The sequence below is a fragment of the Weissella oryzae SG25 genome (genome assembly GCF_000691805.2).
Taxonomy (GTDB): Bacteria; Bacillota; Bacilli; order Lactobacillales; family Lactobacillaceae; genus Weissella; species Weissella oryzae.
The window spans coordinates 1-57,671 of the sequence record NZ_DF820492.1 but is presented as its reverse complement, the minus strand read 5'-3'; the positions used below and the strand labels follow the sequence as shown (position 1 = coordinate 57,671).

Here is a 57,671-nt window from a genome sequence, read left to right as displayed (position 1 = left end):
AGCACTGGTACATTGATTGGCACCGAATTTACGACAATTCGGGCAATTGAGGTACCTAAAAGCACAATTCCAGCTCCAGCCAACAAAACAAATAGCCACAAGAACCCAAAAATTCGGGCAAAGAGCGAATTTATTTTCTCACTGACATCATGAACCGTATTAAATGACGTCCGAATAACGCCTAAAACGCGGCTTGCCCCCCACAAGGCCACTAAAAGGGCAAGTGACAGGGTTCCAGCATTTCCCCCTAAAACTGAACCTAAGATTGGATTCAGCGCACTCGCAATGTTTTGTGGGAGGGAGTTTTCCATCAATTCATAAATTTGTTTATGGTTAAACCCAATCATTGAAGCCACTGAGCCAACTGACATCAGGACTGGTACTAGCGATAAAATTGTATAATAAGCAATGGTGGCACCAGCATTAGTTAAATTGGCCCGTTGTAGATAAGTAATAAAGGCCGCCAGCTGCCAGCGCTCAGCATACTTAGTATAAATCGCTTTCACCTTCTGCATCTTATTCCCCTTCATGGTTAATTGTTACCTTATAAGTATCGACTATTTATAAAGAGACGTCAAAGATTTTTTTATTATAATTGTCAGTCTGCTATAATTATATGGTATTACTTTTACCGGGAAGGAGGCCAGTAATATGCACCATCGTCGCGCTCGTCCTTGGTCCTTTCGTTGGTTCTTAGAGCATATTGCTTCAGGTATCCTGTTGTTGGCTGTCGTCTTAGCTGCTACGGTTGCCCTAACTGCCTTGATTATCACAATTGAAGAATTAGTTGTCCTAGTCATTCGCAGGCGTCTAATCAACACTTATACTAACGTTTATGGTAATGCTTGGACCACAGTTATCTGGCACTTTTTAATTATCTTTATTGCGGTTGGCTTTTGGTCTGCAATTGATACCTTTATTCCAGCACCAACTAAAGATAACCAACAATAAACTAAAGCCACTCAGATAGAAAACTTTACTAATCCTTGGTCCAGGCTTACCTAGTCAATCATTAATAAATCCACACCGATTGATTATTTTTAAACAAGTGTGGATTTTTTTACATCAACTATTAAATTGTGACCCATGTGCAAATTATGTACACTACACTTAAGTTCATTGGTAGTAATCCCGCCATTTTATAAAGGATGATAATTATGCAAAAACTCATCGACTTTTCAAATCTCCACCATATCGCCATCATTGCTAGTGATTATCAAAAAGCCAAACATTTTTACGGTAATATTCTCGGCTTAGCAGTTATCCGTGAAAATCATCGTCCAGACAAAGCCGATATTAAGCTTGATTTTGCCCTCAATTCCACGACAGAATTAGAAATATTTGTAAAGCCCACCGCACCAGTCCGACCAAACTATCCCGAAGCGCAAGGGTTACGACATCTTGCCTTCAACACAGAAGACATTGTAGCAAGCGTCAATTATCTAAAGAGCCAAGCGGTTGAAGTGGAGCCAATTCGCTTAGATGATATAACACAAAAAAAGATGACTTTCTTTTTTGATCCAGATGGTCTCCCCTTAGAATTACATGAATAATAATAAAAAGGCAAGCTCATTAACTAATTTGAGCTTGCCTTTTTTCTCTAATTTAAAATAACGTTGTTTTTCCAACTAATCGTTAGCTCACATCCTTCGTACGCTTGCGATTACGATGTCGCTTGGTTTGCGACTTATTTTGAAAATCGTTGGATAAGACACTAATATTTCCATCAACTTCTAAAATTGCCAAGTCAACGTCATCAATACTTTTAACACCGTGTTCTCGCACTGCTTCTAAGAGTTCATTCATGCCAACTTTAGCGTGTTCAAGATTAGCCTCAATAACATGGCCTTTGTAAATTAACATAATCGCATGCCCCTGCACATATTCTGAAAGTTTTGGAAACTTATAGTTCAAAAATTTGAAAATAAAGTTCATGAAAAACAAGGTCGTTGCCGCAACTAACCCGCCAGACAGCGATGTATTGGAACCAACCATTGCATTTTACACCGCATTACTAATTAAAAGTACAAATACTAAATCGATTACTGATAGTTGCGCAATTTCTTCTTTACCAAATAGTCGAATTGCTAAAATGATAAAAACATAAACTGTTGCTGAGCTCCCAGCAATCAATAAATATGCCATATTAACTCCTTTATTTCAGTCCTAAATCCGCCAGTATCAATTCGTCGATATAAATGGCTTTAGGCCTAATTCAAGCTTATCCTCAATGATACACCTAGAACTTACTAATCAGCTAAATCAAGCCTGTCAAAAGTCATTTCCTACATATATAAGTAGCCTCAAACCAATTAGCTTACCTTAATAACAAAAAAGCTGGTGACAAAGTTTACTTTGCCCCAGCTTCTCACTTGTTTTATTTAAAATTCGCGACGGTAGTCAAGCAATTGATGTGACAATTCAGCTGTTTGTCCGTAAACTTGCTTATAAATCTCGTGCATTTGTGCATACTTAGCAGCACGCTCTGGGTCTGGTAGATATGCTTTACCAAATTCAGTGAATGTATTAGCAGCCTCTTGAACTGAATCGAACCAACCTAGACCAACGGCGGCCAAGATTGCAGCACCCATACCAGGACCTTGTTCATTCTTCAAAGAAACAACTTTCTTGTTAAAGATGTCAGCTTGAATTTGCAACCAAAGTGGTGACTTAGCACCCCCACCAATTGCAACAACTGTATCAAAATCAGCCCCAGCGGCATCATAGATGTCAAAGATGTCCTTAAATGAGTAGATAATTCCTTCCAAGACAGCACGAACAAAATCGTAGCGTTGGTGGGTACCATCGATACCGATAAATGAAGCCCGAATGTCACCATCAGCGTATGGTGTACGCTCACCAACTAGGTAAGGTGTAAAGATCAAACCGTTAGCCCCGACTGTTGACTTAGCAGCTGACTCAACCATATCAGTAAAGTCCATATCACTAGCAAAAGTCTTTTTGAACCAAGATAGTGCGTAACCAGCGGCCAAAGTAACACCCATTGAGTAGAACTTACCAGGGATTGCGTGGTTAAAGAAGTGAATCTTACCAGCATAGTCAACATCAGCATTGTCTTCATACTTCAAAACAACGCCAGAAGTACCAATTGATGACATCACCATGTTTGGCTTCAAGATAGCTGAACCAACCGCACCAGCAGCGTTATCAGCAGCACCACCAAAGACTTGGGTATCAGCTTGCAAACCTGAGAATTCAGCATAAGCACTTGAAACATTACCAGCAAAATCAGTTGCTTCAATGATTTCAGGGAAGAAGTCAGCTGCTAAACCAAACTTCTCTTGAATTTCTTTTGACCAAGTGCGCTTAGCAACGTCCATTGCCACTGTACCAGCTGCATCAGAAATTTCCATTTGCAAATTACCAGTCATGCGGTAACGTACATAGTCTTTTGGTGTAACGAAAGTCGTTGCTTGTGCAAACAACTCTGGCTCGTTTTCCTTAACCCAAAGAATCTTAGGCAAAGTAAAGCCTTCAAGAGCCTTATTACGCGTGATGTCGATAAACTCTTGCCCCATCACTTCAGCGATTTCCTTAGTCTGCGCCGTTGTACGTGTGTCATTCCACAAAATTGCTGGTCGAACAACCTTGTTTTCAGCATTCAAAAGTACCAAACCGTGCATTTGACCAGAGAAAGAGATTCCCTTAATTTGGTCAGCTGACAAGCCATCATTCAAAATCAAACGAACGATTGCTACTGTGGTACCGTTGACCCACTCTTCTGGGTTTTGCTCACTGTAACCAGGCTTTGGTTGTGACAAAGGATAATCATAGGCCTCTTGTGCAATAATCTTTCCTTGACGATCAACAGCTGAAACCTTTACGGCTGAAGTTCCTAGATCAACTCCCAATACAACATCTGACATTTTAAAGTCCTCACTTAATTCATAAAAGTTATGTATGTCCGCCAAGGCGGACAGTGTTGCAATTAAATCAGCTAGGCTTTAGCTTAACTAAGCAATGCTTAGTTAAAACGTGAACCCAAAACTGAGTAGATGTAGTTGTTCAAAGTTTGCTTAACAGCTTCCAAGTGTTGTGATTCAACAGTAGCGTAGATCTCATCACTAGTCTTGTTCAAGATGTAGTTTTCGAAGTCAGCCAAAGTCAACTTGTTATCACGAGCCTTTGCACCCTTGTCAAAGTCAGCAAAGATACCATCATCAAATGATGAGTAACGGTCAGCCTTAACTTGCTCCAACCAACCATCGTTGTACATCTTCAAAGCAACCTTAAATCCGGCAGCATAAGTGTCCATACCAGCCATGTGAGCGTAGAACAAGTCTTCAGGCTTGAATGATCCACGACGAACCTTTGAATCAAAGTTCAAACCACCAGTTGGCAATCCACCGTTCAAGATGAACTCGTACATAACCATCGTAGCTTCGTAGATATCGTTAGGGAATTCATCAATATCCCAACCAGTTTGCTTGTCACCCATGTTAGCATCCAATGATCCCAACATTCCAGCTTCACGAGCAAAGCGAGCTTCGTGCTCATACTTCTTACCAGCTAAGTAGGCGTGGTTTCCTTCCAAGTTCAACTTGAAGTCGTTTTCCAAACCATAAGTACGCAAGAAGTTCAAAGTTGATTCTACATCAGTATCGTATTGGTGATCTGTTGGCTCCTTTGGCTTTGGCTCCAACAAGAATTGACCAGTATAACCGATTTCGTTAGCGTAATCCTTAGCCATACGGAAGAAGGCTGCGATGTGGTCCAACTCACGCTTTGTGTCAGTGTTCAATAGTGATTCGTAACCTTCACGACCACCCCAGAATACGTATGACTCTGAGTTCAAACGCTTAGCAATCTCCAATGAGTGCTTGATTTGTGCGGCTGAATAAGCAAATACTTCAGCAAATGGAGTAGTTGCTCCACCAGCCAAGAAACGCTTGTCAGTAAATAGTGATGAAGTGTTCCATAGCAACTTCTTGCCAGTCTCTTCCATCTTTTCAGCAATCCGATCAACAACCTTGTCCAAGTTAGCGTTAGTCTCGGCCAAAGTGTTACCTTGTGGTGCTAAGTCACGATCGTGGAAAGCAAAGTATTCAACACCAAGCTTGTCCATGAAGTCAAATAGGTAATCTACCTTAGCAATTGCGTGGTCAAGATCACTCATATCGTCAACGCCGTTTACATCCCAAGGACGCTCAGCAGTTCCCTCACCAAATGGGTCAACCATACGTTGGTCCATTGTGTGCCAGTAAGCAACAGAGAACTTCATCCAGTCCTTCATTGACTTAGTCTCACCATCAATAGTGATTTCCTCAGTTGGGTTATAGAAGTTGAAACCCTTAGCTGCTTGGTAATCTACACCCTTTTGTCCACCAAGGAATTCAACCTTTGGGAAATCAAACAAATCTGACATTACTACATCCTCCAAAAATATGCTTTTAATTGTTCTTTCTAGGTTGGTTGTTTCATTGAACCAACTAACTTACAAAATATATTGTAAACGGTTACTATCTGCTTTGCAAGCTTTTATTCTTAACTTACTTGTCTTTTCTAGGTAGACCATTCTAGAACCACCAACCTAGTTGCACTTATTTAACAATTTATATATAAAAAGAACCATAAAACCGGTGTTTTATGGTTCTTTTACTCTATTTAATTACTCAATAAATTAAAGCTGTATATCTTAATTAAAGATTAATAAACCCTTAATCCCAAAATTCATCACTAACTTTAGGGACTAGAAAGTATAAGTTATAGTCCTCTAAGCCAAGAATTTTGCGGGTTGTCAAAGCGATTCCCCCGATTAAGGTTGATGAATAGACTGAATTACCCGCATAGCGTAATTCGGTTACTGGTTGTGGTTGCATTTTTTGATAACGCTCCTGCATATCGGCAAATAGCTCTGGTATGCCAGCAATTAAACGTGCATGGACATAAAAAGCCGATAGCGCTGAGTATTGAGCAATATTAAAGAGCATGGTAGTTGTTGCCTTGACCCAATCTTGCAAAATATCCACCACAACTGGGTCAGCGGCATGATATAACGCAAATAAATCATGACGTAAAATAGCACGGCCCTTACTCTGGCTAACTCGGCGTAAGATGGCATCTTCTGAATAAAGGTCCTCAAAATGAACCGGCAGCGCATAACCAGCTTCCTGCCAACCATGGTCATCAAAGACAATCATCCGCCCAATTTCACCAGCCGCACCTTTAATCCCCCGCACCAATTGACCATTTTGAATAATACCAGCACCAACTCCATTGTGAACGTTGACAACGGCAAAATCTTCACGCATTGGTTCAAAATTATTTTCATGGAAATCACGTAAATAGTAAGCGGCCAAATTAGCTTCGTTTTCCAAGAAAACTGGTACATCTAAGGCAACTTCTAACTCGTGGGCTAAATCATGCTCCAGTAGGAAACGATTAAAAGGCGTATATGCAACCCGATTATCATTCACAACACCATGAATACCAATCGAAATACCAACTAAACCGTTGATTGTTCCAAGATCACCCAACCGTAAGACCCGTTCAAGCATTGTCCGTTTTAAATCTTCATAGGACATTTCCGCATCAACATCAATCTGGTCGTGACTAAGAATCTCACCGGTCAACCGAGCAGCTAAATAACGTAAATGGTTGCGCCCTATGTCAAAGGTCATTAAAAAACCATACTGGCGGTTAAAACGGACTAGTTGCGCTTTTCTACCACCAGATTTTGAAACCGTTCCTTCGCCTAATTCTTCAATAAAGTGTTCGCTATCTAATTCTTTATAGATTGTTGAAATTGTTGACTTATGTAATGAAATTTTGTCAGCAATTTCACTTCTTGACGTTTGCTCTTCATTAAAAAGTTCCTGTAATACCAGTTTACGATTTAATTCGCGCATCGCCTCTTGATCTAATTTGTTTTCCATCTTTCCATACTTCCTATTACTAGCTTAGTCACAGATATCGTCTAGGCTAACCCCTTGTCGCAGTCTTTATTTGCCCTTTTGGCTTTCCCCCACTACAAAAAGAACTACTCAAAACCATTGTACAGAAAGTTTGCCTTTTGACCAACTAAGCCTTAAGTTACGTCTTGAAGCGTATCTTGACGCACTTTAATTAAAAAAGCCTGCTTCTTAGTTTGATTCAAGAAGCAGGCTTTTAAATTTTAAATCAATTGCTACCGATTAAACTCAACAGTCCAATCAACTAAACCTTGAACTAAATTACTTAGCAATCTCAGTATTAGTATCATGTAAGTGGTGAGCACGGTGACGCAATTCAGCTTCAATTGACTCAAGTGAACGACCACGTGTCTCAATTGCTTTAGTCCGGATAAACCAGATTGATAGGAAGCAGCAGAATGCGTAAAGCAAGAAGATGTTTCCAGTTCCAAAGAATGAAAGCAATGGTAGGAAGGTCAATGAAACGAAGTAATTGGCACCCCAATTAACAACGGCTCCAAATGAGTTTCCCAATCCACGAATGTTCAATGGGAATGACTCACCAATCATAACCCACATAACTGGTCCCCAAGTTGCTGAGAAGAAAGCAATGTAGACTGTCAAACCAATGACGGCGATATATGATCCAAACGTTCCGATTGACTTCAAGTGCATACCGAGTGACATAACGGCCAATGAGATTCCCATTGCCCAGGCACCCCAAATCAACATCTTCTTACGGTCAACCTTATCCATAATCTTCATTGCAATGTAAGTAACAATCACGTTGAAGATTCCGATTCCAATGTGGGCCAACAAAGCGGCGCTCACACCAAAGCCAAGGTCGGTAAAGATTGTTGGGGCGAAGTACAAAACAGTGTTACATCCCATAATTTGTTGGAAGATTGCCAAACCAATGGCCATAATCAAGACTGGTCGTGACATCTCACCAAACAACTCTTGGAAGCCACCCTTCTTCTCTTCACTAGCCTGCAATTGAATGTCAGCTAGTTCGGCCTCAACCTTAACTTCTGACTCGTTAGTCATACCCAAAACATGGGCAGCTTCCTCAACGCGTCCCTTACGCACAAGGAAACGTGGTGACTCTGGCAAAATCATTCCACCAAAGAACAAGACAGCAGCTGGTACCGCAGCCAAAGCTAACATCCAACGCCAACCATTCGTAGTGTCGCTTGCCAATAGCCAATTTGAGACATAGGCCAAGAAAATTCCGGTCATAATCATCAATTGGAACATGGTTCCAACACCACCACGGTCCTTGGCTGGTGCCAACTCAGATAGGTAAGTTGGAATCAAGGCCGAAGCCGCACCAACGGCAACACCCAAAAGGATACGCGAAGCAATCAACAAGTCAAAGCCTTGCGAAAGTCCTGAACCCAAAGCTCCAAAGAAGAAGATTCCAGCAGCCAACAATAGTAGGCGCTTACGACCGAACCGGTCGGACATTGGTCCAATGATAGCGGCACCAAGGACGGCACCAAGCAAAACGGCTGAAACTACCCAACCTTGAGCCCAAGCATTTAGTTGTAATTGCTTTTGGATAAACAAGATGGCACCTGAGATAACACCTGTATCATAACCAAATAGCAATCCGCCTAAAGCCCCGAAGAAATAAATCGTTTTTGGCGAAATTTTACGCATAATAATCTAACCTTTTTCTACTCACTAATTTTTAAACTTAGTAGCTAACCAGGCTACTAATTAAACTACTTAACCGAAACGGTGCTCTGAACGCTCCCATGAGAATGTTCCATTTTCCAAGGCCTTGTCACCCAATTCCTTGTAATCGAAGTAATCAAACTCAGCTTCAAGCTCGTAACCAGAGTAATCAACTGCAGCCAAACCAACAAAGGCTCCAGTAAAGAATCCACCGTAAGATTGCACAACATAATCATCTGACAAGATAGCTGCGTCCAAAGTTACTGGGATTTCGTGGTAAGTTGTACCATCGAATGAATACTCGTAAGTGTATGATTCCTTACGAACCTTAGTCCGGAACCAAACATACTCAGTCCCCTCAGGAATCTTAATTGCATCATCCTTTAGGTATGAAGTGTAGTTACCACGGTTGTTCTCACCAACTTCGATTACGTGACCATTCTTTTCATTCCAAGTAATGAAGGCAAATGACCAGTGACGATCGTTGTAGAAGTTAGTCAAACCAGCCATTTGTTGGTATGACCATGGGTTGAACTTAACCTTTGTTTCAGCATCGAAGTAGAAGGCTTGCCAACGGCGGGCAATCATACTTAGTTCGAAGTTGTTAGCAAGTGAACCAAGCCCCTTCAAAACAAGCTTGCCATCACCAACTGTTCCCATCTTATCAGTGAATGGTACACGCAAAGTGTTCCAGTTCAAATCAAGGATGTTATCAGTAAAGTCATCGTGTTGTGAGTGATCAGCTGGTGCATCAGTTAGGATAGCATCCTTTGGTGCATCAACAAAGGTTTGTCCACCGTGACCACCAACGACACGTGGCCAACCAGCTTCATCCCATTCAACCTTTTGGATTGCAGTCTCACGACCAAGGGTTGACCAACCGCGAGGGTCAGTTGATGACTCGTTTTCGTGGTTCCAAGGACGACCAGTCAATGAAGCGTAGTACCACTCACCACTAGGGGTGTTAACCAAGGCACCGTGACCTTGCTTTTGTAGGTAGCTATATGGAGTGTCAAAGTTAGTGATGAATGGATCACCAGGCTCAGTCTCAAATGACTTTGCATCCAATGACTTTGAACGTGCTACAACTTCTTGGTGGGTATAGATGGTTCCACCTTGAGCAGCAAACAAGAAGTAGTCACCGTTAATCTTGTACAAATGTGGTCCTTCAACCAACTTAACGTCAGTACCCTCATAGATTGTACGAGCAGTCTCTGGCATCAACTTCATTGTTGCAGTATCAAATTCGGTCAAAGTAATTCCATCGAATGGGTGCTTGTACTCACGGTGATCCCATGTTTGTTGTACAAGGTACTTACGACCATCTTCATCGTGGAACAATGAAGCATCAAAACCAACACCGTTAACCTTGATTGGGTCTGTCCAAGGACCGCGGATGTCTTCAGCAGTCGTCAAGTAGTTGGTCATGTCCTTGAAAGCACCCTCAGTTACCTTAACATCGGTGTAAATCAACCAGAACTTACCATCAGCGTATGACAAGTCAGGCGCCCAGATTCCACCAGAAGCAGGATTACCCTTCATGTCAAGCAAAGTCGTTGTTGAAAGTGGTGATGGCAACAAGTTCCAGTGCACCATGTCCTTTGATTCGTGCAAGCGAACTCCAGGGAACCATTCAAAAGTTGAATTAGCAATGTAGTAAGTATCATTAACACGGATCATTGATGGATCTGCATTAAAACCAGGTAAAACAGGATTTACAATTTGCATAATATTTCTCCAATATAATCGTATCTATTATTATAGAAAACTAAAAACAAGTTCTAAGAAAAAATCCCACAAGCAATTTATATTACTGTGAGATTTTCAAAATGATTAAACAGCTTAACCGCGCGCAGCGATTTCCTTGTTCATACGGTCAACATCAGCATCTGAAAGTGGGTACATCCACATGATGATTCCGGCCACAACAGCCAAAATAACTGGAACCCAGATCATAGCGTTAACCAAACCAGCCAAAGCGCCGGCTGATTGGTGCATCTTAGTAGCGTCAAAACCACTGGCTGCCAACATGTAACCAGGGATGATTCCACCCAAAGCAAGACCAATCTTGAAGAACAATCCCATCAAGGCGTTGATGATACCAGCAACACGCTTTCCAGACTTGTGCTCGTTGTAAGTAATAACTTCAGGAACCAAAGCCCACATGAAGCCAGTAGCAGCAGTAAGTCCCCATTGTTGTAGGAAACGACCAGCATAACCAAGGAACGTGTTGTTAGGGTTCTTGTCCCAGAAGAACAACATTACTGAACCGAGGATGAAGATAGCCAAGAATAGTTCGAAGAACATCTTCTTACCAATCCACTTACGGATGATAGGCCACAAGAATACCAAGAAGATTCCTGGGATTGAACCAATCAAACCAATCATGAACATCAATTCTGGGTGACCAACGTTGTATTGAACGAAGAATGGCCATACAGTGTTTCCAAAGAACATGAATGTAAATCCAACAAGGAAGAACAATCCAAGAATTTGCAAAGGACGTGAACTAGTGAACTCAGCTAACAAATCTGAGAACTTAACTTGTGGTGCATCACCTTCAGGCAAAACACGCTCGTGTGATGTCTTGAAAGTGATGTACAAACCAATAGCACCAAGAACCATGTAGATGGCGAATACGCCAAACCATGCACCAGCGGCGTGTGGTGAAGCATAGTTACCTAGAGGCAACTTCAAGTTTCCAACACCGAAAGTAGTTGGCTTGTTTTGGTATGAAGTAGCCAATTGAACGAACAATGGGAACAATGTGTAAACTAACAAGTTACCAGTGTTGGCCCATGTCATACGAGTCGTTGTCAACTTAGCGATTTCGTCGTTGTCACGAGTCAAACCAGCCATCAATGAACCGTAAGGGATGTTAACCCATGAGTAAACCAAAGCAGTTGCCAAGTATGAAACGAAGGCCCATGTGATCTTCAAAGTCATATTTGTTCCCAACCAAGTACCAACTGGTAGGAATAGCAAAGCAGCTAGGATAACCAATGGAATACCGAAGAGCTTAATGAACTTACGGTACTTTTCTGCAAGAAGTCAAGACTAATTAAACAAAGATTTCACATATTATTGGTCAACAAAAAAGCCTGCCATTTTGCCAGGTTTAAATATATTTATATCGTCCTAAGTTTACTTTTATCTAACTAAATAATATTCCTTTTCAAATACTAGGTGGTGTATTAGTCTCAAAGTTCTATCCATAGCGCCAACTATTATCTTTTTCTTTCCATTGTGCTCGTCTTTAGCTCTTCTGTTGTACCAATCCGACACACTCGTATTATTTCCCCACCTTGACGCCGCTATTATGCTAAGCGTAACTCTGTATAGCAGTTTTCTCCCAGCTGAATTACCTCTTTTTGTAATGAATCCCCTGGTAGTAAGCTTTCCAGAATCGCTAAATCGTATATCCAGTCCTAAAAAAGCACTCATCTTTTGTGGTCTACTAAATCGCCTTATGTCTCCTAACTCCGCGATAATACCCAATGCTCCAGCATTACCTATACCAGGTATAGATTCTATAATTTGCAATTCATCTAATTCACTTGCTACCTGATACATTTCCTCCAGCAAATCTTTCTTTTGTTGAGCAAGATCTAAAACACGTTTTGCCCAATACCTTACTTCGTCAATGGCATAAGAATCAGTCTCTACACTAACTGCTGTTTTAACGGCTAGCTTTTTAAGCTTTTCAGCTCGCTTTAAGACGCTCTCGGGACGTCTATTCATAACTTCGCTAATACGTATAGCAATGGTCGAAACTTCAAGTTTTGATACAAGCTGTGCATGTGGAAAAATTGTAAGTATTCTAAAGAAATTAAGCTCGGTTCCAGCAAATAAATCTTCTACTCCTGAAAATGTCTCTTGTAATACTTTATGTAATCTATTTTGTGCTGACACTGAATCTTCTGTAATAGACTGGTAAAAGCGGTGCCTACGTCGAATTTCTAAATATATTTTCTTCTCCAATTTTGTTTCAGAGTACCCTCTTCTGAGCTGTAAAATTGCAAGGTTTTTCGAATCAATACGATCGTTTTTAGTAACTCTCAGCGTATCCATTTCTTTCTTTGCCTTTAATGGGTTCACACACGTATACGCTATACCGTTCAACTCCAAAAAATATTGTAATTTTCTAGAATAAACCCCAGTAGCTTCAAAAATAACCTCAGGTGTAAACTCACTAAACAAACTTTTAATTACTTCAAAACCGTTCAAATCATTACAAATCTTTTTCTCAGTAATAATTTCTCCGTCATCACTCACCAAGCATAAGTTTGATTTGCTCTTACTAACGTCAATGCCTAAAACAGTCCTCATAATTCATAACAACTCCCAATAAATATTTGGAGCAATCCACAATGTATTCAATTTTCTATGCACAAGCTCTTAGCTTAACCTACACCAATCGATCTATTATCATGTGGACTAACCATTTTCCAAATGCGAACTCTAAGTTCAAAGTACCGTACGGTTTAACTCCAATAATCAAGTATGCACGAATGCCGCTATATTTGATATGCGCTATAAAGAACAAAATAAAAAAAGGTGTTGAGTCTAAACTCAATACCTACTTAATAACTTATTATGCAACGACGTTCAGGTAATGCTCTAAAACATCTTGTCCGTTTTTAGCACCTACGGTACGTGTTTTAGCTGTAACTTTATAGCCACTATCCTCATACCACTTTATAAGAATACCTTCATTAACTGGGTTTTTTACTATTCTTTCAAAACTTGCCATAATCGTACCCCCCTTTATTTTTTCATTAATAGATCAATCAATTAATTATCTACAATAAGTAAGTAACCGTCAAACAAATAGATTAATTGTCTATCTAGTCAAAAAGAGCCTATCAAGACGCTTCTAAAACGTCTTGATAAGCCCTTTTTTAATTTGCCAGTTGATAATCTTACACAACGTATGCTAAAACGCGCCTAATATGCACCCATATTTAAAAATTCAATTTTGGATAATCATTTTTACTTCTTTCCCCCTCTTTAGTCATAACTACTTCATTCAAATATTCAAATTCATTAACAGTCTGATTTAACTTTTTATCTAATAATTTCCGTGAAGTTTGGTTTGCAGCTATCTCAGCTCCTAATAAATCTGATGTAATGCCCTGTTCTATATTCTCCACAATATCACCAGCTATTATTTTCTTCACAGTTTGATTTAGCTCAATGATTTTACTATCAAGTTCATTTAATTTGTCCTGGGCTTCTTGAACGGCAACCTTCAATTTTTGGGTTGCATTATCTACTTGTGCTCCGCTGGTAACTCCATGGTCAGCCAAAAAATTAATAGCTTTCATCATTTCATCAATGGTTGAAATAACAAGCTCTTTTTTAATTGGAATTGTCCCGTTGTATAAACTCATTTGTTTTACAAGACTAGACCCAGTCAAATATCTATTCTTGTCGGCCTGCTTTTCATTCATAAAATAAAAATAGTCTTTCTGTTTTATGAATAATGAAGCGCCACCATTTGCCAATTGATCCACCTTAAACCCTGGTACAAATATTTGTCCGCTCTGACTAATACCAAAATCTACCCGTACATAAATACCTCGATTAGTCACCTGGTCAATCTGCCAAGGCTCTAAATTAAGTTGGTAATCAAAATCATTTTTCGCAAACTCTACTTTTTCCTGATAACTTTCAACCACGTCATCAACGCTTATTTCTTGGTCAACATTTGCTCCTAAAGCCTCAACAATTCGCTCCAAATTATATTTTTCTGGGTCACTTTTTAATAACGAGCGACTACGTGTGTTTTTAATTTGTGGCTCATCAAGCAGCTTATACGTGGCCCATTTACCTGAAAAATCCACCTCTAAATTTAACGCTTTGGCCTTCTGCTTAAAGTCTTCAATGTTTGAACTAAATTGTAATAAGTGATCTAAACGTTGCTTGATTTTACTCTTATAAATATTTTCTGTTTGCCACAAAGTATACTTTTGATGTGTCTGTCTTGGTGACTTCTCAATAATTTTTGCGCCAGCTTTTTCAGCAATCTTATCGGATATTTTTTCAAAAGTTCGCTTAGTATTCTTCTGCCAACGAAAAGCATTTCCTGTGACCAGGTTAGTTGAATTAAAAATAATATGGTTGTGTAAATGGCCCTTATCTACGTGGGTCGCAATCACAAATTCATACTCGCCACCAGTTAATTCTAAAATAGTTTGTCTACCAATTTCATGAACCTCCTCTGGTGTTAGGTGATCCTCTGGTGAGAAAGACTGTATCAGGTGGTGGCCTAAGACAGCGTTATTTTTTTCTAGTGAGCTGCGTTTAAAAACCAGCTCGCCAGTTTCTTCATCTAATTCAAAGTTAGTCCCTTTTTGTCTTGCGGCAATCTCTTTAGTTGTTAAAAATTCTTCTTCTGCGTTGTACACGTCTATAATCTTATAGCCTGATACTAACTGCTTACTTAGTGTTTTATCGTCATTCATAATGTACGGAAAAATATTATCTAGGTGTGAACTTTCACTTTTTTCTACTACCGTTTTAAGTGCATCTTCAACGTAACTTGTCGCGCTTCCTAAATGTTTTAGCTTACTAATTGTTTTGTGTTTCGTGTAAACCATTTATCTGCTCCTCCCCTATGTCGTTAATTTTATTTAGTCCTTCAACTATTTTATTCACGTCAGGTTGTTCATTATTTAGGTCAATTGATTTCTCGTTTCTAATTTCCTGGTTCAAAGTTCCCGTAATTAATTGCTTCATTTCTTGGAGCATTCCTTTTAGTTCTTCTATCTCTGCCGGTGAAATTTCGTTAAATAAATGTGCTAACTTTGCTACTTGATTTACGTTATTACCAATTCGATTTACCTGACTATTAAGAGTACGTAACTCTGAATAATCTACAAATTTAACTTCACCATTGATCAACATTAGCCGTGCAAAGTTTTGAAAATTATTTTGAACACTTGCTGCAACCTTTTTATTTATCAGCTCATTTTCTTGTTCACTTAACCTAACAATTTTTTGAATTGGCCTTTGTAATTTATATTTTTTCTTTTCTGTCATATTCTTACCTTTCTAATCTGAGTATGTAAAAAACGTCAACCATTAAAAGTTGACGTTTCAATATTTAGAACTATGTTTTTATGAAATGGGGATTGGGGTAACACCCCAAATATTAGATATAACCCCACCATTTTTCAGGTGGGGTTATATCTAAATCTCGCAACATGATAGCATGTTGCTCTGCTTGCAAAAGATAAAGCCTACTCCTATGGGCTAAGAAAAAATTTGTTTTTCTTCACTTTCTTTCGCGGGTTTGGTCATTTGATATTATCCCTCTTTTAGCACTCCATTATTGGGGGTATGCCTCAAAAAATGAATCCATTAGCCTATCAAAATCACTGTCTGACTTCATTGCTTTAATTTCTAGCACCGTATTCTTGTACAGTGTTAGGTCTACATCTACCTCGCTATCATGATAATCATTTGCCAAACCAATTAACAAATTACTTAATTGGTTACGTGTAATATTTACACGGTTTTGTCGCACCTTGGGTGTTTCACTTGCGGGATCTTCTAACATCACTTCGCTAATTACTGCCAACATATCCTGCTCTGAAATTCGCATTACGCTACTCCTCTTCTTCTCGGCTACCATTTAATTTTTTAGTTAATGCCTGTAATCTATTATCCAAAGAACTTACAGGCTCTACACTTTTGGGCTTGCTTTTTCTTGTTGTTTTTCGTCCGAGACTGCTGCCAATTTAATTTCTGATTGTGCCTTATTCACTCGCTCTTCAAACAAGTTTTCTGTTTTATCTTTTGTCATTGTCTTTTCTAAAGTTGCGTCAATTTTTGTAATTAACGTTTTAGCTTCATTCGTAATTGCTTCTAAGCTACTTTGAAAACTATCAATTTCCAGGCCACCACTAGTCCATGAACTTAAATAACCAAAGCTATATTCACTTGTATCAATACCCAAATGGTCAGCCACAATAAAGGCAACTGACTCAGCTTCAAACTCATGCTGTGAATATTCTCTACTACCGAAAACAGCTTGCGAATTAGTATGTAATTCTGCATGTACTATCTCATGAATTAGTGTTTTTATGGTCTGCTCTTGGCCCATACCCTTCTTAATTACAATTAAATTATCACTAGGTTTATAAAAGCCTTCGCTAGTTCCAAGGACTTCGTTTGTCTGAATACGAACCTTAGCAGATGTTTGAGAAGCTAAAGTATCAAAATATTGTTTAAACTTTTCTGGCTCATTTATGTCACCTGGCAACTCATAAACTTGTTTGGGTAATTCTTTTCCATTTGTCTGGCTAACATCAAAAACAGGCACTAATTTAAAAAATGTTTCCTTTTGAATCTCACCATTTTTATCAACAATTGGTTTATTATTTTCGTCCTTTTTTACAACTTGCATGGGGGCATATACATATATGGCTTTTGAACCTTTAACAACTTTTCGGTCTAGCTCTTTCCATTTATTAAAACTTGCTACATGAGTTGCGCCAGGATTTTGTCCTAAAATCAACCGATTATTATTACTTGAATACTTATGAAACTTGCTAATAAACTGCAAATATTTTTTAAATGTATCACTCTGTAAATAATCATGAATACCATTTTTAAGTGTAGCTGATACTCCTTTATAATCTTTGGCCTTAATTAAATTACTCAACTCATTTTTTGAATTATTTTTCTCAGCTTTTTTGAGCTTATGCTGGATAAATTCAGTTATTTTTAAATTATCTAATGGGTTACCTTGTTGCATAGCAGCCATTTGTTTTAACAGATTTTTCATCTCATCAAGTGGTAGTTCTTTAGGGCTTATCTTAATAAAGTTTCTCTCTTGCTCATATATTTCATCATAAGGTAATTCCCCAGTTGCATTTAGTACGGCCCCTGCAAATAAAGCAAAATCATTTGATTGTGATTCAGAAATAAAATCACTAATAACCGTTGTATACAAATTTCCTTGCTGATAAATAAACGTAAATTCAGAGTGTGCATTGTTTGGTTTCAAGTTATCCTGTATAAAATTTTGTGCTTCATTTTGTAGAGGATCTGCTTGATTGTCAGCCAATAACATCAAATCATCTAATAAGTCTGGCCTATACTCGTTTGGGACTAAGGTTGAAGAATCAAGAGTTTTATAGTAATCAAAAACCTCAATTAGATCTGCAAACTTCTCATTAAATTCATCTGTCTTACTCATTTCTTTCCTCCCTTTTTTCAAAATAAAAAGCAACCTTTATAGTAAGGTTGCTCTAATTTCTAACGACCACGTCCGCCCAACGTTGGGCCTTGATGTGGTCTTAAATTATTAATTTCTCTTGTCAGTTCTGCGTTTAATTCCTGAGCTTGTTCCAATTCTTGTTGTTTAAGCTCGTACTGTTTATAGAGTTCTGCATACTTAGATCTCCATTCGAGCGCTTTATCCTCAGCATGACGCCGGTCATTTTGGGCAATGTTAATAAAATTTTGTAACGATTCAATTGATGACCTAGCATTCTGCTCGGTTGCATTCATCATACTAACACGCTGAGTATCCTCGTTAATTTTTGCCGTTAATCCATCAATTGCCTTAGTCTGTAGTTGCATATTACTACTAAGTTTGCCTTGTTTATTTAAAATTTTTTGATGATCAGCTGAAAGTTCTTTTTTCCCAATCTTTAGATCTTTAATTCCACCAATGATATTTTTGCTATCCCGAAAAACACCAATTAGTAATCCTAATCCTGTTAATAAACCTATAATAGTCGTCCACATGAAGTCTTGTTCCCCGATCAATTTACTACCTCCAATTATATAAAATATTCACAACGTTAAAAAGTAGAGTTTTCTACTTTTTTAGACTATTATCTTTCGGTTCTGCATTCAGAAATTCATTCAAAACTTCCGGTGTAATTTTCACACCTAAATTTTGTAGTTTAAATCCAGTTGCTAAGTCTACGTAATCTTTGCTACCGGTTATCATCTTCACCTGGTCAACTTCATTGTGATTAAACATTTTACGGTCAGCTTTATACGTACTCGTTTCGACATTATCTCGATCAAAAATTCTTAGTTCTACGAGGTCACCACGATAATATGCGCCAATTTCATGCTCCAAATAATTTAAAATGTTTTCTCGACTGATTCCTGGCATACTCTTAGCGTCAAAGAAATAGTATAAATCCCAGGTATCACCATACACCTGGTCACACGCCGTATATTTGATAATCTCCTGGCTTTTATCAGCTAGAGCTTTGTTCCATTCATTAATAATTGATGTAGTATCGCCTAAGCCACTATCAGTGTTAGTCACCAAACTATCAAAAGTTAGAGGGTCAAGTTTTTGCTCCAACTTATCAATTATTAAAATTAAGTCTCGCTTCTCACTTCGATAGTCACTGATTAAATTTTCGTCTCGATAAGGTTCTACGTTCAAGTCCTCAACAAGAAATGCAATTTCTTGGGTTAATGGATTATAAGCAATTGGCTCATTTATCCTATCAACCTCTACTGTTGGTGCTTCATCTAAAAATGCTGCTGGTGTTGCCATAAAATTGTTTTTTGCCCTTTCTTTTAAATTCTCAAATGCATCACGAGTTAATGTGATAGGTTCAGCTAAGACTTCCTCGTTACCCTTTTCATACCCAAAAAATTTATGTGCAACTTCTTTAAATTCTGAGTATCGCATTAATCGCACTGCTTCAGAAACAAACACGTTATCAAATTGAATATCGTCATTTTTTGCCAAAGTAGTTAAATAATCACCCGTCCCGCTTGCCATAATTTTCTCTAGAATGTCAGGTGCGGCCTGTATAATAGCCTCGCGAGTACCTTCAAAGTAGCCTATGTTTAAGGCACTTTCGTCTACAATTTGCTTCTTTAGATTTTTAATCTCTTTTTGGTTCATGTCATAACTCCATGACTACTAAAAAGTAGAGTTTTCTACTTTTCTACTTCTCTACTTACTTACATTGATTTTGTTGCCACTTTATCCGGCTGAACTGCTTCTGTTTTAGCTGCCTTAGCCTCGTTCAGCCGGGTCTCAAAAGAATTAGCTTTATTCTTATTTTTGGCTCTTACATGTTTCAACATGTCATTCCAATCGGTTTTCTCTTGACCGGGTAACATCTTTGGTAAATGCCGGGCTACTGGGATATTTTTGATATTAATTTTTTCGATAAACTCAATTCCATGAATGTCATTATCAACCGCAAACACAATTTTAAAAATGTCTGGTTGCATATTCTTATCTACAATTTCCAAGGCTCTTTCTTTTAGGTCTTGTGCAGCGTTCGGGTTAATTGCGTCTGCCAGGACATTACTAATGACCACCGGTTTCTTCCCATTCATAGCGACCATTACAACATCATGTAACTTACTTTTGAATAAGTCGTAATAACTAAGCATGTCAATTGGCGCTTCAAATACAATGACTGTATAAGGCTTTTCAGGCGTTGCTTTTGTTAAATTAGGGTTTCCAACTTTTAATATCATACCTTGATTACCGTCACCCAATGATCGCTTCAAATGCTTACGTTCGCCGTACTCTTCATTAGCCCATATTCCTTGTAATGAAACGCCCTTTATAACACCTTTTGCGTCAATGCTTTTAAAGACAACCACAGGCTCAGACTTATGCTTTTCATAATCTGTTGTGTAATTTGTTTGTGCGATTATACCCCGTTCAAGTAATTCTCTAACTGTTGCTTCCGAAATACCTCGCTCTTTTGTCAGATACTCGACTGTTAAATCTGTATATTCATGTTCCTTGAACTTATACTCGAAGTCCTTGCGTTCAACTGGTACATATTCAAATTCTTTAATATCCTGACCTGTCAAAAAGGCAACGGCTTCTGAAAAGCTCACATGCTGAATTTCTTGAACTAGTTGAATTGGGCCACCATGTAACGGCTTTCCGTCTGTCCCGGTTTGTGACCAGTAAGTAAAATGGTTCCAGGCTGGATTAATTTTTAAAGCGTCATGTTCCGTCCATTCATATTCCTTGCTGGTCATCTTTTTCATATCCATGCCAAGCGAATTAGCAACATCTAGGATATTCATTTGCCGAGTTTTTTCATAAGCTGCCCGTTTAGCTCTAAATGATTCATACCTCATAAGCTTTCCTCCAAACAAAAAAAGCAATCTATGAAAGATTGCTTAGCTTGGTAGAAAAGTAGAAAACTCTACTTTTCTACTCTTTGAAAATATTTGTTAATCATTTCTATTTGTTCATCTATGTGTACCAGGTTAGCAGTCAATATATGGCGGTTGTCCTTCAAATATGCAAAATATTTGGCCAGTTCACTATCAAAGTATTCAAAGCTTGGCTGGGTTAAATTATGAAGCATGTCTGATAACGGGCCGATAGTGCTATTAAAAATGCCGGTTGATCTAAACCACTCATTTCTAATTAAAAACACAAAGTCCTTATGCAACTTATTGATAATATCCTGCCTTTGCCGTTTTACAACTCCAAAATCATTCATTTATTTTTCTCCCAATAGTAGAGTTCTCTACTTCTCTACTTCTCTACTTTTAAATTGTTTCAAGTTGGCCGTGATCGATCACATTACTTGGATCAACCATATAAAGTAATTCTTCTGTTTCGTCCTTGAAGCGACGATACTTATACCAATTACTATCTTGTGGCCCGTCAGCAAGCTGTGCTGCATTCTTATGGTCAGTTACGTTGTACTTACTATCCTCAAATACAAATTCTTTAGATACAAACAATAATGCTTTATCACCTTGTAAGCGACCAATTTCATCAGGGGTCATTAAGTCACGGCCCTGGGTTTGTCGATTTTCGCTGCCACCTCGATTACTATTCTGCATAGTATGATTTCTTAACTGAATGGTTTGCTTACCAGCACGTTTTGAAAGATACTCCACGGTTTCTTTTTCGTCACCACCAAGAAATAACAGTGTATCAGCTAAGTTAATCATTGAAGCCCAACCCTTTGAATACATTGTTTTTAATTGGTCAAGGGCTTGCAGGATAATAGTAAGTGACATCTCCCGACTTCTAAAAGTTGCCAGGGCTTTATCCACGTTCGGAATTTTACCAATATTTGCAAATTCATCTAAGATGAAACGCACATGCAAAAGCGAGCCATTCTTTGGCTTATACAAACCAGCCAAAGTTTGGTCTGCTTTATATCGTAATGTTTCCATAACCGTTGATAAAAAGATTGACGCCAAAAAGTTATAACTTCCACTCGTTTCAGGTAGTGCTATAAATACTGCCGTTTTTTCTTCATTCCAGGCCTCGATATTCATAGTGTCACGCTTAATCATATCTACAACGGCTTCATGATCGAATACTGAATAGCGAGCAGTTGCAATTGCGACAACACTGGTTCGAGTTTCTGACCTAAAATTGTTGTTAAAACTCTGCCATTGTTTGTAGGCATAGTTATTTGGTACCTTTTCATTTAATTCTTCAAACCATTCTTCAACCGGGCTAGGCTTTTTTGGGTCTTTACGCTCTGTAAAACGTAACATATCCGCAACCATTCCTAGATGTGGGGTGTAGTCATTCAAGCGACCGTCAAACCACAAGAAACCAATAAAGGCACGGATAAGTGTTCCCTCAGCTTGTACCCAAAAATCTTCGCCGCCTTTATCTCCTTTTTTGGTTCCCTCAGTAATTGCTTCTAACACCCGGTCAATATCAAGCTCGTCATTCATATAGTTAAATACGTTAAACGTATCTGAGTTGGCCAAGTTGGCAAGGTCAAACACTTTTACCTTATAACCATTATCTTCCAACATTTTACCGGTTTCCCTAACCAGTAAGCCCTTTGGATCAGTCACCACGTAACTCGCGTTCATTTGCATAAGATTGGGTTTTACATAGGTAAATGTTTTACCTGACCCTGGGCCACCAATAACAACTGTATTTTTATTTCGTTGCACGTCCCGGGCTAAATCACGATTATATAGTCCCATTTGTGCATTTTTTGTAAAAATAATGTTGTTATCTGGTTCTTTATCCTGGTATTTTTTCATTTCCTTGACTTTGGCAAACCTCGCTGACCCATGTTCTTCACCAACTCGATAAATACCATGGTCGTTACCGTACAAGTACATAAACCAGCCCAAAATTACGCCAATTACTGCAACACCAATTGACCACCAGTGAAACATCATTAAATAGGTAAACACGTGATCAACAAGCTCATGTAAGCCTAGACTTGACGTAACATAACTAAACTTGTCTAGTATGTTCAGCCCTGGGGCAACGATTACCCAGTTAGTTACTGTAAAACCTAGTATTGCGAAAATTGCGCTTATTACTACGTATAGTCTTGGATTCTTTTTATAGGTTTGCATTACTTAGCAACTCCTTTCTGGCCCACTTCAAACTGCTTTGAGGCAAGTTGATTTGTTATTTCTTTTTGGCTCTTTAAAGCATTCTCTACTTTATCGGCAAATGTAATCTTGGCCGGATCCTTAGCAATTTTTTGAGTAAATGTAGTTGGATTGCTAATCATATCGTTCTTTACATTCTCCAGCGCTTTAAAAGCAAGTCCTTTATCCTGGACTTTAAAAAACAAGTTATGGCTGCCGTCTTTATTGGCCTTAAAAGCAAAAGCTAACCCTTGTTCATTCAAATATTCTTTTAGTTTATCTAAATCAACTGACTGATTAACTTGTTGCGAGGTTAATGGGCCACTTCCATTGTTCAGTAGTTTATATAATGGCTGCTCCCCAAGCATAGTGGTATTAATATGATTCTTAACTGAATCGTGTAGCCACAGCTCAAACTGCTCCATTAGTTGATATAGAGCCCTAATTGTCATATCTGAGCTAGTAGTTATTTTATGAATAACTTCTTTTTGTTCCATGATTCCTCCAAATAAAAAAAGTAGAGAACTCTACTTCTCTACTTTTCTACTTTATTTATATTATCTATCTTTACAATTTGGGGTGTTTCTGGCTTAAATCCGTGTCAGCCGGGTATTTATCACCGTGCCACTCACTTTTAGCTAAGCGCTCTTCAAACTTATTTTCAATCGGCTTTAAGGATTCCGTTGGGAACTCAAAGTAACCCTCATAAAAATAGCTTGCGTCGATACCCTTCATGTAAATTTGGCGATTATTAATTTGCGTCGTTAAAGCCTCATTTAACAACACTTTAATTTCAGTGTCCTTAATTGGGCTACGCTCCATTGCAAGCAAATAATCTTCCTTATCAACTTTTTGCCAGTCTACAACTTGCCCTAATTCTTTCTTCAAAATCAAATCAAGCCAAATTCTAGTGCTGCGACCATTGCCTTCTCTAAAAGGGTGGGCGATATTCATTTCAACGTACTTCTCTACAATATCCTTGAATGTTGCTTGTGGCAGCTTATCAATGTTTTGTAGGGCTGGTTCAAGATATATACGTGGTGCAAATTGAAAGTTCCCTTTAGCTATGTTTACGTTGCGGATTTCTCCAGCAAAATTATAAATATCTTGAAATAGATATTTGTGTATAGTAGCTAAGCCTTTAAAAGTACCAACTTCAATCTTATCAATATCACCAGAATCAAATAACTGCTTAGCTCGCGTCTTACTAACTAACTCTTCGCGGCGATTAAGCTCAACTTGATCTGTGATATTTAGTTTATTCTCTAATACCAAAGTAGTGCTCCTTTCTCTTTGCAATTCATTTATTCATTTTACGATAAAAAAGTAGAAAAGTAGAGTTTTCTACTTTTCTACTTTTCTATTAACGATCGGCCTGCAACATTACAAAAGCCTTCTTAACTTGGCCAGCTGACTTTTCAGCGGCATAAACCAATGCAAATATAGAAATTAAATTTATCCCAGTGAGTACCCCGATAACAATATTTGCATACGTAGGATTACTTGCTTTAAAAAGTACTCCTAAAATAATAAGGTAAAAAATAGCAGCTAAAATTGCTATTAATGAACTTAAAAAAGTTCCCGCTTCTGCTAGTAGCTTAAACATATTACGTTTTCTATTTTTTGGCTTACCAGTTTTCTCTTTATTAATGATATTCATTATTAATCTCCTTTTTCAAACAAACTCAAAACTTCATTCCTTATGCCCGCATACTAATGATATTGTCACTAACTCGTTGGTTTTCAACCTCTTTAATAACAGCTTCGTGACCGTTATTAAATTCGCTCATTGCCGCTTCAAACTCAGCCCGCATACTATCATTAATTTCACGTTGCCGCATTTGTAGCTCATCTGTTTTGCCCTTAAGAATATTATCAAGCTGGCTAGTCTGCTTCTTATACTCGGCCGCAATCTCTTGCTTAGCCTGGGTATCAAGCTGAGTAGTTGCTACGCTAATGTCCTTATTTAAGGATTCCGTGAACCTAACATCAATATTCTTCAACTCATTTGCATGTCGCTCATTTTCTGAACTAATTGCTGCGCTTTTTTCTGTGTCGCTCTGTTGAGTTAAGCTTCGAATTGTCGTCTTTTTTTGTTCTTCAATTCGTGATTTAACTTCTGGTTCAATCAAATAACGCTTATCATATTGGCGTAAGTCTGCTAAGATTTTAGCCTTTTCACTAGCTACAAAATCCGCCAAGTTAGTACCTAACATGTTACTTACACCGTGCACAACGTCAACAATTTCAGCAGGTTGCTGCTCCAAATTGTCATCAGTCGATTGTTGCCCATTTTGGACACGATTTGTACCAGGCACCGGTTCATTTTCTAACTCCGGTTTAATACTTTCGTTTGTTGGTAACTCGGGGTTTTCTGGTTCAACAGCGCCCTTGCTATCCTTTTTAGCGGATTCAGCTTCACGTTGGGCCAGCTGTTTACGCAATTCTGCCACTTCCGCACGTTGCTCTGCCATTTGTTTCTCTAGCTTTGCAACAGCATTTGAAGTAACGTCTGTTGGCTCTGCTACTGGTTCTAAATTTTCCGCAGCCTTTGACTTTGCTAATAAGGCTTTCATTTCGTTAGGCATTTCGGCTTCTGATGTTTCCGGGCTGCTCGATATAGAACCCTTTGCAGCTTCCTCGTCCTTAATGTAAACCTCGCCACCGTCAAAAATATGTTCATTAAATGGCACATATTTCTTTGAGTATAAATCTTGCAATAGCTCATCAATGTCTGCATTTTCACTTAGAGGTAAATCAACCTTGATAGCAACAAAAATCTTCTTATCTGAAAAGCTTTTAGCTGCAATAACTGAACCGTGTCTGTGCTCATCTTCCAAACGGTAACTCTCAGATTCCACAATACCAATCATTTCCTCTGGGCTTTTAGGGTCAAAATCCCCAAAGTTTACGCCATTCAAAAACTCATAGATATATTTCTTCCTAAACAATCGCATTAATAACACCTTTCTATTTGCACAAAAAAAGCAACCCAACCGGATTGCTTATAACTTAATTGAATGATTTTTCGGTAACCTTTTTTACCAGGTCGCCCATTGTCATATTATTTTCTACTAATAGTTGAGCCACAATTTCTGTATTCAAAGCTTCAAGCTCTGATTCAGCCTTGCTAAGCTCTTCACGCTTCTTTTCAACTTGCTCAGCTAATTTACCCTGCTTAGCTTGCAAAACTGCTAATTTCGCCATTATTTAACTCCTACCATAATTGATAACTTGCTGCTAAGTCATTATTAGTATCGTTGTCATCTGAACTAGATGAGGCCGCACTTGATGAAGTTGTTGAACTACTAGAAGCAGCTGTGCCAGCACTACTAGAGCTACTTGATGAGCTAAAGCTTACTGAACCACTATTGGTTGAACTACTTCCAGCTTCTACCAATGACACCCACTTAATTTCATTCACCAAGTATTTCTTACCTTGCTTTACAAATGACAACTTCAACGTTGCATTATTATTTTGGTCTTTCAATGCTGTCTTTAGATTACCTGGTTCTTTAAGTTGTGTATTTGTGTACTCAACATCAACCAGGGCTGTATTATTTTTTTGATCGATATAAATGTTTTGTGACTTTAAAGCCTGGTCAATAACCATACCTTTGTAAGCTTGATTAACTGGTTTGTTTTCCTCAGCTACTTCTTGGTTATACATGGCTTCGGTCATTAAGTCTTTATAACGATTGCGATTTTCACCTAAATCTTTCTTAGTAAAAAACGCCAGGTCAAACTTTTCAACTGTACTTCGACTAAGTTCATTTTTACTTGCAGTGACCTTTTGCGGTACGTTCTTAGCTTGCCCACCAGCATTTGCTGTATAATGTCCCACACTATAAGCAACAATAAATATAAGCACGGCTACAACAATACCAACAATCGTTTTGAAACGCTTAATCTTTTTTTCATCATACATAATTTAAAAACCTTGATAAGTAGATTTCTCTACTTCTCTACTTTCCTTTCACTGCCTACCCTAAATGAATAAATGAGATACCTGCTTGTTTGCTTAAAACTCGCCAATTCATTTGATAAATTCCGCCGTAATTCATTTCTGAAATCACAAAGCTACCGTCTGAATTAGCATACTCAACAACCGCAACGTGTCCGTATTGCGCTGAGGTACTAGCTGCGCCACCACTAAATACAGCTATATCGCCCCTTTGTGGGTTGTCAGTTAAGCTTGCCCCAGGTGTTTTAACGTAATTTCTAGCCCATTCTGCCCCGTTACCCATATACGGGTTAATGCTATGGCCTAGCTGTGCCTCTCTATTATAAACATACCAAGTACAGTTTCCAAGCGCATAGGCGTTGCCGGGCCAACCGTCCTTGGTTTCTTTTGTGGTAGGCTCTGGTTGTATTTTATCCTTATATTGGTCTAGCACTTTTTGCCCGGATTCATTAGTGTGCCCGCCATTGTTATTAAAGTAGTTATACCAATTCTCTGCTGACTGGATTCGCTGTTGCAGCTTATCTCCAGGGTTACCCTCGTAAAAAATCAAGAAGTACTGGGTCAATGCTGGTATCGTGGCTCCTGCTTTTCTGGATAGTACGTTTTTCAAAGCAGTTTGTGAACCAGCTGTGTCGCCATTCAGCATAAAGTCAATTTGCAATCCTAAATCGTACCAGGGCTTGCCTTTACTTTTAGCATAATTTATTAATAACGTGTGCCGGTTACCACCGTCTGCCGTGTCCGTCCATTGTCCTAAGCCTAAACCACGGTGAACAATATTAGACAAACGACCATTATAAATATCTGGGCCACCCATGTTTAACCAATTTGTATCGTCCCAAGAACTATCGCTTGCTCCAACTGGGGGTGCTAAATAATCACCTTCGGCCCGCTTAGCATTGATATGACTTTCCGTATCAAAGTTTCCAATCATTGCCGCTATGCCTTCCTTAGTGTAACCAAGCTTTGAAAGGTAATCATAGATTTGTTGTGCTCGTTTAGAGACGTCACCAGTCGGATCAAAGTTTGCGCTCGCTAACGTTGTAAATTGGGTATAGGTAACTTTAGGAAAATAAAAGCCTGGGTTAACCGTGAACCATTTTTTATCGTCATCATCATACTTCTCAAACTTGAAATTCAGATCTGTTCCCTTAGCTTGGCCGATAACGTCACCAGCTTTAACCTTCTCGCCGCCAACAAAACGACCGTTATTAAGACCAGTAACAGTTAATTTAACTTCATTTTTATCAACGATAATTAGCTGTCCCTTTTTCCCGGATAATTCAATTTTACCGTCCAGGGGTGCCTTAACATCTTGCTGGTCTTTAACAACTGCGTCGATACTATCATGCAGTTTTATATCTTCGCCATTACGTTCATATCCATAACGGTGGTTAACTACTAAGCTATCAGTATCAATGGGAAACTCTAGTTGGTTTGATAGGTCTGTATACCCGGTATCATCATCAATGTCTTTCATTTCCTCATAATCAGATGTATCAAGATGAAACGGTGACTTTTTATCTTTTTCTAAGCTATCCATAGTTGTTAGCTCATACTTCAACTTACTACCGTTCAAGCCCTTCCACACATCATTTAAATAACCTTTATACGTGCCTATATGAATACGTGGATCCATAATATCGTTTAAGCCATAATCTTCAAACTTATAGTTCATGTAAAACATGACGTCATCTAGTTTTGAATAAAACACATTACCTGAATCCGAGTTTTGTGCGTCTACATACGACAAATACGTCCAAGAATCGGTTAAATCTTTATCCTCCTGGTAAATTGCCATACTGCCGCCTATGGTGCCACCCGCAAAGAACGAGATAAAGGCGATCAATAAGAGGCCTAATCCAAATACTTTAACCTTAGTCTTCTTCTTAAAAAAAGAGACTATCTGCGATAGTCCCTTTGAGGCTGTTGATAAATTTTTTGAACCCGTAATTCGTTGCTGAAATGCCTTGCGAACTCTTGATGTTACTTTAAATTGCTCTGGGGTCTTTTGAAACCCATTGCCCCGCAACAAATTTTGCCCACGATCTACAAAGTTAAAGGATACTTTACCCGCTTTTTTAACTAATTTTGCGGCCGGCTTAGACCGGTTATAGATTTGCTTGCTTTTTTCAACTTTACGCTTGGTATCTAATGCTGTTGCAAGGGTTTCATCTTCCTCTAAAGCTTCTTGAACCTTTCTATTACCATAATTCTTAAGCTGTGCTTTGCTAAGACGTTTAGTTTTGTAGCTTAGTCTACTAGTATCACTCTTTTTAGTGCGCTTATATACACGTTTACTAAGCTTTTTTTCGCGTTCAGCTTCTTTTAGCCTTTTAGATTTTTGGATTGGTTCTTGATCTTTACCTAATTTTTTAGCGTCCTGCTTGGCCTCTTTAAAGGCGTCCTTTTCCTTTTTATACTGTGCTTTAGCGTCTACGAAAGACTTTTTAGTAAGCTTAGTTGCTGCTCGTGGTTTTATGAATTTGTTCTCACCAATTCGGTCGCCCTCTTCGCTTTTAAACTGCTTATGCTCCGTAAAAGCCTTTTTGAGCTTAGATTCTTTTTCCTCGCTCATTTAACCCTCCTAATTGGCGTCTGTATTCATTAATTCGAATAACTTAGTATCATGTGGGATAGGATTTTCAAAAGGCACTGCCGTACCACCAGCGACTATTAAGCCAGTTCCCTTTTGAACTTTCTCGCCTACATATTTCAAAAGTGCTGGCGATAGCTTAATCACTCGGCGTAAGTGCTCTAAATCTACTGCCTTTTGTCGCAACAATACGATAAATTCAGAATTTGAAATCATTTTCTCACCTGATGGCTGCTCTAGTAGTGTTGACACATTTTGCGTAATTCCATTTGATACCGCCCCATATTTACGAACACGGCTCCATAACTTACTAAACCACGCTGAATTTTCTGGTGTATCAAAATTCAACTGCAATTCATCAAAATACAGGTGCGTTGTAATTTTGTTCTGATTGGCAACCACCTGCCGCCAAATCTGGTCAAGTATCACTTTCATAGCAAACGGCTTCATGCGCTCATCTAAGTTTTTAATGTTGAACAGCAAGAACTTTCCATTCATATCAATGTTGGTTTCGTGTGCAAAAATATCCTGCGAGCCAACTGTATACGGTTCTACCTTTTGGTAGAGGTCTTGCGCCACTTCACCGTCTTGTTCATGTAAAACTTCATACCAATCGACTAATGTAGGTGTGCGGTCAGCGCCTTCAAATTTCTTATAAGTTAACCGGGTAACTCGGTCAACCATACTCGATTCTAAATCATCAAAATCCTTCAAAATTGAATCAAACAAACTTGCCAGTAAGTTTGCTTTTTCCTTATAAACATCAATCTTTTGATCTTCTGCGTCAAATAGTGCAGTATCCGGTAGTTCAAGCAAATTCAAGTGGTTATTTGTCCCTGAAGAAATATCCAAAATTTCAGCGTTAAAGGCCCGCCCAATTTCCAAATATTCACTTTCAGGGTCAACAATAATTATTTTGTCATCTGCATTACCCGGGTTAAGTAAGGTTGTAATCATGCCCCATTTAACAGTCATTGACTTCCCTGAGCCAGAAGAACCCAAATAAATTCCTGACGGTGTAATTAAGTCTCTCTTACGGTCAATAGTAATTAAATTGTGGCTCATTTGGTTTTGCCCATAGTATTGTCCTGTCGGACTTTGTAAATCAACATTAGTGAATGGAACTTGAATTGCGACATTACTAGTTATCATATCTCGCATGTAGTTTCGCTCTACATCAAGGTAAGGCTTTCCGATTGGCAAGATTGTATTAAGGGCCTCCTCTTGAAACTCATACGTTTCTTCAAACTCTACATACTCTTCATGCCCAATATCTTTAATATTAGTTATTGCCTCATTAAGTTTCTCTTTAGTTGGTTCAATCAACATGACTGTAAAAATTCCAGAAAACAATTTTTGCCCGTTATCTTTAAATTCCTCATTAAGTGCCTTAGTTGCAGCCCCTACCTCTGAGACACTACCTGCAATCATATCGTCTGAAATCCCGTTTTTGTAGTTATCTTTTTGTTGACGTACCTTTTCAGCATTGTTAAGGGTTTGCTTGTTACGTAACTCTTTACGCGCCTCAACCATATCATAAGGCTTGGCATGAATACTGATGATCAGTTCATGGCCTGAGTCCGTCAATTTTTGTATCAAACGATCCTCTAGGTTCTTCGGATAATCTCGAATATACATGACAGCGCCAAAAGCATTATTGATTTTGAAATAAGTGTCTTTAAACTCTAAATGGCTAGGTGCTATAAACGATTTAGTAGTCAAGCCACTCAACGCAATATCACTATAATCAGCCGTAAAGTGATAACCGGGTCTTAGAATACCGTTCATAATGTTCAAGCGATCTAAGCCTTCTAAAGCTCTAAAATTCAAACCTACGTCTGTGTCGTTAAATTCCTTGTAAAACTTACTGTACATATTATTCAACTTACGATTAGCTTGTTTACCGTCTCGCGCATTTGTCGTCAAAATCATGTAATTAGTGGCTTCAAAGTTCTTCTGATCTTTGCTATAACGTTCTGAAATGATATTGTTCATCTCATTTCGGTATACGTCATACCCGTCCCCTTGCGGTTCAATCAAGATACTTTCTAAAACACTCTCGCTTACTCGCTTGTTGACTGTTAAGAGCTGATAGCGTGAATCCTTGTCCAATACATTTAAAGCGTGAGCGTAACTAACTAAGATATTAGATTGATCGTCACTGCTGGCCACCTCATAATCAATCTTGCCTAGCTGCCACATTCTTGAAAACTCTGGCCCAACAATGTGCATTAAACCGTCTTGAAACTGTGACGTATATTTAATTGTGTTCTGTGTAGTTGGTGCTAGCTTACGTAAACGTTCTTGCTTTCTAATCTGTGAAACTGTCAGTTTCTTTGACTTCCTTTTTCTGTACAAATTCATCTGGTGTATACTTCCTTATCTTCCCGGTACTATAGTACCTTTTTTGTATCTTCATGTTGAAAAACCAAGTTGCCCTGACTTGCTCTATTTTCCCCGAAGTCTTTAACACTGCGGGTGTAATAAAAATAACCGCCGTTGCCAATGCAGCAGGCCAAAACAGCCAGCCTTTAATTAAAAACACCTCAACGCCAATTAATATAAAGGCAGGTGTAATCATTAGAATCATTATTAATTGCGGTTTTGTAAAACTTTTCCATACGATTGGCTCCACCTTAGACATATCTGTATGGAACTCTGATTGCAATGCCATATCTTAAACCCCCATCCAACGTCTTGCCATTACTTGCGAACCAATTAAAGTAACCATGATAACGACACCTTTTACAATTACTTCAAACATTGCTGCAATATTCTGTGCCACGTCACCATTTGCAACAACAGAAAAAATATCGTTGTTAATTAATACAGGATAAAGTTTCACAATTAAGACTAATAAAAAGCTTTGAATAACCAAGGCCGCGACCTGTTTAAAAAAGCCCATTGAAATCGACTTAAACTCCTCACTGGCATACAAAGCCACCATTACAGGTATTGCGGCTTTCATAATGTATAGTGTTAAAAATCGTAGAAAAATTAGTAAATTAATTATAATTTGATCCAACCAAATAAAAATATTTCCACAAGTTTGAAGCCAACCAATTACAAATTTTTCCCAACCGTGTGCCTTTTTAGTTATATTTGGTATGTTTGCAGAACCGTGCCCACCGTCTAATTTGACGTTGTTAATTAAATGACCAATTGCTGAGTTTAACCATACTAATGCGTCTATTATTTGAGGGCCCAGCATGATTAGTGCCATGCCGACAAGATAAGTTATAGCAAGCCTCAACCAAAAGGTAGTCTTTACATCATCTGCTCCTGTTGAAAATCGTCGATTCAAATCAGCAAATTCTATATACCACACAACTCCTAGAATTGCTAAACCAACGGCCATTAAAGCTTTAGCAACGTCCTCAGAGAAAGCATTAGCCGTTAAGTTGTAATCTTTCATGCTAGACAGCAATTGATTTATTGTGTCTTTATTTACATTCATAACTGCTCCTTAGAATTTAATATTATTCAGGGCTGCAACAATAGCAGCAACCACACCGGCCGCAATTGCTGCCTGAACACCACCAAAAATCATTGCATTGATTCCTTGTTCCATTTTTGAAGGATTATCATTTTTACGACCACTACTAAAGTCTTGATACCCAGTTAATAGTCCTATTAGCCCTAATACCGTAACAACACCGCCAATAACGCCAATCAATTTAATAACAATATCCATCTATTTTTCTCCTAAATAAAAAAGCAACCTGTTTAATTAGGTTGCTTGTGTAAAATTAAAAAGTAGAGAACTCTACTTTTGATTAAAAATTAAGATCTGCTTCGTCTGCTTCAACACTCTCAGCAGCTTCATCGTTGTTTTTCCTATGCTTGTTAAATTCGGCAGCAGTTACAAACTCATCAACGCGGCCTTTATCAGTGCCTCTATACCGTTCAGTCGTAACTTTGATATATGCTTGTTTTCCATTCAAAAAATCAACAGTCTGCCGATTATAAGCAAAGTCAATATCTGGTATTTCAACGCCATGATCTTCAATGCTGGCTAGAATGAAGCCTATATTTTCATCTGTCATAGAATTACCAAATGTGAGGTTATAATATCCAACTTCACTTAAAGAACCAATCAATTTTAAGACAAACATCTGTGTTTCTTTATTCTTAGCAGTTGTTGCAGTTACGTCTGCAATTCTTACATCATGATAACCCGCTGGAAAATCAATCGCTTTTGTTCTACGTTCAGTAGGCCGTGAATATCTCATTTTAAATCCTCCATTGTTTCCCCTATCCTCCGCTTTCGCCACAAATTTTATGTTCTAGTTAAATACTTGCAAAAACTTATTCCATAGCACCTTTAGCCCATTTGTTGTGCCAGTATGTGCTAACTGAGGCGTTGGCTCTTGCTTAGCCTCTGGCGCAGCAGGTGTTGAGTTAGACACCTCATTTGAATCAAAGGTCTTATCATTAACGGAAAGTTCATAGGTATTATTGAACGTGACCCCGTCCTTATTTGCATTACCATAAATATCAATGGTTAAGAGTTTGAAAGCCTTAGTCTTATCGGCATTGATTAACTTTAGATATTCATCAGTTGCCGTTGCAACAAACTCACCGTCCTTGTATTCAATCTTGAGATAATTTGATACGTCCTTACCATTCTCATCAAATGCTTTAGCAGACTTATACTCGAAACCGTCAGGTAGTTTATCTTTCCAGCTAAGGCTCTTAATATCTTCACGGTTTGCCGGTAGCGCTGTTTTAACTGCTAAGGGGTAACTAAGTTCATCACCCTTCTTAACCTGCTTACCATTGATACTTGCGTCCGTATCACCGTTAACTTCGCCAGCTTCAACGTCCTTAGTAACTTCTGGCACTTCAACTAACTCGGTTGTTTGATACTCAATATCTGGCTTAGTAATTTCTGCTGGTGGATTTAACACCGTTACATCTAATTCTTGCCCAAACAATGGCGTAATCATGTGACGTTGTTTGTCACCGTAACCATTTGACTTAGTTGAGCCTGAATTATAAACGTGAATTGTATTATGTGAACCATATTCTACCGCCATGACTGAATCCTTATTTGAATCAGTGTTATCACCACTTTGCTTACGGACTAAATCATACTTATCAACGTTCAAACCATTATCAACAACTGCAATACCGTTTTGTTGAGCCTTTGAAAGGTCAACGTTTTGAATATAGCCACTCACCGGTTCATCAATATCACTCAAAAATAGACCGTGCCAAATCTTAACTGGGTTGCCTTTATCATCAATAAACTGATATGTGATATTTGCGTCATCAAGTGAATCCACAATGATCTTACCCGAACGTCCATTATTATCCTGGTTAGGCTCATGTGGGGCCACCAAGAAGGATTGATCACTGCTTAATTTCATATTAACGTTAGTGCCGTCTTGCAATGTTCCTACGTTGGTCAGTACGACTGAACCCCCATTATCATAAACTGACCCGTCAAACATTGAACCAGTTTTACCTTGTTCCTGGGTCATCTGTGTGTTGTCGTTCCAGCGTAGGATTGTACCCTTCTTAAGGTACTGGTGTTCAGCAACCGCTGCGGACAAATTCTTACTAGCGACAATCGTTAGCTTAGAATTACGTACGTCATCACGACTACCCGTTAGCATGTAACGCCAGTCACCATTCTTAGATACACCACCCTCTGTATTCAAACCTGAATCATTGGCATTATCCTGACTAGGAATTGCGCTATTTCCCTTATCGTAAGCGGCCTTATCCTTGTCATATTGTGCTTTATCAGCCTTATACTTAGCTACTTTTTCACGAATACTTTTAGCCTGGGCTGCATTATCAGCTGCAACCTTTTTCTCCGTTTCGTCAGCGTCTTTTTCCGTGACGGTTTGATACTTAGTTGCTTTTTCTGTAACTTTCAAACCAGCGTCTTGGGCCTCTTTTGCAGCGGCCTTTAAGTCATCGTTACCAACGTTGATACTGATACCGTTATCACCCTTTTTGGCGGTTGTATCAGTATCTTTATTAGTAGTGTCCTCAGCGAAGATACGGCTAGCGTTTAAACCAGTTCCAGCTAAGATTAGCGCGGTTGAAAATAAAACTACCGTTTTTTGTGACCCAACTTGCAAGGCATTAATAACTTGCGTCGCTTTACTATCTTTATTCATTACTCAATTCCTACCCTCTTAAAATATTTGTGGGAACAGTGACTTTTCAAAATCACTCGCGTCATACTTGTTTACTTGGCTAACTAAATGCCCTGTCATAATAATTCGAGATTTGGTGTTTGTATCCCAACGCTCCTCTTCATCACAGGTAGACATAGTTACCAAGGGATCATTTTGAACTCTTGAATCACTAGCAACTTCACCATGACTATAATCTAGTTTTTGACGACCTTTAATCGGGTCGGATTCTTTATAAAATTCATAAACGAAAATCTTTTTACCGTCTGTAAGATAAACTTTAGGTGTTTTATTTACATCAATTGCGTGCTGCATAGGCGAAAATAGAACGGTATTGTTACCAAATTTAACCGTATGTGCCTCAATAGCAAAATTACCAATCCCAATGACTTGATTACCCTTAATGGTTCCCGCACCGGAAGCAAGCACTTTGTTTGATGAACCCTCATTTATCCAGGTTGTTTTAATTGGTGTTGTTACCCCTTTTTGAATAGGAACCGCAACTAAACCAACGTGATTTAATTTTTCAGGCAAAGCACGATACCTCTGTATAGTCTTAGCGTCTGGTATGTCATCATTTTGTGTAAAAGATAAATCTTGATTTTTTTCTTTTTCTTGTGCCGTGGCCGCCTTGAACTTCATTTTGGCGTCTGCTTTTTGATTAGCTGATACCTGCTGATTAATCTGATAATTATTAAAAGCTGCATACCCGTAATACAGCCCCACACATATTCCCAAGCAAGTAACTATCGTGCCAAGCCCAATCAAAATCTTCTTTGGACTTCTCCACCAACGGTCTTTCTTTGGGTTATAAAAGCTATACTCTGATTTACTTTGCTCCACCATTTACTACTAACTCCTAATTTTTTGATAACTAAACAATTATTCAGTTAAGGTGCTCTGATCTGCTGCATTGTCTAAGTCGCTCCGTGAGCTTAAACTGCAAAAAAAAAGCAACCGCTAAGTTAATATAGTGGTTGCTTCTTATTTGCACTGTTATAAAAAATCTTCTATTGACATTTGATTAGGGTTTTCCAAATCATTATCAATCTTTGAAAACATTGCTTGATACTCTGGATTGTCTGTCAAAAACTCATCAACAAACTCTGTAACTGCCTTGTCTAAAAGCTCTACGTAACTACCTTGCCCGGCTACTTTTAATAAGCCTAGTTGGTCATAGTTTCGGGCTTTAATCTTAATTGACTTAGTTGGGACAGCTTCGACTTTTGCTGACTTCGTTTTAGTGTTTGTTCGTCCGACATGCTTTTTATCTAGCGATATGGGTTCAACGTTTGAACCTGCTGCTTCTTTAAATTTATCAAACCGTCCCATTAGATAGTCACCTCGTCAAACTTAACTTTCAACCCAGCAAATAATTCTGCCATTTGCTTAGCAACAACTTTATCTCTGTAATTCTTACTGCTAAAAATTGATTTATCATCTTTAAGTACTGTACGTTGTGGCATATACCCTGCATACTCTTCATACTCCGATAAATCCTCAATTAACTCCTTACTAGGGTTATCATTGCTAATTTTATTGGCTACAAATATTAGCTTAGTATCACCGTTAAATTCTACATTCAGATCAGTAACAAACTTTCGCAAACTGATTAGGCTAAGAAATGAATCTTTACTAGCTTCTGCCACTCCGATTACAATATCAGAAACAATAATGGCATTTAACGTTAAAAGGCCCTCATCATTTTCCGTGTCAATAATAATGTAATCGTAAGTCTTAGTAAGCCATTCTTCATTTTCAGCCAGCCAAGTACCAAAAATATATTCACGCCGGCGTCTTGAAGCTAAGCGCTCTTTTAAAAGCTCTACTTCTTTATGACCAGCAATTAAATCAAGGTTCTCGGCTACGTGAATTGGTTCAATCTCTTTCTTATCAAACAAATTGATAACAGTATTCTTTTTATCTTCAAAATATCCGTACCGATTAGTTAAATTAGCTGAATCATCAAAATCTAAAAGTAAAACTCTACTTTCTTTACGCATATATTCCGTCAAATTAAATGAAAGGGTTGTTTTACCTGCTCCACCTTTGTTTACGTTTACTGTTACGATCTTCATGATTAATTGCCTCCTTAGGCGTAATACTAGCGCGATTGGTTATACTTGTACGTTGTTACTAGCTTCCCGTTTCTACGTTCTGCTATTAGTGCTCGGCCCCTCTTTATTGTCTTTATCAAAGGGTAGGCGTCCTTGTAATTTCTACGAAGTTTTACCTCACCAAATTGTCCGTCAATATAAGCATGGCTATGAGTAATATAAAGCCCATCTTTTCTTAGTTCACCTATTTGACCGGTAGTCAATTTAGCTGTTGCGTTTTTTTCTCGCCCAATTTCGCGTAAATCATTTAATTTCAACTCATACATATCCTGTTTACCTCCTTAGGTTAAATACATATTTCCAATGTTTTCTGTAAATCTGTCGCACGGTTTTTCGTCTAGGTCACCGCAAACGCTGTAAAGTTTGATTGATCTTATCGCACAGGGAATTTATCGTGTGTCGCTGGGGCTGCTTGTAGTGCAGTCTTTAGAGTAATTACTTACTCCTCTACTTTTTGTATTCTTTGTTTATCCATAGCGAGCTAATCAAAAAGTAGTTTTGTTATTCAATTTTCAAAGAACTACCAACTCGTAAGCTGGTGTTTTAACGACTTTGCTGTGTCAAATATGTATCCTAACCATTTAGTTAGGGTGAAATACTATTTGCTAAATTTCCCAATCGTTCCACCAAGCAGTTATATAAGTAGCTATTGGGAACACAAGTAACAAAACGAAATTTAGTAATAAAAACCTAGGATCATTCCAAACTACATCTCCATGTCTGAACCATAACGCCATTAAGCTAAAAATTAGCGGCAATATTGGAGCAAAAAGCCAAGGATAAAAAATCAAAAAAGTAATATCTTTAAGCCTGCGTTTTCGTACTTCTTGATAATCTTTGTTTGTACCGAATACTACATTTAATTCTTCAGATTTATAATCATAATCACTTAGCTGCTTAGTAGTTAAATAACGCTTTGCTTCTCTGTTATCAGGATCAATTTTTATTCGAATTAGTCCTAATTCTTCGGCAATTTTGTCGTAAAAGTCTGATATTACTTGATAAAGTTCTGACTGTAACAATATATTTGAAGTGACTTTTAGGTCTAAATCTTTGCTTGTGATTAGTGCAAATTTATCGTCCACTAATCTCTCAAAAATTACACTTGCAACACGTGATTTCTCGTTCTCTAACTTACGTTTGAGTTCACTGACTGCGGCTTCACTTTCTATGTTTTCTGCCTGCAATTGCTTCCTAAGTTCAATATCTCTTTGCTGACGTTGCTTTTCAAGCTCATCCTGATATATTTTTTGCCTTAAACTGTTGGCTTTTTTAGTAGGTTTCATTGTTGTCTCACCTCTACCATATCTTGACCAGTGTTAACTGAAATTTTGCAAATAACTTTGTTATTAGAACGCTTCATAAACTTTGCTGTATCAAAGTTACGATATACATCAAAGACTGCTGAAAGTGATAATCGGTCAAACTCATTTGCTCTAAACATACGAACGAGTTCTTCTTTAGATTTTTTAATACCTTCAAAATCTGCTTTCTCCTTAACAGCAAGAATTTTATTGTAATTTTCCACTGTCATAGTGACTGTTCTTACTTGATTATTTTTCATCAGTCCATTCCTACTCCCTCTCTATATCAGAGCTAAAGTGATCCAAAACACCATTTCTAGAACTTTTAGAAAAATCTTTGCTACCCAATATAAAGCTAGAAAAGCTAACCCAAAAATAAATACGATTGGCTTTAATATTTTAAAGATTGCCATTATCTACTCACTTTCTAATATGTTTGCGCCATTTTTTGCTGTAACTCGTTCTCTAAGGTTTCAACAGTTGAAACAACATAGTTAATAGATTTTCCACCAGCAAGACCACTTCGCTTTATTCCAGCCAAGACGATCTCTAAATCTGTGGCCTTAACTAGCTCTAATAATTTATTTCGCTGTGCTGGATTTAAGGCTTTATACGAGATACCCATTTCACTTTTAAGATTCTGGGCGATTACTTGTTCTTCAATCTGCAATTCTTCACCTGCTGATTGATTGATTTGTTCATCATCATCAAAAGAAATAATCTCAGTATGATTAAAAGTAGTATTACTAACCTCAGTATGATTCGAGTTAAAATTTTTAACCTCTTGAGGTAAAGATTCTTTACTTCTGGAAGTTAAATTATTTGACTTCTGGAGGTTAAAATTTTTAACCTCCTTGGTATCACTGGGCTCAACCCTGTGGATAACATCTTTTATCATGCCAACGTAAATTCTATTGGGTTTGTTCAAACCTTGACGTACTTCTTCCAACAGGCCGTATTTTTTAAGTTCTTTCTTCACTTTAATAACAGTTGGTTTACTAATGTTCATCATTTCTTGCAATTTTTCAATCGTAAAAATCAAGTACACGTCACCATTTTCATCAACCCAATTATTCATTACTGATAGATTGAAACGATCTTTCAACATTCCATACATAACTTTTGCGTCTGTTGTCATTTTTTTATAATAGTCAACTTCATACAAAGCCCACGGCATTTGAAAAAATCTTTCAGATGTTTGAACTTGTTTAAAACTAATTCTTTCCATGCTTAGCACTTCCTTGTCTGCTTATTTATTCAGATAACGCTGCTTAATCTAAAAAATAAGCAGAAATCCTACAAAAATTGATTAAAATGACCGTTTATGCTTTTCAAATGGGAACAAAAACGATATTATTATTTGTAGAAACTTTAACGGGTGGGCTTAAAAGGCACACAAAAGTTAGAGTGTTTTATTTAAAATTTTTGAACTCTTGTTATGAGTGTTTTATTTTAAATTTTTGAACTCTTGTTATGAGTGTTTTATTTTAAATTTTGCCGCTTGTTTTACAAGTAGCAGTTTGAGCAAAAAGATCAGTGGTTTGTTGGGTAGGTTATATCTTTGGCGAGATTACTCAACTAGACCTACTGGTCTTTTTTCTTTGTATTTAATTCTTTATCGTACATTGCTAAGCGCAAGACAGTTTCCAAATCCATTTTTAATACTTTTGCAAGCCGAATAATATTTTCAGCTTTTGGTATACCGCCCTCACGGTGCTCATAACGTTGTAAAGTATTTCTATGAATGTTTGTTCGTTCTTGCGCCTGTAAGAGCGTTAGACGTTCCGCAGTGCGCCAATTTTTGAGCTCAACTGCTAAAGACTTACTGGTCATAAGCTAATTCTTCTTTCATATCATGTATGGGTTTTTTATTTCAAAAAAAAGTCCAGGCTTATCCTGGCAAAAAAAATAGGGTTTAATAGCAAGAATTCATAAGTTGTTGAATCCTTGTTATCTACCCTTTTATCTTAGTAGGTTTCCATCCTTAGTAACTGGGCTCTTGTCGACCATTGATCCAACCCAAGGATCCCAGAAAACGTTAACCCAACGAACGAACAAGAAAATCGTTGCTCCAACAGCAGCTGAGATTCCTGAAACAGAAGTTAGGTAGAAAAGCAAAAATCCACCGACAGTACCGAAGATTAGGTTTTGTGAGAAATCACCCACGGCGAACCCATTTCGATCAGCAACTGTTAGCTTAGCGAATTGGTCATCCGCTGGCGCAAACTTAGCCATATTATCTTCCTCCTAAGAAAGCAATACATTAATAAAAAATTTCAAGTAATGTTGCGGTGTGTAACCGCTATCACTATTACAAAATATATTATACACGGTTGGTTTTTTTAAGCAACCAACTTAATAAAAAAATTTAACATACTCAGTAATTCTGTAAGTATAATCCGCTTCATCCCTTATCATGTAAGCGTTTGCTGTCTTTTTAATTTAAATTGTTAATTTCTAAACTTTTTCTAAAGCAGGCAGTTTACCCCCCCGTTAGTTGCTCGATAAAACCAACACAAGCAGGTATAAAGCCCTAGCAAACGGCATCTTTTAGCCTTCAAGGAGTTTTATGCCTACTAAGCTTGATTATTCAGCGCCCTTTCTCACCAAACTAATTATTATCACGGAAGTTTCAGCTAAAAATAACTGATTTAATCACAAAGTCACTCTAAATAAGCAAAAAAGGCTTAGCCTAATGTACGATTAAACCAAGTCCTTTTCATTTAAAGTATTTTTAGTTAGCACGACCAATTAAATACACTATTAGCCATCAATATCAGAACTTCGTCAGTTTTTACAAACAACGCGACCAAATTTTGCTACTTTTCTTCTATAAATAGAAGGAGCTATAACTTATATCACTTGCGATTGAACTAAGTACTCAGCCTTTTCATACTTACGCTCTAGAAATAGCTGGTAACTAATGGAAAATCAATTGCTGGTACAATAAATAAGCGAGCTGCGCCAAAATTTTCTTGCAAAAACAGAGATCACCAGCCAAACTAGGTGCTGCTTACTCGGTAGTACTTTGTTTGGCCCATCCCTTAAGCATTTTGGTTAAGATCACAACTACTAACATTAGCTGATTTTAACCACAAAAAAACACCAAACCGACATTTAGGTTTGGTGCTTTTTAACAAGCGTTTATAAATCTTTCAAAACTTCCCGACGGGTTGGAATTGATTGCAAAGCGCCAAAATGTTGAATTGCGATTGAACTAGCTTTTGAAGAATATTTAATTGCTTCAGCTGCATTGGTCAAATCTTTGTTCAACTCAACCGTCAATGAACCGATGAATGTATCACCCGCTGCAGTTGTATCAACTGGCTTAACCTTAAAGATTGGCGCCACTTGATCTTCATCTGCCAAATGGTAAAAGACACCGTCTTCACCTAAAGTAATGACTGTCTTTTGAATTGTTAATTGAGCCATTGCTTCACGAACGGCGGCTAGCTTAGCCTTATCGGTTGATGGTTCCATTCCAACCAGCGCAGCAGCCTCAGTTTCATTTGGTACGATAATATCAGTTGAGCTTAGTACCTCTGGCAAAATAGCTTCTTGCTCAATAATTGGCGCTGGATTAAGAATCGTCAAAGCACCATACTTCTTCGCAAAATAAAAAGCTTTAGCGACTGCTTCTTGTGGAACTTCAAATTGTGCAATCACAACATCAGCATTCGCAATAATATTCTCTGATTTAACAATATCATCGGCGGTTAACTCGGCATTCGCACCACCATAAACCATAATCGTATTGTGCCCATCATCCTCTAGCAAGATTGAGGCTGAACCAGTTGGTACTTTTTTAGTAACAATTCCACTAACGTCAATGCCTTCTTCACGAAGGACCTTCTTAAAGCGCTCACCAGCTTCATCAGCACCTACCGCCCCAACGAAACTAACCTGACCACCTTGCCGTGCTGCTGCAACGGCTTGGTTGGCACCCTTGCCACCTAGATTTTGTGATTGATGCTTAACTGAAATCGTAGCCCCTTGGTGTGGTAACTTTTCGATTTCAGAAACAACATCAAGGTTTAGACTCCCAACAACTACAATATTTTTCATATTTATCTACTCCATCGCAAATTAAGTAAAACGTTTTAATAAAATTATATTACTACAAAATCAATCTAGCTGCAAGCACTCTTATTGCCTAATTGACTAGTTTGTTAGCGCTTGCGTTGATTCGCGTTCAACCAAACGAATAACCGCTAACTCTTCTGCTTGATATGGCATGCTAGGATGCTTCAACCGGTCCGTTACCATATCCAAAGCCCGTTGACCAAGCTGCCAGACTGGTTGGGTCACGGTTGTTAAAGCTGGATTTACAAATTCTGAATAATCAGTATTATCATAACCAATAATACTAAGATCCGTTGGAATTTTCACACCAATATTTCGCAAACCACGCGACAAACCAATTCCTAACTCATCATTTAAAGTGAAAGCGGCTGTTACCCCACTACTGACCAACTGTGCGACCTTAGCAGAAACTGCTAGTCCGCCATGCTTTGATAAGACTGTTTTAATCTCAAAAAGTTGTCGTGTTTCAGCCAACCACTGATTTTTAAAGCCATCAATCCGTCTTTGCATATTATTAGTCACAATATCAGGAATAATTAACGCCACGCTTTGGTGACCTTGGTTAACCAAAAATTCACCAACAAGTTGACCCCCATGATAATCATCGGTAGTTAAAACATCTGCCATGCCGGTATCATTTGCCTGATCAAGTACGGTAACCGCCACACCATGCTGTTTCAAAAATGTAAAGGTCTCTTCAGCTCGTTCAACCGTCCGGGCAATTACCAGTCCGTTTACACCCCGTTCAACTAAATTTTCAATGTTAGCTTTAAAATCAGCATCTTTTGCTGCTTGGAAAATCAACTCAACTTGATTATTGGCATGTTCCTCCATGCTTTGCATTAAATCTGCAAAAAAAGGGTTGCGCAATGAAGGTACTAGGACACCTATTAAAGGTTTAGCCGTCCCACGTAGCTTTTGTGCACTTTTATTAGGGATATAACCGAGCTGGTTTTTGGCCGCTATTACTCTTTCAATCGTATCACGTGGAAAACGTTCGCTTTTATGATTGAGGATTTGCGAAACAGTCGTAATTGATACTCCTGCTAGTTTTGCTACGTCCTTGATAGATGGACGCTTCGCTTTTTCGATCATGAACTTATCTCTTTCATTTAGAATATAGAGGCAACGATAACGTTTCACTAATTGCTCTTTGGATTTATTTTACCTGATTTTACCAGTGGTTTAAACCAGATAATTATATAGTCAATTAATTGATTTCACTCAGTCTTCTTAGTAGGCTATCTTCATTCAATAAGCATAACTAAATGCATTAAAAAACGACCACACTAATGTATGGTCGCCAATGGTTAGAACTTTTTAAAGATGCTAACCAGCCTACTATTAGGATAACTCGGTTTCAGAGGTGGGGCCATTGAAACACGAATCAGTTATGAATCTGTACTATTAAAAGGTTACCCGGATGGTATTAACCATTCGATAAATACATTCTATATCGAATTCACAAAAAGGTCATCGAAATTGAGCCAAACTTAAAATAAGTTAAACATTTCTTAACATTTTTATTTAACCCGCGTCCCGTTAGCTTAATTCATACTACAAGATGCCCTAATTTCATATAAGTTCGATTGAATCTTCACTTTTATTAGGTGTTTCACCAAAGATAACTTCCTTTTGACTGGCAACATAATGTGCCCCTTTAATTTCGCCCAGACTATTGCCAAACTTAGCAGTTCCATTATTTACTAGCACAAAATCCATCGCCTTAAGCTCCTCCATAATGGCCTGAGTGCGTTCTTTGGTTAAATCGGCCCGTGCGTTATCAAAGGTAATCACCTTTTTAGTCCGATTACCAACATTAATATTTGCCTGAAAAATTAAAGCTAAACTCTTTAACATCATTGCCCTCCTGCTTATTTGGCTTTGCTAAATGGCACCTCAACGGTGATAACCCGAACTTCTAAAATCTCCTCAGCCCCAATGGTTTCAACTAAACTAATTAATCGTTTTAACTCGCTCTCGGTTAAATTAACGCGCACTTGGAAGGTTCGAACAACCGTCTGAAGACTGCCAGCCGCTGACTTTAAGACACCATTAAACCGTACTTTTTTAATTACCTTCATCAAAAACCGCCTTTCTAAGCTAGATAACTTGGCCAAATTATCACTGTGCGGTCACCATACTTTGGCGACATATATAATAACGCCGTCCACCTAGTAAATAGTCTCAAAGTTCTAAAAATTGTTTTAGTTCCTGTCGTAATTGATTCAACCGGCGATAATACGTTGCACGACTGAGTCGCAAACTTTTTTGCCGTTGTCCGTGTGTTAGAGTTGGGTCGGCGACTAGCAGGCGTAGCAAGCGCTGATTGGTTACATCATCCAGTTGCTCAATAAAAGCAGCCAAACTTAACTCTAATTCTGGCTCTACTGTCTCCGTAATCTGATCGAGTCGACTACTTTCACTCGGTTCATTTCGTAAAAGTAGTCGGGTTTCTTTTTTTAGATAATCAGCTGCTCGGCAGGATAATAAAATAAAAAGCATTAAATTATTTTCACTAGCCAGGGTTGGAATTTTAGCCTGTTGAGCTAAAATGACTAACCATAATTCTTGACTTAAATCTTCATAGAGCACAGTTTGTGGCCTAACTTGGCTTTGTTTACGTTTTAAGACCCCATGAATTAACCGACTAAAGGCATTAACTTTTTGAATTTGCATCATTGCTTTAACCTCCGCTTGACTGACTAAATAAAAGACTAAATCTAACTGATAAAATCAGTTTCGTCACCGAGTAATTGCTATTCGCAATAAGTTTATTTAATAACGTTAATAGTTAATGTAACCAACCTTAAATTAAACATTTTTTCCGCTAAGTAAGTAACTCATTGCTGCCTGAATACAGGGCTTTTTGTAAATAACAAAACTTATGCTCACTTAAAAAAGGGCATAAAAAAATGCCTGGTAATTAAAACCAGACATTCTCTATAATTCTAATCTGTTAATGACCTTGTCATTATTAGTACTCTAAGCAATTTCAGCTGAGGTATCAATGCCGGCCTTTTGAGCACCAGCTTCTTCGATTTCCTCAAGACTATGACCACGTGTCTCGGGAACTCGGGTCCGGATGAAGACGACACCCAACAAGCAAATCAAACCAAAGATACCAAAGACAGCAGCTTGTGACATGGCAGCGGTCATAATTGGGAAAAGTAACCCAACTAAGAAAGAACCAATCCAGTTAAATGATGAAGCTAAACCAGATGCCCGACCACGGATTGCTAATGGGAAGACCTCACCCACAATAACCCAGGTCAACGGTGCCCATGTGCATGAATATAGGGTAACATAGATTGATAGGAATACAACCAATAGCATTGGCTGTGACTTCATCAAACTTGGGCTAATCATATTCAAGATTGCTGGCAATAGGAAGGAAAGACCCATAATTGTACCACCAACCGTTAAGAGTGTCCGCCGGTTGAAGCGGTCAGCAATTACTAAGAAGAATAGTGAACCGGCAACCAAGATGACACCTTGAATAATTGGCCACATTAGAGCAGATGTGGCGGCCTTACCAGTTGCTGATTGCACAATCAATGGAATGTAATAGAAAATTGCGTTAGCGCCTTGGAATTGTTGGAAAGCAGCTACCCCGATACCAGCGATAACTAGATAACGGTAACGCCCACTTAGCAATGAACCCCAATTAGTTGATGATGTTGCCTTCTTTTCAATCGTAGCAGTTGCTTGAATATCAGCAAGCTCACTCGCAACCTCATCAGCAGGACGAATCCATGACAAAACTTGACGTGCTTCATCTAACTTACCTTGTTTAACCAAGAAACGTGGTGATTCTGGTAGACGTAGGACACCCAAGAAGAGGATTACAGCTGGCACAGCAGCCATTCCAATCATCATCCGCCATGAAATTCCAGTAGGCAAACCTTGCAATAGATAGTCAACGATATAAGAAATTAACATTCCTGACACAATCATCACTTGATTAATTCCTGATAAACGTCCACGAACTTTAGCCGGTGCCATCTCAGACATGAAAGCTGGTACAAGGGCAGAAGCTGCTCCAACTCCTAGACCTAAGAATACTCGCATTGCGATTAGGAACATTGCACCACCATGAGTGGGTGCAAAGGCCGATGCTAAGGCAAAGACGGCAAAGACAACCGCTGACATTAAAATCATTCGGCGACGGCCCAAACGGTCAGATAGTTGCCCAGCCAAAGCACCACCAAAGATTGCTCCTAACATCAATGAAGAAGTAATCCAACCGGTAATTGAAGCATTACCGGCTAAGTTCCAATCGGTTTGCAAAAATGGTAACGCACCGGTCATAACACCAATATCATAACCGAACAAAATACCACCAAATGCTCCAAAGAAATAAATGAAGTTACTTGATATTTTTTTCTTAGCCATTATCCTTACCACTACTTAATGTTGATAAAGTGCAAAGCAAACAACTTACTTAAATCAGCAATTTGCTCAGCATCAATTACAAATGACAAAACGGTATGGTGTCCCCCACCAATTGCCATCCAAGCTTCGGCACCAGCCTTCAAGCCCATCTTAGGTGTCCATAATTGCTTGGCAACTGGTAGGAATGGTGTCTCAGCTTCTGGCTTATTACCAATGATGTCATACGACATCAGCTTAAACTCATCCCCATAATCGGCCATGGTTGCATCAATTCCCTCGGCTTCCATTCCAGTAAAGACCAAACGAGCTGGATCATCCTTACCACCGATATCCAATGGGTGCACCTCAACGCGTGGACGATCTGAAGCGATACTTGGATCAACTTCAAGCATATGTGAACCAAGAATTGCTTCATGTCCCTTCCGCATATCCAAAGTGTAGTCTTCCATAAAGACCGTCTTCTCGTTGTGAGCCATAATCTTAAACAAACGAAGCAATGCAGCAGTCTTCCAATCACCTTCTCCAGCGAAACCATAACCATCAGCCATCAATAATTGGGCAGCCAAACCTGGTAATTGTTCAATGCCAACTAGGTCTTCGAAATTAGTTGTAAAGGCCGTGTAACCATGCTCATCCATGAATTGCTTAATTCCTAGATACTCACGTAGTTGGTACTTAACGTTATGCTCAAACTTCTCAGCTGAGTTATCACCTTGGATGTAATCGTACTTAGCTTGTAAGTCGATATATAGTTGGTCAACGGCACTTTGCTCAACGGCATCAATGGCTGCTGCCATGTCACCGATGCCCCAATAATCAACCGTCCAGCCGAACTTGATTTGCGCTTCAACCTTATCACCGTCAGTTACGGCAACATTGCGCATCTTATCAGCAAAAGTTACAACCTTAATCTTAAATGATTCGTCATAAGCAACCGCAACGTCCATCCACTTTGCAACTTGCTTTTGCACATCAAGGTCATTCCAGTGACCGAAGATGATTTTGTTGTTCTTCTTTAGACGCGCATTGATAAAGGCATATTCACGATCACCGTGGGCTGATTGATTGACGTTCATGTAATCAAAATCAATGGTTGCATAAGGAATGTTATCCAAGAATTGGGTTGCCAAGTGCAATAATGGTTTATTCAATAATTGTGTTCCGCGAATCCAATTCTTAGCTGGTGAGAATGTATGCATCCAAGTAATTACCCCAGCGACACTATCATCATAATTAGCTTCTTGCATGAAGGCTGTAATATTATCAGCGGTCGTTGCCACTAATTTAAATTCAATTGGATATGGTAAGGTTCCAGCCGCATTCATCTTTGCAACGATTTCACGGGCATCTTCCTCAACCTTTGCTAAGGCCTCTGGACCATATAAGAATTGTGAACCTGTGACAAACCAAAACTTGTAATTATTCTCTGCTAACATTTTGCTACTCCTTAAATCTAATCAAATTATTTCAATTATCGACTTGCGTCGCTAGCAACCTTAGTGCGCATTTCTAAGGGAGTATTCATCAAATATTTGTCTAGCGACCTAAAACTGTAACCGTTTACAAGTGCTATTATTGAATATTTGTCCGTATAAGTCAAGCGCTTTCATTTTATTTATTTAAATAAATTATTTTTTCTAGATTGATTATCCGTATAAACGCGCTAATTCAACCTGCCAAAAGCCTTATTTAATCGGAATAACTTCTCAATTTATGTCATTCGGCATGATTTACTTAGGTAAATTTCTGAAAAATTTAAAACTTGGCGTATAATACAGATAGCTTATATACCGATGAAAGGCAGAGCTAAATATGGATACTAAATACGAAAAAATAAAAAATGATCTTTTATCAGCAATAAAGGCTGGACAATACGCCATTGGCGATAAACTACCAACTGAGTCAGAACTAATGGAAACTTATGGCGTTTCACGATATACCGTCCGTCGTGCAGCCACTGAGCTGGAAAATGCTCATTATGCCTATCGAATCCAAGGTGGTGGCATGTATGTTGATAATTGGGCCAAGCGCCAAGCCGACCATGTAACTAGCAAAAAAATTGGTGTTATCACAACCCACCTAGCCGACTATATTTTCCCGTCAATCATATCTGGAATTGAACGGGTTGTATCAGCGGAAGGCTATTCTCTGATGATTACCGATACGCACAATGACCATGAGGTTGAGCGGGTTTCTTTAATTAATATGCTTAACGCTGGGATTGATGGCTTAATTATTGAGCCGACCCTATCGGCCATAACTAACCCCAACCTTGATATTTACCAAAAAATTAAAGAAGCTAATATCCCGGTTGTCGTTATTAATGCAGCTATTGATGACAAAAACTTCCCAGTTGTCGCCATTGATGATCGACGTGCTGAATTTCAATTGATTGACTATTTATTGAAGCTCGGTCACACCCGGATTCTTGGGGTCTTTAAAGTCGATGATATTCAAGGAGTTCATCGTATGCGTGGCTTCACAGAGGCCTATCAGGCCCACCCAATGTTTGCCATTGATTCGGATATTATTATGTATCAATCCGGTAAGGACCAAGTTGCTAAAATGCTTAGCAAGATTGAGAGTTATTTAGAAGAACCTGACCGTCCCACCGCAATTGCCTTTTACAATGACGAACTTGCAATTCAAGTCATGGATGTTATTCGTTCATTAGGGTTGCGAATCCCAGATGACATCTCCCTGGTTGGTTTTGATGATTTTCAACTTAGTGAATACGTTGATCCAGGTCTAACCACCACAATCCATCCTAAAAATAAAATGGGCTTTGATGCCGCCAAGATGCTCTTCAAGTTAATTGATGGTCAAACTGTCAATTCAATTGTCTATGAACCTCAAATGGTGATTCGTGACAGTATTAAAAAACTAAATTAAGGGCTAAAAAAATAAGCTAAGACCAATCGGTCCTAGCTTATTTTTTTAATTATGTGGATACTGTGCGCCTCGCTCATAAACCAATTCTGGCTCTTGCGAAATCCGTGTAAAGGTATTCAATGCATCAATTGCCTGCATCTGCTCTGAACTCAAATTAAAGTCATATAGCGCGGCATTTTCACGAATCCGTTCAGGTCGAACCGACTTTGGAATAATCGCTACACCATGTTGCAAGTGCCAACGTAATATCACTTGGGCGGCTGAACGGCCGACTTCGGTCGCAATTGCTTGAAGTACAGGATTATCTAAGTTACGTGCCCGTCCTAATGGCGCCCAAGCTTGCGTCACAATTTCCTGGCTTTGATTAAACTCGAGCATCGCTGCCTGATTCAAACTCGGATGTAACTCAATTTGGTCAACTACTGGCATCATATTCGCCTTGGTTGCCAATAATTGGAGGTGGGCCATTGTAAAATTAGACACTCCAATTGATTTAGCCAGTCCCTGCTCTTTGAGCCGTTCAAAAGCCCGCCAAGTTTCAAAGAAATGGGTATGTAAGGGCCAATGAACTAACAACAAATCAACATAATCAACTTGTAAGTCCTGTAATGATTGTTCAAAAGATGCCAAAGTTTGGTCATAGCCTTGATTGGCTTCAGCAATTTTCGTGGTCAAAAAGAGCTCATCCCGTGATAGCTGGGTTTGTTTAATTGCCGCTCCCACAGCCGCCTCATTGCCATACATTTGTGCGGTATCAAATAGCCGATAGCCACTTTCCCAAGCCGTTTTTAATGCAAGCTCTAGTTCTGCTGCTTCATTCACTTTGTACAAACCAAAGCCCTGTGCTGGCAATTTATTTCCATCCGCCAGGGTAAATTCTTGTGTTAGCATTGCACCTTCTCCATTTCTTCTACTACAAAAATAGGTAGCGGCTAAATTCGCGCTACCCATTATTATAAGCATTTTATTTTCAGCTGGCTAATTGTAATTACTTAGGTTGGCCGTAATAAGCATTTGCCCCATGCTTACGCAAATAGTGCTTATCCAGCAAGGTTTGATTCATACGAATATTCCCCCGCTTTAGCATCATGGTATGGTAAGCCATTTTAGCAACCTCTTCTAAGACGACTGAATTATAGACCGCTTTAGCGGCGTCAGCACCCCAGACGAATGGCCCGTGGTCGTGCACTAAGACTGCTGGGACTTGGTCAGGGTCAATGCCGCGCTCAGCAAAAGTCTTGATGATTACTTCACCAGTGGCTAACTCATATTCACCATTAATCTCATCGGCGGTCATGACATTTGAAACAGGGACATCCCCATAAAAGGTATCGGCATGTGTAGTGCCAGCAGCTGGAATATCCATCTCAGCTTGGGCAAAAGCGACGGCCCAAGGAGAATGGGTGTGCACAATCCCACCAATGTTTTTAAAGGTCTTATACAAAATCCGGTGCGTTTCTGTATCGGAAGATGGATTTAACTTACCTTCAACGACCTTTCCATCTAAATCAACCACTACCATATCAGCAGGCGTTAGCTCATCATAGTCAACTCCTGAGGGCTTAATCACAAATAACCCTGATTCACGATCAATTTGGGACACATTCCCCCAAGTAAACTTAATCAAATCATGTTTTGGTAAAGCCATATTGGCATCATATACTTTTTGCTTCAAATCTTCTAACATTTTTCTAGCCCCCTTAAAGTAACTGCGCAGCGCCTTGCTCTAATGGCAAAGCTGCCTGATAGTTTTCCATAAAGGTCGCAAAACCAGCCTGATCTGCTGGATCAGGTGCAATCGTTGTAGCTTTTACATTCTGGAAGACTAATTTATCCAAATAATCAGCAAGGCTCAGGCCGCCAGCGCTATCAATGACATACTGGGCCAAAATTGCCATACCCCAAGGGCCACCCTCGCCAGCCGTATCCATAACTGTCACCGGCGCATCCATGACGGCAGCCAAAATCTTCTGACCAACCAAAGGGGTCTTAAAAATACCACCCTGGGCAACGACTGAATCAGTCGCAACTTGTTCGTCACTTAGAACGTCAAGTCCTAACCGCATAGCACCAAATGCCGAATACAAATTCATGCGCATTAAATTACCCAAGGTAAAGTTAGACTTGGGGGTCCGAATAAACATTGGTCGCCCTTCTGCCACCTTAGTAATGTTCTCACCTGAATAATAACCATAACTAACCATGCCCCCAGCGTCTGGGTCTGAGCCCAAGACAGTATTAAAGAGCAGTGGATATAATTTAGCGCCTGGCATATCAACGCCTAAGGCCTTAGCGAACTCATCAAATAAGCGCACCCAATAATTAATATCGGTTGAACTATTATTCGTGTGAACCATCGCCACGGCTGAACCATCGGGTGTTGTCACCATATCAATATCTGTGTGCACCCGCTTTAGAGCCTTTTCTAAGACCACCATGGCAAAAGCCGAAGTTCCAGCTGAAATATTAGCAGTTCTTTGTTTAACTGAATTAGTTGCCACCATTCCAGTACCTGCATCACCCTCTGGGCCAGCAAAAAGACTACCAGCTGCTAAGGTGCCCGTTGGGTCAATTAGCTTTGCACCTTGGACCGTCAAAGTACCCGCCTGTTCACCAGCCAAAACTAACTTAGGCAGAATTGCCGATAAGTCCCATGGCTGTTTAGTCACTTGAGCTAAACCATTGAACTTAGCTAGCATATCTGCATCGTACTGCTTCTTAGCAGAATCAATTGGAAAGACTCCGGAGGCATCACCAATTCCGAGCACCTTTTCACCGGTTAATTGCCAATGGACATAACCAGCCAAAGTCGTTATGAAATCGAGCTTAGCTAGGTGTTCTTCATCATTAAGAATTGCTTGATATAAGTGCGCAATTGACCAGCGTTGCGGAATGTTAAAGGCAAATAAATCCGTTAATTCTGCTGCTGCTTCCTCGGTCATCGCATTGCGCCAAGTCCTAAAGGGGGTCAATAAGTTACCTTCAACATCAAAGGGCAAGTATCCGTGCATCATTGCCGAAATGCCGATTACTTTAATGCTGACTAAATCAACCGTGTACTCAGCCTTAATATGGTTAGCCAAAGCACGATAGGCACTCTGCAAACCTTGCCAAACTAAATCTAAACTATAGGTCCAAACGCCATCAACCAGTTGATTTTCCCACTCAAAGGAACCTGAAGCGATTGTACTGTGGTCTGAAGCAATTAAAACTGCTTTGATATTCGTTGATCCCAACTCAATCCCCAAGGCGGTTTGTCCGGTAACAATTTCATCCTTAATTTGTACTGTATTCATAATTATTTATCCTTGATTACAAAATTTGCGCTTTCTGTAATCGGTTACAAACAAATTATAAGATATTTGTACGGACAAGTAAATAAGTTTCTAAATATTTATTAGCACGAATTATTTAGTGCGCAAAAAAGTCCTTAGCATCCCGCTCACTTGCAAGTTGCTAAGGACTAGCTATTTAAATATATTGTGCTGTAACTGAGTTTTGATTACCGAGTAATTCCTTAACCGGACCGGCAAAAACAACCTTGCCACCCTTAGTACCGGCGCCTGGGCCAAGGTCGATGACCCAATCTGCCTGCCGAATAATATCTAATTGATGTTCAATTACAACCACCGTATTACCATTATCAACAAAATGATTGATAATGCGTAGCAAATTCTGAATATCTGCTAAGTGTAGCCCAGTAGATGGCTCATCTAAGACGTAAATTGAACCCTCTTGGTAAAATTCTGCCGCTAACTTTAGCCGCTGCTTCTCTCCACCAGACAAACTGGCTGTACTCTGACCGAGGCTCAAATACCCCAAGCCTAATTCATTCATTGCTTGAATCTTTTTCTTGATTGCTGCCGTCTTCTTAAAGAATTCTAGAGCTTCCTCAACCGTTAAGTCTAAAATCTCAACAATATTCTTCTCTTGAAATTTATATTGCAAAACTACTTGTTTGTAGCGCTTACCCCCACATACTTCACAAGTTGTCTTAACCGTTTCCATAAAGGCTAAATTAGATTCGATATAACCGCGACCACCGCAAGCCTCGCAGGCCCCCTCTGAATTATATGAGAACATCCCAACTGGTTGGTCATTAGCCTTGGCCAAAAGCTTCCGGATATTGTCCATAATCCCGATAAAAGTTGCCGGATTGCTCCGTGTATTACTAGCCAAACTATTTTGATCAACGTAAACTAACTCCGGATAAGCCGCCTGAAATGAACTTGCTAATAATGTTGACTTACCTGAACCAGCAACTCCAGTTAGGACCGTTAATAGCCCCACCGGTACTTTGAGCTGTTGGGCCTGTAGATTATGCACTGAACTTGCCAACCCAATTAAGAAATCTTTCGCTGGCCTTGGCTGGTCTTTATACTTTTTGCCTTGCGCTAAATATTGCCCGGTTAAAGTGTCTGATTTAAGTAGCTCAGCATAGGTCCCCTCAAACATAACCTGCCCACCATGCACACCCGCTTGGGGGCCTAATTCGATGACCCAATCAGCTAACTTAATTACGTCCGGATCATGCTCAATAATAATCACCGTGTTACCTTTATCTCGTAACTTTAAAAAGATTGCATTAATGCGACTAATATCATCTGGATGTAAGCCAACCGATGGTTCATCAAAAATATATAACATATCAGTTAACGCATTGCTCAAATACTTAACCAATTTAACCCGTTGTGATTCGCCACCTGATAGACTTGCCGTGGCACGGTCAAGAGTCAGATAGCCCAAGCCTAAATCAATTAGATGATTGACTTGTTCTTGTAAAATCTCGATGCCGGCCTTGTCAGCCTTTGCTAGTTGATCTAAAACCGTTACTAAATCGGTTAATTGCATCGCCAGCATTTCAGCAATGTTATAACCCGCGACCTTTACTGCTAGTGTTTTAGGGGCAAAACGCTGCCCTTGACAGCTATCACAGCGCTCCTCGTGGGTATATTCACTAATTAGTTTTTGTGTCCGCTCAGGTATTTCACCCTCCCGTTGTAGATAGTTCCGATTAAACTTTTCCAAAAACCCTTCATAAGTTGCGTTAAAACTACCCATCTTAACTTTACCAATCGTCGCATCGCCATCTAGTAACTGGCTCCGTTCTCTAGCAGTATAATCCTTAATAGGTTTATCGTTATCAAACAGACCAGAGGCCGTATAAACATCGACCCGCTTATAGGGCGGAAACTGGACAGCACCTTCATTTAGCGACTTACTTTCATCAATGAACTTAGTCAGATTCACGGCTGTCTTACGCCCGATACCCTGACAAACCGGACACATACCAGCGGCAGTATTAAAAGAAAAATAGTCAACACCGCCAATTTTAGGTTGACCCAATTTTGCATACATATTCCGAATAACCGGAGCAATATCAGTTACGGTTGCCAAAGTTGAACGTACATTACCACCCAGGGGCTTTTGATCAACCACAATTGAGGCCGGCAGATTTCTAATCGCTTCAACTGCTGGTCGCGCATATTTAGGTAAAAATTGGCGCACAAAGCTTGGTAGTGTTTCACCCAACAAGCGCTGCGACTCATTAGCCAAAGTATCAAAGACTAAACTAGACTTACCTGAACCAGATACTCCTGTAAACACTGTGATTTGTTTTTTAGGGATTCGTAAGCTTATATTTTTTAAATTATTTTCACGGTCATCAATAATTTCAATATATTCTGTCATGCCAAACAGCTCCTCATACTTTTCAAAAAAACGGCCTACTAGCTTTGACTAATGCTAACACTTAAGTATGCATAGTCCAGTTTGTAGTCCGTAATTTATTTTTACTTATTAGTTGTAATTTTAGTCTTCTTCAGTTTGCTCAACCGGCTCGCTGTCCGCTACTGGTTGACTCTCTTTTTGTTGACTTGGAAAGTCATTATTAAAGCTTGGTACACTTGTCCGCGCTGATTTGAAATCACTACCATCCATCGAACGAATTTGCTTAACTAACAAATTATTTTGCTCTTGCAAACTTTGCAGGTTAGCTTCTAACCCAACCGCTCTTTGCACAGCGACCGCATACTTACCCTCAATAACTTGAATCTGTTGATTACTTTGTGCAACCTGATCAGTCAAGCCAGAGATTATTGCATCCGTCTTCTTTTGTGTTTGTTGGAACTCAGTGATTGAATCAGCCTTCATCGTATTAATCTGCTCAGACCACTTTTGATTCTCCTGCGTAAGCCCTTCAATCTTTTCATTGGCTAGCTGCAAACGTTCTGTCGCATCAGATAATTGAGCCCAAACCTGATTAAACTGCTCAGAAGCTTGTTGCTTTGCAAGTTCATTTTGCTGACTTTGCTCAGCGGCTTGGTCAAGCTTGTTTTGCAATTCGTTAATTGCGGCTTCGTTATTCTTAACTTGGCTCTCAAGGGTTGTTTTCTGGTCACGTAATTCAACAATTGAGTCCTGCAAAAGCGCCTTTTCTTCAATTTGCTTCTGGGCGCTATCACTAATGCGAGCCTCAACTGCGGCATAACGTTGCTCAACTTCTTGGGCCTTCAAATCAAACTTTTGTGTCCACTCATTATTCAAAGCTTCCAAATCAGCTTGATGAGCCTGCTTGAGCTCATTTACCGCTGCTTGGTGTTGGTCATTAATTTCATTAATATAGTTGGTTGCTTCGGTCCGATACCCTTGCCAGTCATTAATCTGCTTAAATAGATCACCATTTAAAACTTGTAGTTGATCAATTTGCGTAATTAACAAACTATTTTGTGATAACACACGGTTCAACTGCTCAGTAATCGTTTCATTAACTGAAGCACTTGTATTATCAACCATTGGGATTGAACTTAAATCAAAGGAACCATCTTGGGCAACTTGATTCATCATGCTTGCCATGTCAGGTGCCTGTTCTTCAATATCATCGTATTTCTTTTTAAACATTGCCATCAGGTAATTCCTCTATTTCGTTCACAATTTTTGTATCCAAACGCTACTATCCAATATTTTAGCACAAAATTCACTTTCTAAGTACGTTCCTTTTATACCAACATAGTTAATCTTATAACCTTTGCACCAAGATTTGCTTAAATAAAAAATTTTGTTGAATTAAATATACCAAAGAAACCACCAATTTATCCATCAGATACAATTATTAATTAAGTATTTATTTCCTCTATAAGATAAAAAAAGACACCCTTGCGGGTGCCTTTACTTTGCATCGCGATGTCCTATCCTCGCAGGAGGCGATCCTCCAACTACTTTTGGCGCTACTGAGCTT

At 38.9% G+C, this 57,671-nt stretch carries 54 protein-coding genes and 3 pseudogenes (1 of these 57 running past the window's edge); 3 read left to right on the top strand and 54 right to left on the bottom strand.

From position 1 onward, the window contains the following. A protein-coding gene (locus tag TT13_RS07155) for a YihY/virulence factor BrkB family protein (protein ID WP_052348581.1) crosses the window boundary here: on the bottom strand, window positions 1-515 show its 5' portion. It extends 355 nt beyond the left edge of the window; the window shows 515 of its 870 coding nt (coding positions 1-515); its start codon is at window positions 513-515; its stop codon lies beyond the left edge, outside the window. 136 nt (window positions 516-651) lie between these two features. Between TT13_RS07155 and TT13_RS07150 the strand changes: the two genes are divergently transcribed. Together TT13_RS07150 and gloA2 are read left to right on the top strand one after the other, a co-directional pair. Then, complete coding sequence (locus tag TT13_RS07150; protein WP_027699347.1) at window positions 652-951, top strand: hypothetical protein; 300 nt, start codon at window positions 652-654, stop codon at window positions 949-951. A 206-nt stretch (window positions 952-1,157) separates the two neighbouring features. Beyond that, window positions 1,158-1,553 carry an SMU1112c/YaeR family gloxylase I-like metalloprotein gene (gloA2, locus tag TT13_RS07145; protein ID WP_045476913.1) on the top strand — a complete coding sequence of 132 codons (396 nt, stop codon included), beginning with the start codon at window positions 1,158-1,160 and terminating at the stop codon, window positions 1,551-1,553. An 82-nt stretch (window positions 1,554-1,635) separates the two neighbouring features. Here gloA2 and TT13_RS07140 read toward each other — a convergent pair whose 3' ends face one another. From TT13_RS07140 to araA, 48 genes and pseudogenes are all read right to left on the bottom strand, one after another. Then, window positions 1,636-1,995, bottom strand: coding sequence for a DUF421 domain-containing protein (locus TT13_RS07140; protein ID WP_202815368.1), 360 nt, complete (start codon window positions 1,993-1,995; stop codon window positions 1,636-1,638). Between the two features lie 6 nt (window positions 1,996-2,001). Next, entirely contained in the window at window positions 2,002-2,145 is a 144-nt protein-coding gene (locus TT13_RS11535; RefSeq protein WP_202815367.1) for a DUF421 domain-containing protein, read from the bottom strand. Window positions 2,146-2,381: 236 nt separating this feature from the next. Then, complete coding sequence (gene xylB, locus TT13_RS07135) at window positions 2,382-3,887, bottom strand: xylulokinase (protein ID WP_027699345.1); 1,506 nt, start codon at window positions 3,885-3,887, stop codon at window positions 2,382-2,384. Window positions 3,888-3,985: 98 nt separating this feature from the next. Further along, complete coding sequence (gene xylA, locus TT13_RS07130; RefSeq protein ID WP_027699344.1) at window positions 3,986-5,386, bottom strand: xylose isomerase; 1,401 nt, start codon at window positions 5,384-5,386, stop codon at window positions 3,986-3,988. A gap of 292 nt (window positions 5,387-5,678) precedes the next feature. Further along, window positions 5,679-6,896, bottom strand: a complete 1,218-nt coding sequence (locus TT13_RS07125; protein ID WP_027699343.1) for an ROK family protein — start codon at window positions 6,894-6,896, stop codon at window positions 5,679-5,681. Window positions 6,897-7,193: 297 nt separating this feature from the next. Next, window positions 7,194-8,573, bottom strand: coding sequence for a sugar porter family MFS transporter (locus tag TT13_RS07120; RefSeq protein WP_027699342.1), 1,380 nt, complete (start codon window positions 8,571-8,573; stop codon window positions 7,194-7,196). Window positions 8,574-8,642: 69 nt separating this feature from the next. Beyond that, window positions 8,643-10,319, bottom strand: coding sequence for a glycoside hydrolase family 43 protein (locus TT13_RS07115; RefSeq protein ID WP_027699341.1), 1,677 nt, complete (start codon window positions 10,317-10,319; stop codon window positions 8,643-8,645). Window positions 10,320-10,433: 114 nt separating this feature from the next. Next, window positions 10,434-11,630 (bottom strand): annotated as a pseudogene (locus TT13_RS07110) (MFS transporter); the annotation flags it as partial. A gap of 111 nt (window positions 11,631-11,741) precedes the next feature. Next, window positions 11,742-12,920: an IS110 family RNA-guided transposase gene (locus TT13_RS07105; RefSeq protein WP_027699340.1), complete on the bottom strand. Its 1,179-nt coding sequence runs from the start codon at window positions 12,918-12,920 to the stop codon at window positions 11,742-11,744. Window positions 12,921-13,185: 265 nt separating this feature from the next. Further along, window positions 13,186-13,344: a hypothetical protein gene (locus tag TT13_RS11320; protein ID WP_190279642.1), complete on the bottom strand. Its 159-nt coding sequence runs from the start codon at window positions 13,342-13,344 to the stop codon at window positions 13,186-13,188. Window positions 13,345-13,555: 211 nt separating this feature from the next. Further along, window positions 13,556-15,193: a relaxase/mobilization nuclease domain-containing protein gene (locus TT13_RS07100; protein ID WP_027699339.1), complete on the bottom strand. Its 1,638-nt coding sequence runs from the start codon at window positions 15,191-15,193 to the stop codon at window positions 13,556-13,558. Next, window positions 15,165-15,635: a plasmid mobilization protein gene (locus tag TT13_RS07095; protein ID WP_082816204.1), complete on the bottom strand. Its 471-nt coding sequence runs from the start codon at window positions 15,633-15,635 to the stop codon at window positions 15,165-15,167. Before TT13_RS07095 ends, TT13_RS07100 begins: the two co-directional genes overlap by 29 nt. A 289-nt stretch (window positions 15,636-15,924) precedes the next feature. Beyond that, on the bottom strand, window positions 15,925-16,200 hold the full coding sequence (locus tag TT13_RS07090) for a hypothetical protein (protein WP_027699338.1): 276 nt from the start codon (window positions 16,198-16,200) through the stop codon (window positions 15,925-15,927). Window positions 16,201-16,281: 81 nt separating this feature from the next. Continuing rightward, entirely contained in the window at window positions 16,282-17,799 is a 1,518-nt protein-coding gene (locus TT13_RS07085; protein ID WP_052348579.1) for an ArdC-like ssDNA-binding domain-containing protein, read from the bottom strand. A gap of 59 nt (window positions 17,800-17,858) precedes the next feature. After that, on the bottom strand, window positions 17,859-18,374 hold the full coding sequence (locus TT13_RS07080) for a hypothetical protein (RefSeq protein ID WP_027699337.1): 516 nt from the start codon (window positions 18,372-18,374) through the stop codon (window positions 17,859-17,861). Between the two features lie 52 nt (window positions 18,375-18,426). Beyond that, window positions 18,427-19,485: a hypothetical protein gene (locus tag TT13_RS07075; RefSeq protein WP_027699336.1), complete on the bottom strand. Its 1,059-nt coding sequence runs from the start codon at window positions 19,483-19,485 to the stop codon at window positions 18,427-18,429. A 59-nt stretch (window positions 19,486-19,544) separates the two neighbouring features. Continuing rightward, entirely contained in the window at window positions 19,545-20,693 is a 1,149-nt protein-coding gene (locus tag TT13_RS07070) for a toprim domain-containing protein (protein ID WP_027699335.1), read from the bottom strand. A 68-nt stretch (window positions 20,694-20,761) separates the two neighbouring features. Next, entirely contained in the window at window positions 20,762-21,064 is a 303-nt protein-coding gene (locus TT13_RS07065) for a hypothetical protein (protein WP_027699334.1), read from the bottom strand. 49 nt (window positions 21,065-21,113) lie between these two features. Beyond that, on the bottom strand, window positions 21,114-22,913 hold the full coding sequence (locus TT13_RS07060; RefSeq protein ID WP_027699333.1) for a VirD4-like conjugal transfer protein, CD1115 family: 1,800 nt from the start codon (window positions 22,911-22,913) through the stop codon (window positions 21,114-21,116). After that, window positions 22,913-23,428 (bottom strand): DUF3801 domain-containing protein, encoded by a 516-nt coding sequence (locus tag TT13_RS07055; protein ID WP_027699332.1) that lies wholly within the window; start codon window positions 23,426-23,428, stop codon window positions 22,913-22,915. Before TT13_RS07055 ends, TT13_RS07060 begins: the two co-directional genes overlap by 1 nt. Window positions 23,429-23,603: 175 nt before the next feature. Further along, window positions 23,604-24,206: pseudogene (gene fic / locus TT13_RS07050) on the bottom strand (protein adenylyltransferase Fic); the annotation flags it as partial. 88 nt (window positions 24,207-24,294) lie between these two features. Then, complete coding sequence (locus TT13_RS07045; protein ID WP_027699331.1) at window positions 24,295-24,591, bottom strand: hypothetical protein; 297 nt, start codon at window positions 24,589-24,591, stop codon at window positions 24,295-24,297. A gap of 40 nt (window positions 24,592-24,631) precedes the next feature. Then, on the bottom strand, window positions 24,632-25,888 hold the full coding sequence (locus tag TT13_RS07040) for a hypothetical protein (RefSeq protein ID WP_027699330.1): 1,257 nt from the start codon (window positions 25,886-25,888) through the stop codon (window positions 24,632-24,634). Window positions 25,889-25,943: 55 nt separating this feature from the next. Then, window positions 25,944-26,138: a hypothetical protein gene (locus TT13_RS07035; protein ID WP_027699329.1), complete on the bottom strand. Its 195-nt coding sequence runs from the start codon at window positions 26,136-26,138 to the stop codon at window positions 25,944-25,946. Window positions 26,139-26,148: 10 nt separating this feature from the next. Further along, window positions 26,149-26,859 carry a hypothetical protein gene (locus TT13_RS07030; RefSeq protein WP_045476910.1) on the bottom strand — a complete coding sequence of 237 codons (711 nt, stop codon included), beginning with the start codon at window positions 26,857-26,859 and terminating at the stop codon, window positions 26,149-26,151. 55 nt (window positions 26,860-26,914) lie between these two features. Continuing rightward, window positions 26,915-29,473, bottom strand: a complete 2,559-nt coding sequence (locus tag TT13_RS07025) for a phage tail tip lysozyme (RefSeq protein WP_027699328.1) — start codon at window positions 29,471-29,473, stop codon at window positions 26,915-26,917. Between the two features lie 9 nt (window positions 29,474-29,482). Next, window positions 29,483-31,855 (bottom strand): VirB4-like conjugal transfer ATPase, CD1110 family, encoded by a 2,373-nt coding sequence (locus TT13_RS07020; RefSeq protein ID WP_027699327.1) that lies wholly within the window; start codon window positions 31,853-31,855, stop codon window positions 29,483-29,485. Continuing rightward, window positions 31,803-32,165: a hypothetical protein gene (locus tag TT13_RS07015; protein ID WP_027699326.1), complete on the bottom strand. Its 363-nt coding sequence runs from the start codon at window positions 32,163-32,165 to the stop codon at window positions 31,803-31,805. The genes TT13_RS07020 and TT13_RS07015 overlap by 53 nt, the downstream gene beginning before the upstream one ends. 3 nt (window positions 32,166-32,168) lie before the next feature. Continuing rightward, window positions 32,169-32,948: a hypothetical protein gene (locus TT13_RS07010; protein ID WP_027699325.1), complete on the bottom strand. Its 780-nt coding sequence runs from the start codon at window positions 32,946-32,948 to the stop codon at window positions 32,169-32,171. A 9-nt stretch (window positions 32,949-32,957) separates the two neighbouring features. Continuing rightward, a complete protein-coding gene (locus tag TT13_RS07005; protein ID WP_027699324.1) occupies window positions 32,958-33,185 on the bottom strand; it encodes a hypothetical protein in 228 nt (75 codons plus the stop codon). 82 nt (window positions 33,186-33,267) lie between these two features. Then, on the bottom strand, window positions 33,268-33,723 hold the full coding sequence (locus TT13_RS07000; RefSeq protein ID WP_027699323.1) for a hypothetical protein: 456 nt from the start codon (window positions 33,721-33,723) through the stop codon (window positions 33,268-33,270). Window positions 33,724-33,777: 54 nt separating this feature from the next. Continuing rightward, complete coding sequence (locus TT13_RS06995; protein WP_027699322.1) at window positions 33,778-35,625, bottom strand: isopeptide-forming domain-containing fimbrial protein; 1,848 nt, start codon at window positions 35,623-35,625, stop codon at window positions 33,778-33,780. A gap of 18 nt (window positions 35,626-35,643) precedes the next feature. Beyond that, the gene (locus TT13_RS06990) at window positions 35,644-36,489 is read right to left on the bottom strand and encodes a class A sortase (RefSeq protein ID WP_027699321.1); all 846 of its coding nucleotides are present in this window, start codon (window positions 36,487-36,489) and stop codon (window positions 35,644-35,646) included. Between the two features lie 150 nt (window positions 36,490-36,639). Next, window positions 36,640-36,975 (bottom strand): hypothetical protein, encoded by a 336-nt coding sequence (locus TT13_RS06985; protein ID WP_027699320.1) that lies wholly within the window; start codon window positions 36,973-36,975, stop codon window positions 36,640-36,642. Continuing rightward, a complete protein-coding gene (locus TT13_RS06980; protein ID WP_027699319.1) occupies window positions 36,975-37,721 on the bottom strand; it encodes a ParA family protein in 747 nt (248 codons plus the stop codon). Before TT13_RS06980 ends, TT13_RS06985 begins: the two co-directional genes overlap by 1 nt. 26 nt (window positions 37,722-37,747) lie before the next feature. After that, entirely contained in the window at window positions 37,748-38,026 is a 279-nt protein-coding gene (locus TT13_RS06975) for a hypothetical protein (RefSeq protein ID WP_052348578.1), read from the bottom strand. A 339-nt stretch (window positions 38,027-38,365) separates the two neighbouring features. Next, window positions 38,366-39,046 (bottom strand): hypothetical protein, encoded by a 681-nt coding sequence (locus tag TT13_RS06970; RefSeq protein WP_027699318.1) that lies wholly within the window; start codon window positions 39,044-39,046, stop codon window positions 38,366-38,368. Next, on the bottom strand, window positions 39,043-39,324 hold the full coding sequence (locus TT13_RS06965; RefSeq protein ID WP_027699317.1) for a hypothetical protein: 282 nt from the start codon (window positions 39,322-39,324) through the stop codon (window positions 39,043-39,045). The genes TT13_RS06970 and TT13_RS06965 overlap by 4 nt, the downstream gene beginning before the upstream one ends. 167 nt (window positions 39,325-39,491) lie before the next feature. Next, complete coding sequence (locus TT13_RS06960; RefSeq protein WP_052348577.1) at window positions 39,492-40,292, bottom strand: replication initiator protein A; 801 nt, start codon at window positions 40,290-40,292, stop codon at window positions 39,492-39,494. Between the two features lie 356 nt (window positions 40,293-40,648). Beyond that, complete coding sequence (locus tag TT13_RS06955; protein WP_027699316.1) at window positions 40,649-40,897, bottom strand: helix-turn-helix domain-containing protein; 249 nt, start codon at window positions 40,895-40,897, stop codon at window positions 40,649-40,651. A 150-nt stretch (window positions 40,898-41,047) separates the two neighbouring features. Then, a pseudogene (locus tag TT13_RS06950) lies at window positions 41,048-41,299 on the bottom strand (MFS transporter); the annotation flags it as partial. Window positions 41,300-42,208: 909 nt separating this feature from the next. Further along, entirely contained in the window at window positions 42,209-43,129 is a 921-nt protein-coding gene (gene rbsK, locus TT13_RS06945) for a ribokinase (RefSeq protein ID WP_027699314.1), read from the bottom strand. 96 nt (window positions 43,130-43,225) lie between these two features. After that, window positions 43,226-44,242, bottom strand: coding sequence for a ribose utilization transcriptional repressor RbsR (gene rbsR / locus TT13_RS06940; protein ID WP_027699313.1), 1,017 nt, complete (start codon window positions 44,240-44,242; stop codon window positions 43,226-43,228). A gap of 480 nt (window positions 44,243-44,722) precedes the next feature. Next, window positions 44,723-45,007 (bottom strand): DUF2922 family protein, encoded by a 285-nt coding sequence (locus tag TT13_RS06935; RefSeq protein ID WP_027699312.1) that lies wholly within the window; start codon window positions 45,005-45,007, stop codon window positions 44,723-44,725. A 14-nt stretch (window positions 45,008-45,021) separates the two neighbouring features. Then, window positions 45,022-45,231, bottom strand: coding sequence for a hypothetical protein (locus TT13_RS06930; protein WP_027699311.1), 210 nt, complete (start codon window positions 45,229-45,231; stop codon window positions 45,022-45,024). A 103-nt stretch (window positions 45,232-45,334) separates the two neighbouring features. Beyond that, window positions 45,335-45,829, bottom strand: coding sequence for a hypothetical protein (locus TT13_RS06925; RefSeq protein WP_027699310.1), 495 nt, complete (start codon window positions 45,827-45,829; stop codon window positions 45,335-45,337). Window positions 45,830-46,132: 303 nt separating this feature from the next. Next, window positions 46,133-47,542, bottom strand: a complete 1,410-nt coding sequence (locus TT13_RS06920) for a sugar porter family MFS transporter (RefSeq protein WP_202815366.1) — start codon at window positions 47,540-47,542, stop codon at window positions 46,133-46,135. Between the two features lie 11 nt (window positions 47,543-47,553). Further along, window positions 47,554-48,978, bottom strand: a complete 1,425-nt coding sequence (gene araA, locus TT13_RS06915) for an L-arabinose isomerase (RefSeq protein WP_027699308.1) — start codon at window positions 48,976-48,978, stop codon at window positions 47,554-47,556. Between the two features lie 376 nt (window positions 48,979-49,354). Here araA and TT13_RS06910 point away from each other — a divergent pair, with 376 nt between their 5' ends. Next, on the top strand, window positions 49,355-50,434 hold the full coding sequence (locus TT13_RS06910) for a GntR family transcriptional regulator (protein ID WP_027699307.1): 1,080 nt from the start codon (window positions 49,355-49,357) through the stop codon (window positions 50,432-50,434). A gap of 45 nt (window positions 50,435-50,479) precedes the next feature. Here the strand turns inward: TT13_RS06910 and TT13_RS06905 are convergent, their stop codons facing one another. The 5 genes from TT13_RS06905 to TT13_RS06885 form a co-directional block, all read right to left on the bottom strand. Next, window positions 50,480-51,325 carry an aldo/keto reductase gene (locus tag TT13_RS06905; protein ID WP_027699306.1) on the bottom strand — a complete coding sequence of 282 codons (846 nt, stop codon included), beginning with the start codon at window positions 51,323-51,325 and terminating at the stop codon, window positions 50,480-50,482. A gap of 97 nt (window positions 51,326-51,422) precedes the next feature. Continuing rightward, entirely contained in the window at window positions 51,423-52,121 is a 699-nt protein-coding gene (locus TT13_RS06900) for an L-ribulose-5-phosphate 4-epimerase (RefSeq protein ID WP_027699305.1), read from the bottom strand. A gap of 13 nt (window positions 52,122-52,134) precedes the next feature. Then, window positions 52,135-53,730, bottom strand: a complete 1,596-nt coding sequence (locus TT13_RS06895) for a xylulokinase (protein ID WP_027699304.1) — start codon at window positions 53,728-53,730, stop codon at window positions 52,135-52,137. Window positions 53,731-53,905: 175 nt separating this feature from the next. Beyond that, window positions 53,906-56,125 carry an ATP-binding cassette domain-containing protein gene (locus TT13_RS06890; protein ID WP_027699303.1) on the bottom strand — a complete coding sequence of 740 codons (2,220 nt, stop codon included), beginning with the start codon at window positions 56,123-56,125 and terminating at the stop codon, window positions 53,906-53,908. A 120-nt stretch (window positions 56,126-56,245) separates the two neighbouring features. Further along, window positions 56,246-57,340: a coiled-coil domain-containing protein gene (locus TT13_RS06885; RefSeq protein WP_027699302.1), complete on the bottom strand. Its 1,095-nt coding sequence runs from the start codon at window positions 57,338-57,340 to the stop codon at window positions 56,246-56,248. Between the last annotated feature and the right edge of the window lie 331 nt (window positions 57,341-57,671).

What these genes read in the sequence shown, in the direction of transcription:
- TT13_RS11320 (WP_190279642.1), bottom strand. Translation starts at nt 13,344, where the DNA reads ATGGCAAGTTTTGAAAGAATAGTAAAAAACCCAGTTAATGAAGGTATT.
- TT13_RS07140 (WP_202815368.1), bottom strand. Translation starts at nt 1,995, where the DNA reads ATGGTTGGTTCCAATACATCGCTGTCTGGCGGGTTAGTTGCGGCAACG.
- gloA2 (WP_045476913.1), top strand. Translation starts at nt 1,158, where the DNA reads ATGCAAAAACTCATCGACTTTTCAAATCTCCACCATATCGCCATCATT.
- TT13_RS06900 (WP_027699305.1), bottom strand. Translation starts at nt 52,121, where the DNA reads ATGTTAGAAGATTTGAAGCAAAAAGTATATGATGCCAATATGGCTTTA.
- TT13_RS06905 (WP_027699306.1), bottom strand. Translation starts at nt 51,325, where the DNA reads ATGCTAACACAAGAATTTACCCTGGCGGATGGAAATAAATTGCCAGCA.
- TT13_RS07025 (WP_027699328.1), bottom strand. Translation starts at nt 29,473, where the DNA reads ATGAGCGAGGAAAAAGAATCTAAGCTCAAAAAGGCTTTTACGGAGCAT.
- TT13_RS06980 (WP_027699319.1), bottom strand. Translation starts at nt 37,721, where the DNA reads ATGAAGATCGTAACAGTAAACGTAAACAAAGGTGGAGCAGGTAAAACA.
- TT13_RS07095 (WP_082816204.1), bottom strand. Translation starts at nt 15,635, where the DNA reads ATGACAGAAAAGAAAAAATATAAATTACAAAGGCCAATTCAAAAAATT.
- TT13_RS06910 (WP_027699307.1), top strand. Translation starts at nt 49,355, where the DNA reads ATGGATACTAAATACGAAAAAATAAAAAATGATCTTTTATCAGCAATA.
- TT13_RS06985 (WP_027699320.1), bottom strand. Translation starts at nt 36,975, where the DNA reads ATGGGACGGTTTGATAAATTTAAAGAAGCAGCAGGTTCAAACGTTGAA.
- TT13_RS06990 (WP_027699321.1), bottom strand. Translation starts at nt 36,489, where the DNA reads ATGGTGGAGCAAAGTAAATCAGAGTATAGCTTTTATAACCCAAAGAAA.
- TT13_RS06970 (WP_027699318.1), bottom strand. Translation starts at nt 39,046, where the DNA reads ATGAAACCTACTAAAAAAGCCAACAGTTTAAGGCAAAAAATATATCAG.
- TT13_RS06995 (WP_027699322.1), bottom strand. Translation starts at nt 35,625, where the DNA reads ATGAATAAAGATAGTAAAGCGACGCAAGTTATTAATGCCTTGCAAGTT.
- rbsK (WP_027699314.1), bottom strand. Translation starts at nt 43,129, where the DNA reads ATGAAAAATATTGTAGTTGTTGGGAGTCTAAACCTTGATGTTGTTTCT.
- TT13_RS06930 (WP_027699311.1), bottom strand. Translation starts at nt 45,231, where the DNA reads ATGAAGGTAATTAAAAAAGTACGGTTTAATGGTGTCTTAAAGTCAGCG.
- TT13_RS06925 (WP_027699310.1), bottom strand. Translation starts at nt 45,829, where the DNA reads ATGATGCAAATTCAAAAAGTTAATGCCTTTAGTCGGTTAATTCATGGG.
- TT13_RS06920 (WP_202815366.1), bottom strand. Translation starts at nt 47,542, where the DNA reads ATGGCTAAGAAAAAAATATCAAGTAACTTCATTTATTTCTTTGGAGCA.
- TT13_RS07120 (WP_027699342.1), bottom strand. Translation starts at nt 8,573, where the DNA reads ATGCGTAAAATTTCGCCAAAAACGATTTATTTCTTCGGGGCTTTAGGC.
- TT13_RS06960 (WP_052348577.1), bottom strand. Translation starts at nt 40,292, where the DNA reads ATGGAAAGAATTAGTTTTAAACAAGTTCAAACATCTGAAAGATTTTTT.
- TT13_RS07020 (WP_027699327.1), bottom strand. Translation starts at nt 31,855, where the DNA reads ATGAATTTGTACAGAAAAAGGAAGTCAAAGAAACTGACAGTTTCACAG.
- TT13_RS07100 (WP_027699339.1), bottom strand. Translation starts at nt 15,193, where the DNA reads ATGGTTTACACGAAACACAAAACAATTAGTAAGCTAAAACATTTAGGA.
- xylB (WP_027699345.1), bottom strand. Translation starts at nt 3,887, where the DNA reads ATGTCAGATGTTGTATTGGGAGTTGATCTAGGAACTTCAGCCGTAAAG.
- TT13_RS07040 (WP_027699330.1), bottom strand. Translation starts at nt 25,888, where the DNA reads ATGCGATTGTTTAGGAAGAAATATATCTATGAGTTTTTGAATGGCGTA.
- TT13_RS07090 (WP_027699338.1), bottom strand. Translation starts at nt 16,200, where the DNA reads ATGCGAATTTCAGAGCAGGATATGTTGGCAGTAATTAGCGAAGTGATG.
- TT13_RS07085 (WP_052348579.1), bottom strand. Translation starts at nt 17,799, where the DNA reads ATGAGTAAGACAGATGAATTTAATGAGAAGTTTGCAGATCTAATTGAG.
- TT13_RS06890 (WP_027699303.1), bottom strand. Translation starts at nt 56,125, where the DNA reads ATGACAGAATATATTGAAATTATTGATGACCGTGAAAATAATTTAAAA.
- TT13_RS06895 (WP_027699304.1), bottom strand. Translation starts at nt 53,730, where the DNA reads ATGAATACAGTACAAATTAAGGATGAAATTGTTACCGGACAAACCGCC.
- TT13_RS06935 (WP_027699312.1), bottom strand. Translation starts at nt 45,007, where the DNA reads ATGTTAAAGAGTTTAGCTTTAATTTTTCAGGCAAATATTAATGTTGGT.
- TT13_RS07045 (WP_027699331.1), bottom strand. Translation starts at nt 24,591, where the DNA reads ATGAATATCATTAATAAAGAGAAAACTGGTAAGCCAAAAAATAGAAAA.
- TT13_RS11535 (WP_202815367.1), bottom strand. Translation starts at nt 2,145, where the DNA reads ATGGCATATTTATTGATTGCTGGGAGCTCAGCAACAGTTTATGTTTTT.
- TT13_RS07065 (WP_027699334.1), bottom strand. Translation starts at nt 21,064, where the DNA reads ATGAATGATTTTGGAGTTGTAAAACGGCAAAGGCAGGATATTATCAAT.
- TT13_RS06975 (WP_052348578.1), bottom strand. Translation starts at nt 38,026, where the DNA reads ATGTATGAGTTGAAATTAAATGATTTACGCGAAATTGGGCGAGAAAAA.
- TT13_RS07070 (WP_027699335.1), bottom strand. Translation starts at nt 20,693, where the DNA reads ATGAGGTATGAATCATTTAGAGCTAAACGGGCAGCTTATGAAAAAACT.
- TT13_RS07010 (WP_027699325.1), bottom strand. Translation starts at nt 32,948, where the DNA reads ATGAATGTAAATAAAGACACAATAAATCAATTGCTGTCTAGCATGAAA.
- TT13_RS07115 (WP_027699341.1), bottom strand. Translation starts at nt 10,319, where the DNA reads ATGCAAATTGTAAATCCTGTTTTACCTGGTTTTAATGCAGATCCATCA.
- TT13_RS07060 (WP_027699333.1), bottom strand. Translation starts at nt 22,913, where the DNA reads ATGCAAACCTATAAAAAGAATCCAAGACTATACGTAGTAATAAGCGCA.
- TT13_RS07150 (WP_027699347.1), top strand. Translation starts at nt 652, where the DNA reads ATGCACCATCGTCGCGCTCGTCCTTGGTCCTTTCGTTGGTTCTTAGAG.
- TT13_RS07030 (WP_045476910.1), bottom strand. Translation starts at nt 26,859, where the DNA reads ATGTATGATGAAAAAAAGATTAAGCGTTTCAAAACGATTGTTGGTATT.
- TT13_RS07105 (WP_027699340.1), bottom strand. Translation starts at nt 12,920, where the DNA reads ATGAGGACTGTTTTAGGCATTGACGTTAGTAAGAGCAAATCAAACTTA.
- rbsR (WP_027699313.1), bottom strand. Translation starts at nt 44,242, where the DNA reads ATGATCGAAAAAGCGAAGCGTCCATCTATCAAGGACGTAGCAAAACTA.
- TT13_RS07125 (WP_027699343.1), bottom strand. Translation starts at nt 6,896, where the DNA reads ATGGAAAACAAATTAGATCAAGAGGCGATGCGCGAATTAAATCGTAAA.
- TT13_RS06885 (WP_027699302.1), bottom strand. Translation starts at nt 57,340, where the DNA reads ATGGCAATGTTTAAAAAGAAATACGATGATATTGAAGAACAGGCACCT.
- TT13_RS07005 (WP_027699324.1), bottom strand. Translation starts at nt 33,185, where the DNA reads ATGGATATTGTTATTAAATTGATTGGCGTTATTGGCGGTGTTGTTACG.
- xylA (WP_027699344.1), bottom strand. Translation starts at nt 5,386, where the DNA reads ATGTCAGATTTGTTTGATTTCCCAAAGGTTGAATTCCTTGGTGGACAA.
- TT13_RS07015 (WP_027699326.1), bottom strand. Translation starts at nt 32,165, where the DNA reads ATGGCATTGCAATCAGAGTTCCATACAGATATGTCTAAGGTGGAGCCA.
- TT13_RS06955 (WP_027699316.1), bottom strand. Translation starts at nt 40,897, where the DNA reads ATGACCAGTAAGTCTTTAGCAGTTGAGCTCAAAAATTGGCGCACTGCG.
- TT13_RS07035 (WP_027699329.1), bottom strand. Translation starts at nt 26,138, where the DNA reads ATGGCGAAATTAGCAGTTTTGCAAGCTAAGCAGGGTAAATTAGCTGAG.
- araA (WP_027699308.1), bottom strand. Translation starts at nt 48,978, where the DNA reads ATGTTAGCAGAGAATAATTACAAGTTTTGGTTTGTCACAGGTTCACAA.
- TT13_RS07000 (WP_027699323.1), bottom strand. Translation starts at nt 33,723, where the DNA reads ATGAGATATTCACGGCCTACTGAACGTAGAACAAAAGCGATTGATTTT.
- TT13_RS06965 (WP_027699317.1), bottom strand. Translation starts at nt 39,324, where the DNA reads ATGAAAAATAATCAAGTAAGAACAGTCACTATGACAGTGGAAAATTAC.
- TT13_RS07055 (WP_027699332.1), bottom strand. Translation starts at nt 23,428, where the DNA reads ATGGAACAAAAAGAAGTTATTCATAAAATAACTACTAGCTCAGATATG.
- TT13_RS07075 (WP_027699336.1), bottom strand. Translation starts at nt 19,485, where the DNA reads ATGAACCAAAAAGAGATTAAAAATCTAAAGAAGCAAATTGTAGACGAA.